Genomic DNA, 53,079 nt, shown 5'->3' with positions numbered 1-53,079 from the left:
TTTGTGAGAATAGAAAGTCAGGGCTTTATCTACGGAGCAGTATTAAATACTAGGCGCAAAGGCAAGCTCACTGACTTCGATGTGATAAATGATAGCTAATCATTTATCAACGAGAGATACAAGGCGCGAAGCTTGCTCGCGTAAAATGCTCGTTACTTCTCTAAAAGTGAAGCGCCTCTAAGCCTCTTTGTGGTTTATTGATCTTTAATACAATATGCACAAAGAGAAGAGAGAGAAGTAAACGAGCAGCCAAAGTAAATTAGTATAAGTTATCTGTATATCACCACCGAGTACACCGAGGCGCTTCGCGCTACACAGAGAAAACACCCGTAACGTTTAGTCACTTCTCTAGGTATTCTCCTTCGCTTCTCGGTGGTGAAACAATCACTTTATACCTCGGTTAAAGCATTGTTTTTAAACGCCAGCAAGCTGCGCGATTACAGCCCATTTAACTTATGCGGGTTACTTTTACTTTTATTTTTCCTGCATTGGCGCCGTAAAATCGGCTTAAGTCATTGGCAAAGGGGCTAAATTCACCTGATTTAGTAATGGTTACTGTAGCGCCATTGGCTATTTCAAATAAATATTCGTCGTTATTGTTAATTGCGCCAACCAAAGAGAACCACTGCGCTCTTGGAAGTCGTCTAAATGGTTCAAGCAATGCCATAGGGATTTCTTTAACCCCTAATTGCACATTATCGCGGTGCCAGCCGCTCGCGGTGCATTTTATGCCGTCGTCATACCAAAATTGATTGGGGTAAGGTTCAAACTTATAAGTTGCGCCTTCAACTAACATAAGCCCTGTATTGTTATGTGCCTCGCTGGCAAACACTATTACATCTTGGCTTTGCGAAACTTGTAATACGCTCATGTTTTGGTTTTCAAGGGCAATGTGTTGGCTTAAACCAGTAAAGCTTAATGTGCTGTTATCGTTATACCTAATTTTGTAATGCAGGTTTTTAAGCGATTCTGGGCGATAGCTAGTTAGTTTATTAATTCGTGTAGCTACGCTTTGATGTATATGTGGTTCTAGGTTGCTGGCTTCGTTATCAATAAGTACATAGCACTCCCTATCCACCAATTTAAAAAAGGGATTAAACCAAAAGTAATTTTGCTGATGACTTAAAGCCAGAGGATCGGGCGTTACGGTTACATCGTCTTGGTCAACTAATTTACTGCCAGGCAATAAGGTTTCGTAGTCAATATCGTGGCTGGTTAATAAGCTAATATTAAGTGGTTGCTCAATTAACCATTCAAGCGCATAGCGCAGGCAAATATCAGCTAGGCCATCGCGGTAATAACCGCCGCCAATATCTGAATGTGCCCCTGCAAACCAAAGCTCGGTAATATTATTTTGATGGTTCATTAGGGTGGGTTCAAACGCACGGCGTTTTTCATCAAGTGCTACGCAGTGCAGTGCCTGCGAAATATTATTAGCAATGGTGTGGTTTTCAAATATTACATGCTCGGCACCGCGCGTTGCTTTACTGACTTTTGATAAACCTATTGAGGCCACGGTATCAAATACACATACGTAAACATTATCGTTAATTAAAGGCTCTAGGATTTTTGCGAAACGCCTAGCGAGTGCGCCGCCTCGGCTAAAACCGGTAAGTAAAAGGGTATCGCCTAGTTGGTAATTTTCTTTAAAATCACTCATGGCTTGATTTAAAATACTGGCAACATCGTCACCACGTGGCGCTAAAGTTTGGTTCAAAATACGTTTTAAGCGGCTACCTTTAGTGCCAATACCTTGATAATAAAAACTAAGTTGGTTTGTAAATGGGGTGGTGGGGGAGTCATCGAGTTTGCCGCCTAATAATAAATGCAGCTTAAGAATATTAGAAATACTACTGTCTTCTTTAAAATGGTCTGAGCTAAATTGCTCTGCATCGCGAGGCTCGCCCCCAGTACCATCAAAATTAAAAATTAGCGTTTTACCCGTCATAGCCCTAATCCTTTAATTGTTTTAAATACTCTACACAGGCAATGTTAAATATTAAAGACATTAATTTTTCAAATAGCACGCTAAGAGGCGTTAGCGTGCTTAGCGGGTTATTTAGTGATTATCAAATATATAATGATTTAGCTCTGTGCCCTGGGCAGGCTTAAGCGCTGGGTTTAGCTGAATTAACTGCTGATAAACCTCAGGGTAAAACATTTTTAATCGTGCTACGCGGGCTAAGTGGTTTGGCTCAAATTTTTCCACAAGCTGCAAAGCTAAAGGAATCATTGGGCTTAACTCCCCTTTTGAATAACTTTGCTCTAATGCTAAGTCGAGTATATCTACGCCAAGCTTACTGGGATCAGCCGGTATTTTATTATCAATTAAAAACTGTACTGCCTCAGAAGAAGACGATGCAGCTTGTGTATAAACGTCGCGCCCATGTATATCGGTAATCGAAAAATCAAAACCCGCCTGTGCGAGTGCTTGCCAATGGTTTATCGAAAAACGGCTTAATCGTGTTAACTCACGCGGTGGCTTAGGGTTTATGCGGTTTTGCCAAGTAGTGATTAAATCATCAGGGTTTAAGAGTAATAAAGAAAAAAGCGTATCGGTTTCGGCTTGAGTTAATACCGTACTGAGGCTGTATTCATAAGCTTTTTGATATTCTTTCTTAGATAAATATTCGTTAAATGTGCTTTGGCTTCTATCGTTTGAAAGCTGGTTACTCAGACTACTCCACCAATAATTGACTAAAACAGGGTCTATATCGTGCAAAACACGTACAAAGTTAGATCCGTGCTTATTTTTAACCTGTTGAACTTTGTCATAAGCTTGCATTACTGTGTGCAGCTGCTCTGTATCTTTTAACTGTTGTTGTAACAGCTCACAGTTTTGCCTTTTATTGTTTAGCTGCGCTTTTTGCTGCTTTAAATCTACTAAAAAAAGGGCAACATCAGAATTATCAGGCTCAGTTATTTGGGGTAACGCGTTATTGTTATTTTTACCAATAGGGCTAAAGTAAGCGTATTGCGCGGGGTTGTCCTGCTTATTAATATAGGCCCCTTGCTGGTAAATAAAGTCATTTACAAAAATACCCCTTTGCTATTTAGGTCTTCATTCGCATTGCCGCTATGTGCTTTGTAACCACGCTTTTTAAGATAATCTAAAAGCTGGGTGTGCTTAGTATCTAATGGGGCTAGGGTTAAGTTACCGCTTTTAGGCAGGTTTACAATAGCCACGTCTAAACCTGTAAATAGGCCTGGCTCGTTGGTTGGCGTAACGCCTTTTGTTTGCAGTGCTTTTACAAGAGGTAAATTAAATTTACTGACCGCAATATCGGCTAAGTTATATAAAACAGTGTTTTTTTCGTATAACGGCATGGCATCTAGCACGGGAACTTGCTGTAAAAGCGCAATAATATACTCATTAGGAATATCGTTTTTTATAGCGGTAGCCACTTCATTCACTGTAAATTGGTTAGATGAAATTGCCTGCTCAAACTCTTTTGGCGTAAATTTATTTGCATTAAGCACAAACAATGTCGCCGGAGAAATTACCTCACTGCCTTCAAGTTTAATAAAGGTTTTAGAGTAAGTGGTAAATGTATCGGTGTTGTTTAATAAAGCATAAAGGGTTTCTTTTTGTACATTTTCATCAAGGGGTACACTCAGAGTAAGTCCTGGAGGGTTATGCTTATTATCTCCAAGCTGTTGTATCATTTCTTGTACTTTATCATTGGTGAAGCCCTTAATAGCCTCAATGCCTTGCCAATTAGCTAGCTCGTTTAAAGAGCTAGTAATATTAAGCTGCTGTTTTTGCTCAGTAACTATGGCATCTCTTAAAAAGGCAATGTATTGACGATTATTGATTTCTGATAGGTTTGCATACTTTAAAAGCGTGGATACCGATGTCCCTTTTTTAAGTTCACTTACAAAAAATGAAACAAGCGACTGATTCAATGTTTGTACTTTATTGCTTTGTTGTTGTGACTGATCTCTACACAGGCTAATCTGTTTTTTTAGTTTATTAACTACCTGTAGCGGTGAGTCCTCATTTGGCTGCTTTTTATTAACTACGCTTGCCTCAGAGGTGGTTGGTTTCACTTGTTCTGCTTGCTCTACAGCTACAGAGTGCGGTTGAGTTTGAAAAAAATAAACAGCTAAAGCAGTGATTATTACAATCCCAAAAAGTACTTTTTTCATTAGCGTCAATCCCTTGAATTACAATTACATCTAACTGCATGGTACTATTTTAGATACGCATAAAGCAAAAAAGCTTTAAAAGATAATTTACATTACCTATTAAAGCTTTTTGACTATTTAGCTGCTGTTTATGTACTAGTGCAGTTTCATTTTAGGGCGCACAACACGCAGTACTTTTTCGCTTATCCATAATGCAAAGGTTTTTGCGCTGCCGTGTATGGCGCGCTGGTGCATGCGATACAGTGATATATACATAAAGCGAGCAATTTTACCTTCTATAAAAAAGGTATTGCTGGTTAAGTTACCCATTAAATTACCTACCGTACTGTAGCGCGATAAGTTAACGAGAGAGCCATGGTCGCTATATTTAAAGCCGCATAATGGCTGTTGTTTTAACGTGGCAATAAGATTTTTTTCTACACATAGCGCCATTTGATGCGCCGATTGCGCACGTGGTGGAACGAGCTTTCCGTCTTCTTGGGTAAAGGCGCAGCAATCACCAATAACAAAAATGCTTTCATCTACGGTGCTTTGTAAAAACTCGTTTACTTGAATTTGGTTACTGCGGGTAAGGTCAAAAATACCTAAATCTTTAATAAAATCTGGCGCTTTTACACCTGCAGCCCATACCATTATATCGGCGTCTATGTGTTCTTCGTCTTTTGTTATAAACCCTTGTTCGGTGGCTTCTTTTACCAGTGTTTGCTCTCGTACGTTTACGCCGAGTTTTAATAACTCGCGCTTTGCGCTATCGGCTATGCGCTCGGGTAGGGCGGGCAAAATACGGGGCCCCGCTTCTATTAAATGAATATGTAAACGCTTAGACGACATATTTGTAAGGCCGTAAAGCTTTAATAATTCAGATACATGGTAAAGCTCTGCCGAGAGCTCAACGCCGGTTGCGCCGCCGCCCACAATGGCAATATTTAATGATTGCTGTTGGTTGTCGTCTTGGTGAAGGCGAGTAAAGCTGTCGAGTAGAGAATGCTGAAAACGCTCAGCTTGCTGATTTGAGTCTAAAAAGTAGCAATGATCTTTTATGCCTGGGGTATTAAAGTCGTTGCTTACGCTGCCAATGGCAATAACAAGGTGGTCGTAGCGTACGCTGCGCTGCGGCAAAATAGTGTGGCCTAGCTCATCAAGGTGCGGTGCAAGGGTAATGGTTTTATTGCTTTGGTCTATATCGCAAAATGTACCAAGCTGAAAATTATAATGATGTTTTGCAGCGTGGGCTGAATACACAACGCCATCTAAATCGGGGTCAATAGAGCCTGTCGCTACTTCGTGTAGTAACGGCTTCCATATGTGGGTGCGGTTTTTATCGATTAAAAGAATTTCGGCTTGTTTTTTCTTCCCTAATTTATGCCCTAATTGTGTTGCCAGCTCTAGTCCGCCTGCGCCACCGCCAATAACGACGATTTTAGGTTTAGTTATATTCATAGCAATGCCCTTAAAAAATAATATACCCAAATAATCTGCTTATAACGCTTATAAAAAATCACTTGGGTATACAAAATTAGCTTGGCTGTTAACACCATTGAGCATCTGGTGCGTATTTTGCGCCTAAATAAAACATATGTCAGCAATTGATAAGCTTATTTGTTGTATACTAAGGTCTAAATTGCCTCAGTATGAAAAATTTAGCGCTTTACAGGGCCCTAATATAAAGGCGCTACTTTACATAAAAGACAGCTTGCTTTTAATAGGGTATAACGCTGATATTAAATGCTTTTAATTATTTTAACCTATTGATTTTAAGTAGGTTTTAGTGCTTTGTGGATTATTGCAATAAAGCCGCTAATACTTGCAATCTATGCATTATCTAAATTGCTTTTAATGCCAACAGACACTCTTATATTGAGATGCTTTGGGCTATATGCAAATATTTCATTTACGTTGCACTTTTGCTGTTAAAGCCTATTCCCTAGCCAAAAAGGATATTTATGACCACGCCATTAATTAAATCACTTGAGCAGCATTTTGGTTTTAGCCAATTTAGAGCAGGGCAACAGCAAACCATTGAGCAGCTTTTAAATGGGCAGTCGTCACTGGCTATATTTCCTACGGGGTCGGGTAAGTCGTTGTGTTATCAGCTAACAGCTATGCATTTACCAAACTTAACCTTGGTGGTGTCGCCCTTACTTGCATTGATGAAAGATCAAATTAGCTTTTTAAATAGCAAAGGTATTTACGCGGCAAGCCTTGATTCTAGCCAAGACCAAATGCAAAGCAGCACCGTAATGAACGATGTGCGAAATGGTAAAATTAAAGTATTAATGGTGTCGGTTGAGCGTTTTAAAAACGAGCGTTTTAGAGAGTTTATAAGCCAAGTTGCGCTGTCTATGCTGGTGGTAGACGAAGCGCACTGTATATCTGAATGGGGCCATAACTTTAGACCCGACTACCTTAAATTACCGCGATACCGCGAAGAGCTAAATATTCCACTGGTACTATTACTCACCGCCACAGCCACTAAAAAAGTAAAACGCGACATGAGCGAGCGTTTTAATATTGCCCCTGAGTGTATTGTACAAACCGGCTTTTACCGCGCTAACCTCGATTTAAGTGTGCTAAGTGTAAAAACGGCTGACAAAAACACTGAGCTTACAAACATAGTGCGTGCGCAAAATGGCCCAGGTATTGTGTATGTAACGCTTCAGCAAAGTGCAGAGCAAGTGGCTAATACGCTAAGTGCGCAAGGTATTCAGGCGGTTGCGTATCATGCAGGGCTTGAAGATACACTACGCTGGCAAATTCAAGATGATTTTATGGCGGGTAAAATTAACGTTGTTGTGGCAACAATAGCCTTTGGTATGGGCGTTGATAAATCAGATATTCGCTTTGTTATTCATTACGATTTACCAAAATCAATTGAAAACTACAGCCAAGAAATTGGCCGTGCAGGGCGCGATGGCAACCCATCAAACTGCTACACCTTGGCTAATTTAGATGGCCTAAACACAGTTGAAAACTTTGTGTATGGCGACACCCCTGAGCTGAGCGGCATTGAATACGTAATTAACGATATTAAAGCCCAGCCGCAGCAATGGGAAATGCAAGAGTACAGCTTATCGAGCGAAAGTAACATTCGCCAATTAGCGCTTAAAACCTTGCTGGTACAACTAGAAATGCAAGGCGCAATAACGCCGCAATATGCTTACTACGCCGATTTTAAATACAAGTTTTTGGTTGATAAAAACGAGTTACTTAGCCAGTTTGACGAGCAGCGCCAAGCCTTTTTAACGCAAATATTTAGCCATACCGATTTTAAAAAAATATGGGGCACGCTTAATTTTGACACCCTTACCCAAGCCGCCCAAGTTGACCGTAAGCGGGTTGTGGCCGCGCTTGACTACCTAGCCGAAAAAAACCTAATAACCCTTGAAACCAAACGTATTACCCAAGTTTACAAAGTGCATAGTGAGGTTATAAATAACCCTGAACTTGCAAAACAATTACACAGTTATTTTATCGAAAAAGAACAAGCCGAGATTAAACGTATAGCTGCATTGGTACGCTTTTTTGAGCTACAAAGTTGCTTAAGCTATAACTTGGCGCGTTATTTTGACGACCAAAATGCGCCAGCGCAATGCGGGCATTGTAGTGTATGCCGTGGTAATGCTGTAAAACTTGAATATTCAATAGAGCCTGCTCACATTGCCGATGACGTTGTTTATCAAAAAGTGGATGAGTTTTTAGCGCACATGACAACAAAAGGTATTCACAGTGTAGGTATTGAAACCCAGTGCCGCTTTTTAGCGGGCATGAGCGTGCCATTATTTGCACGTAATAAAGTACGCCAACTGAGTGGTTTTGCGCTTTGTGAGCAGATGCGTTACAGCGATATAAAAGCAAAACTACTAGCGCGTTAAATTAGTTACTGTATCCTAGTGGCTTATTCAAAAAAGTAAGTCACTATGCCTAATACTGTTATTCCAAGTAAAACTATTCCCTCTACACCTGAGCCCGTAACTTGCGCTAATTGCCAGGCATGTTGCTGCCAATTAGAAGTGCGCATAGTGACCGACACGGGCGTGCCTTTTCAATACATTGATTACGACAAATGGGGCAGCGAAGTAATGAAACGCGCAGACGACGGCTGGTGCCAAGCGCTCGACCGCAATACCCTAATGTGTACCATTTACGAAAACCGCCCACTTACGTGCCGCGAGTTTGAAATGGCCTCAAACGAGTGTATTACAGAGCGCGAAATAGCGGGTATTTAATAAAAACATATGCACTAAAAAAGGGGCTCAAAAAGCCCCTTTGGTTTATCTGTGTTTTGTACTTTAATTAATCGTATTTAGCTTCTAGCTCATTAGCTGTATGAAACTTCTCGTGGCTTTGTAATTGTTCATCGTATTTTACAAGGTGTTTAAAGTGGGCAAGCTGGCCTGAGTTTTTAACTATTTCTACAATAAACGACATCATAATATCGGCACCGGTTAACGTGTCGCCGACTAAATAACGCTTACCTTGGAGTCGGTCGTTAAAGTAGCTAATTACTTTCACGGTTTCTGCATCGGCGTAATTTTCTAAAAACTCTGTTTTAGCGCCATCTTTTAAAACAAACATTTTAAGCAACAGCGGTAAAATAGCAGAGCTTTCGGCAAAGTGAAGCCATTGTTGATATTCAACATATTCAGCGGTGCCTGCTTTTGGCGCAAATTTACCGTTACCGTATTTAGTAATTAAATAGTCGGTAATAGCGCCAGATTCTGTAACAATTAAGCCATCGTCTTCAATCACTGGAGACTTACCTAATTGGTGTACTTTTTTAAGTTCGTCAGGCGCTAAAAAGGTCTCTGTGTTGCGCTGGTAGGCAACAATTTCGTAATCAACATCAAGCTCTTCTAAAAGCCAAATAATACGTTTTGAGCGCGATTTATTTAAATGGTGTAGTTTAATCATGTCAGTCCTTGTTGGCGTTACTGCATGTGCAGTAACGCTTTGTAAAATTTAAAGTGGCTCGTTAATTTTAACAACGGTTTTACCAAAGTTTTTACCGTTTAGCATATCGTTGAATGCGCTAATGGTGTTTTCAATACCTTCTACCATGTGTTCGCGGTATTGTACTTTGCCATCTTGTAGCCATTTTTGCATGTCTTGTGCAAATTCGTCGTAACGGTCGCCGTAATCGTCAAAAATTATAAAGCCTTGCATTTTAATACGTTTAGTAAGCAATTGCCCCATTAGCATACCCATACGATCTGGCCCATCTGGAAGGCTGGTAGAATTATATTGCGACACTAAACCACACAGTGGCACACGGGCTGCGGTATTAAGTAGAGGTAATACGGCATCAAACACTTTACCGCCCACATTTTCATAATAAACATCTATGCCGTTATCACAGGCTTTTTCTAGCTGCTCTGCAAAGTCATCAGCTTTGTGATCAATACAGGCATCAAAGCCCAGCTTTTCAACGGCATGTGTACATTTTTCGCTGCCACCAGCAACGCCTACCACTTTACAGCCTTTAATTTTAGCTATTTGGCCAACGGTTGCGCCTACCGGCCCTGTTGCTGCGGCTACTACAACGGTTTCGCCTTCTTTAGGTGCGCCAATATCAAGTAAGCCCATGTAGGCTGTAAAGCCAGGCATACCCATAATACCGAGTGCGTACGATGGGTTTTCTGGCTCTTTACCTAATTGCATAAGACCTTCGCCGTTAGTAATGGCGTAATCTTGCCAACCGGTGTAAGCAAGTACCCATTCGCCTTCGCTGTATTTATCGTTTTTAGACTCTTCTACTTGGCATACGGTAGCGCCTACCATTACATCGCCCACATTAACCGGATCGGCATACGACTTTGCATCGCTCATGCGGCCACGCATGTATGGGTCAAGTGATAGGTAAATAGTGCGCAGCAGCACCTCGCCATCTTTAAGCGCTGGTAAATCTACTGTTTTAAGTTCAAAGTTTTCATCGGTAGGGGCACCGTGCGGGCGTGATGCTAAAGTAAGTTGACGACTAGTTGCAGACATAAAAATCTCCTCTTAAGAGTGAATTTACTTAGCGAATGTTTACGCGTTTAAAACCAGGTTGAGCCTAAACAATAATGCGCGCTAAGTTATACGAAAATAAAAATTTGTACCTTAATACACGAGCTTTGGGCGCGAGGCTGGTAATTCAAGCTTTGCAGAGTATTTATTCTAAACGGTTTATTTTAGCTTGCTAAAAATATGGCTATCGTAAAATACACCATTTTTATAAATGGCCTGTTTGAGCACAGCCTCGGCCTTAAAACCGCATTTAGTGAGTGCCTTTACAGAGCCTGTATTGCCAGCAAATACAGCGCCAAAAATACGGTTTAGGTTTGAGCTTTTAAATGCGTCATCGCAAATATGCGAAATAGCATGAGTCATTACTCCTTGCCCCCAAAAGTCACTATTAAGCCAATAGCCTATTTCGCCACTGCGGCTGAATTCAAATTCTCCGGGGGTGATACCAATACACCCCGCAAATTGCTCATCTACAACAATGGCCTTAACTATTCCACTTTTAGAGCCTTGGTTTATCCACCAGTCGGCGTCGGCTTGAGTATACGGAAATGGAATTTTAGAGGATAAAAAGCGCGTAACCTGTTCATCGTTTAAGGTATTAATAATATGTGGCGCGTCCTTTGGTTTAAAGTCTCTTAGGGTGATCATTGTTTTAATAAAGTGTCTGTTGCATACGGGTCAACTTAGCAAGCAATTAGAGATTGCACAATCACAAAGATTAACCGTTTACGGCTATAACTTTGTTTTAAAGTACTCTAATATAAGCAAAATATAATACCTGTTTAAGATACCTTTATGCACCCACACATAGCAGCACTTTATAATAGTGCCCAAAAACCAAGCCGTTTAATTATAGGTTTAATGAGTGGTACCTCGTTAGATGGGCTCGATGTAGCACTGTGTAAGGTAACGGGCGCAGGTATAAATACGCAAATTGAAGTGCTTAACTTTACCACCGTTGACTATAACAACGAGTATAAAAGCAAAATAAAGCAGGTATTTGCCAAACGAGAGTGTGACTTAGAACTTGTTACCTTACTGCATCCATGGGTTGGTAAACTCCATGGCGATATGGTTAATCAGTGCTTACATACTTGGCAGGTAAATCCAGCAAGTATTGATGTAATAGCCAGTCATGGGCAAACAATTTACCACTGCCCACAGTCGCAGCATAATCATAAAAGCTTTACTAATGGCACATTACAAATTGGCGATAGCGACCAAATAGCCGTTACTACCGGTATTACAACGATTGGCGACTTTAGGCAAAAACACATAGCCGCAGGAGGGGAAGGTGCACCGCTTGCGGTATATGGCGATTACTTATTTTTTGCAAACCCCAATGAGAACCGCATTTTATTAAACATGGGTGGTATTGCTAATTTAACGTTTTTACCTAAAAGCGGTGATACAAATAGCGTATTTAGTAGCGACATAGGCCCAGGTAACACCATTATGGATGCGTACGTACAGCAGAATTTTAAAGGTATGCACTTTGATGATGGCGCTAAAATAGCTAAAGCTGGCAAGGTTAATTCACTCTTATTAAATGCATTGTGTAGCAACACTTTTTTTGAGCTTGCGCTGCCTAAAACAACAGGGCCTGAGGTATTTAATTTAGGCTATTTGCATGCCGCTCAGCTGCAAACAAATACACAGCACTTAAGCCATGAAGATGTAATGGCAACTTTAAATATGTTTAGCGCGAGGGTAATTGCAAATGCGTTAAACGAATGCGCGCAAAGTGCTAAAGAGTGTGTGGTGTACGCAAGTGGTGGCGGTATTCATAACCCATTATTAATGGCGCACCTTAATGCGCTGTGCCCGACTATTAAAGCGTTTAAAAATACCGACGATTTAGGCATAAACCCCGATGCCAAAGAGGCCGTACTATTTGCCATTTTAGCCAACGAATGCCTAGCAGGTGAGCAGCAGCACCTAAATAATACTGCGCAGGGTATTGCAGGGGTCACTATGGGTAAAGTGAGTTTTGCTGATTAAGTTTTTATAAATTTGTATACCAGCACATTAAAAAAACGAAAATAAACTTGAGCTCATATTACGAAAGTATTTTTTAACGCCGTGTGGCTTAGTTTGGCTTTTAAGGGCTTGCTGATTTTTATAACCAGCCTCAAACGCATTTACTTGCATATCAAACTGTAAACTATTTTTTAAAGTGGCATTTAAGCCATGCAGCATCAATTGCATTACTAAGCAGTGGCTTTGGGTAATTTTACTTAATGTTAAATACACATAACCACGCTCTAAGTCGGCGTTAGTGAGTACTTTTTCAGTAAAGTATTGCGCATCACGGGCACTGGGATACGTTGCGCTCAGCGAAATAATATCGTTTTCGTGGGCGTCGTCAGGCAATACGCATTGCAGCGTTATTTCATGCATAGCACTGGCTTGCAAGGTTAACTGCTCGTATTCCATTGTGTGGCCCATAGCCGCAGAGAGAGGATCTTCAAACGATTGTAACGCAAATGTGAGTTGCGTCATTGGTGTGCTCATTTACTTCAACTTCTAGATTATAAAAAATACAGTTCGAGTTTAAATTATCACCTATTTTGATTGCAGTTTTATGACAAATTGCACTTAATCGGATAAACGCTGTATTTTGATCAAAAAAGATCGCTATATGTTCTTTCTCATTCAACTTTGGAATGGTTTGTCACACATCTGGAATAAAGAGCTATATGTTGTAAGGTCTATAGCGGTGTTGTTGTTCCTTATTTGAGTTTTTCTCATAGGCTTCTCTTCATAGGGAATAGAATTTGGTTTTTAGGCTTTACCTAATCAAAGCATTAAATAGAGATTCCAAATTAAAATTTCATACTTATCTTTTTTGATTTAATACGGTATGCATTGCGGTTGAATGTTGTAGCTCGTATTAAAAGAGTGCCCGCACAAGCCAAGCTATCTTATGCTAAAAATGTAGTAAGGCCTTTATGAGCGATAACAGGTCATTGAGATTGGCTAAATATCGTCGTTAATTGATTGGTTAAACTGCACTTTGCGCATATATTCATGAAAATGAGCGCTGCGCGCAAATTGGATTATTTAAGTTTACCTAAAAACTTTAGAAAACTTAGTGATAGTAATACCTTAGGTAATTTGTTAAAACTATATAAAGTAGATAAATGAGCGCTAAGTCGGTAGAAATATGCGCGACGAGCGCACTATTAAATTGTTAGTACCCTCAGAGACTCTGTTTATGAAATCAAAGTTAATTAGGACCGCTGAGAAAAACGGTTTTACCAAAGCGGGAAGTGATGGTGCTCAAGTGCGGTATCTCAAACCCATCAATAATGACTTTTCGTATGGATTTCTGATTGGCCGCACTGGTAAAGATGATATAACTGCTGTTCAATTCGGGCTAATTAACCACCCTATGTGGGAGTTGCAACAAGAGGTTGAAGGCACTAAAGATCTAAATATCTTATTCCTCTTGTTTACTTTACTCCTCAATCCGGTACATGAGGAAAGTGGAAAACCAAGAAGTCTCGATTCCGATACCGTATCAGAGCTAATGCAAACGAAAATAGACTTTTTTGACGCCAACTTGGCTCAAATAATAAAAGATACAGTCCGTTTCCTAACAGAGTTTCGTTATCCGCCCTTATTCGTAACTGAGGAGCACTTGCTTTTTGATGGGCTTGCCCACTATTACGGTTTGCTATATAAGCATCTTTATGTGAGTAAATTGTCGGCTGAAGAAATTGACTCTCACATTGATAGTCTTCTGGAAATGGGGTTAAGTGAAAGAGCTCACCCTATATTTCGTTTGGGGTTGTTAAAGCAGTACGTCGGGTACTAACAAGTCAATTCAGCAGGACAAAAAACAGTTGGTTTTGCTCCTGCGTCGCTAATTTTAACCAACTATTTTTTGCCTCTGATTGAGGCGTTAAGTTACCAAGGATAGTATGAGTTTAAATTCTATTTCGGTTAAAAAATTAGTTTTAGCATATTTTGCATGCATAATATTTTTCGCTGTTGTCTATTTTTATTGCTCACCTACAGCGTTGCAAAACTTCAACCAAGAGTTATCGCCAATAAACGCTCTATATTTTAGTATTGTTACAATAACAACCCTTGGCTATGGAGATATTCTTCCAACTTCTGAACCCATGCAATTAGTTATCTCGGTCCAAGCATTACTAGGGATTGTTATTCTAGGTATGCTTATTAACGCGGCTTGGTCAAACTATGCTGAAAAAGTTGAAAAGAAGACAGAAACTGCATTAAAACATCAAGCTCAATTAGAAAATGACCGAAAGCTAAAAGCCTATTCTAATGCTATTTCATGGGTATTTAACAACATGAGACATTCGTTTTTTGAAGTTACAACTCCTGTTGTAGATAGGGAAGGAGCATCATTGGAATTGAATCAAGATTTCAAGGAAAAAGATCTCGTCGGTATGTTTGATATCTCATTAAAATATAAGAATGGTTTTACCACTTCGATTGAAGCATTTTACAATAACGAAGATGATCTTGTAAGCGAGCTCAAATTTATATTAGCAAACTTTGATTTGGACCATTATCAAAGCTTGCAAAAATCGATAGTAGACTATATCAGTTTTTATTTCTCAGACCAGTCTAGAGGTGCGCTATTGTTACATAGTGCCAACTGCCCAAATGGCAAAGACATAGAAACAATAAGGCAGTGCTTAGAAAACCATGGAGATGGTGACCAATTCAAGGAAGGGTTTAGTAGTACTATTTTGAATCCAATACTCATCTTTTCACTAACGGTTAAAACAAAGTATAAACATCTGACGAGCATTAGTGATGAACTGCAAAATATAAGTTTAAAGGTAACTTAACAAACGCTTCAACCAAGGACGCAAAACAGCAGGCTTGCGCTCCTTCGTCGCTAATTTCAGCCTGCTATTTTGCGCCGGTTAAGCGAGGCGTTAGCTCTCACGGAGGGGAACATGAGTGAGCCAGATTATTCAACATATTCAATGGAAGAGCTTCTTGATTGCCAAGAAATGATCGACCGAGAAAAGTGACCTGAACGTTACCGAAGCATTAACGCTGCTATAGATGCAAAGATGAGCTCAAGCCCAGAGGAAAAAGCCACAAATAAGCAGATTAGGTTTACTAAATTTTGCTATGAATTATCAGGCGAGCTTTACTGGAGCCTAAGCGACGAATTCCTTGCATTTTGTTCAGCTTTTTCTCGTAAAAGCAGTGGGCAATTACCGAGCGCTGTTGCAGATGAAAAATGCCCAATTTGTCAAGGAAACATTGTCGGCAACAAAGCATTGTTGGGCTGGATAGTTAGGTGTGAGGCCTGTGAAGTGGCTGGTAGGATCCTTGATTACAGGAAGTACATTTGGTAACGAGAGCTAACAAGCAAATTAACACGACGCTCAGCGCTAAGCCAGTGTGTGCCTGGCTCGCAAGCTCGCAGTTTGGCACACACAGTCAGCGCGCTGTGCGCGCATTATTTGGGCGTTAGCTGCTTTGAGGTCAATCATTAGTAAGGTGTCATAGTGAGAATTTTAGTAACAGGCTCTGCCGGTAGAGTCGGGCGTGCAATCTATATTAAATTAATGCGCACCCATGACGTGGTCGGCATTGATAAAACGCCTTGCTCAACAGCCGATTACATTGGTGATATTCTTGATAGTGATCTGATTGATCGGGCTCTTAAAAATGTTGATGCCATAATTCATACAGCGGCTCTTCACGCTCCACATGTTGGTTTAGTACCTGATTCAGAGTTTCAGTCCATCAACGTAGACGCGACCGAGAAACTCGCTCTGGCTGGATTAAAAGCAGGTATTAAGCACTTTATTTTTACCAGCACTACTGCATTGTACGGCTATGCTTCAACACCTAAAGGTATTGCAGGTTGGATAAATGAAGACGTCACACCTCAACCCAAGTCGATTTATCATAAAAGTAAAATTGCGGCTGAAGCTAAGCTAGAAGAAATTTCAAAGTTGTTTCAGCTTCCAGTTACTGTGCTGCAAATGTCGAGATGTTTTCCTGAACCTGCGGATTTAATGGCAGTATTTCGCCTTACTCGTGGCATAGATGCTCGTGATGTAGCAAACGCTCATTTATGTTCTGTGGAAAAACGCTTAAGTGGTTTTAATCGTTTTATAATCTCAGGCGCTACACCTTTTCAACTTTCTGATTGTGAAGCTCTATATACTGATGCTGCATCTGTCATCGAGCGTCAATGTCCTGACATCGCGCTAGCATTTAAACAAAGAGATTGGCAACTACCTCAAAGCTTAGATCGCGTATATGATTCATCATCTGCATGTGACAAATTAGGGTGGTCACCTATACATGGTTTTAAAAGCGTTTTGGAAATGTTAGATACTGAAATACCTGAAGTATTGCCAATTTTGAAACGCAGCTAACAAAGCAATTAAGAGTGATTCGGCATGGGCAGCGTTTTTACTATGCATTGCTTTTAACATTAGGCAAAGCGAGTTCGCCCTCAGTACACTCTTTTTTAAAAGTTTCATACTTTGTGCCTAAACTCGTTTGCAAGTTTAGTTTTTCGATAGCTGCCTGTATTAGCCCTTGTCCATCTTTTGTTCACTAAATGCTGGTGTTCATTTTTATTGAACGATATTAATTAGTGAACAGGTAAACTTAAATCCCTTACTGTAATTAGTGGAATAAGTACAAGCCTGATAAGTAACCTTTAGAGAGTTTATAACAGCTCTATTAAAATAAGCCCCTGTATTAAACGTAACGTTTAACACAGGTTTAGGCTAACCTACTAAACACCAAACGCATTAAAACGAATACTGCAGCCTTAATGAGATTGCATTGCCCGATGTGACAGTACCGCCTGCTTCAAAGTAGTCGGCTTTAATGTAGTCGGCCATAAATTTTATGTTTTTGTTTACGGTGTAGTTAACGCCGAGGGCGTAGGTTTTTGCGTCTTGGTTTTCTTGCTTGAGCTTAAGTAGGCTGTAGCGGCCTGTAATTTCCCAGCCTGGCTCTGAGCTTGCGCCTAGTTTTGCGTTTTTATACTTACGGTATCCGCCCGATAGCTGATAACCAAATTGCAAATAGCCGCCTTCGTAATCGTTGGTTGTATTTTCAATACTGGTTACTTGTGCTTGTTGCCACTCGGCCATCATGGTAAATCTATCTTTAAGCCATAGTAGCTCTGCGCCTTGTTGCGAGAGGCTATCTGCATTAATTTTATCGCCTTCTATTAATGAGTCGGCGGTATAAACTTCAAGAGGTTCATTTACTCTAAATTCGTTACCGTCGTACTGCCTCTCACTAAAGGCGACGCCCATGTGTAAAAGGTTGGTGTTTTGCTGCCATGGCACCCAAGTTACGCGCCCTGTAATAGCCGACGTTGCTTCGTCTTCATCGGGCTCGTAATAACCTAGCTGCCAATTTACTGAGGCTATGTCCCCGGAAAGGCTAATACCAAAACTACGCCCTGGCGAAAACGCTTCGCTTATCATGCTGCGCTCAAGCATTAGCAATTTACGCGAGCTAGTTAGTTTTTCTAGGCCAAAACCTTCTTTTTGTTGGCCTATGGTTAAATCAACATATTTCCAGCCAGAGTATTCTAGGTAGGCGTCTTTTATTTCGGTTTCGCCATCGGCAAAGCCAAGCTGAAATTTACTTTTCCAATCTTTACTTATATCTGATTTAAAACTTAGGCGTGCGCGGCGTATTTCAGAGGTACTTTCTGAGCTGTTGCTGTCGTATTGCCCCTCTAACAATGAGGTATCAAACTTGTTGTAGTCGAGCATGATATAGCCGCTTAGGTTTATATCGTCGTTAATTTTGGCAAAGCTTGCGTTACTAACAAGGCAAAGAGCTGAAAGTGCCGCATAGGTAATCGTTTGTTTAGAGGTCATGTTAGGCTGCCTTTGTTTGTTTTTCGGCTAAGTAACTTACTTTTAGTTGCGCTACGTCTCTTAAAAAGTCGATGTGTTCTATATCTACGGCAACGACGTTTAGGCCTGTGCGCTGTTTTAAATCATCGATTAGTGTGGCTTGGTTTTGTGGGGTTATGTTTTCTATGCGCTCGTAGCAAACGCTTTGTACTTCGTAGCGTTTTACAAATACGCTTGAGTCAATCAAAAAGGCAATTAAGCAAATAATACCGTTAAGAATACCTAGCTCTATTAAGCTCATTCGCCCTACAGAGGTCAGTAAAGCAATGGCAGTAACAAGGAATAAGTAGGTCATTTCTTTAATAGAAATAGACTCAGTGCGGTACCTTAGCATGGTGAATACAGCAAATAGGCCGAATGCAAATTCCATCGACATATCAACGCCGTGCAGCAAAAAGGTAATAATAAAAACGCCTACGCCAAATAAAATAAACGAGCCTGCTACCACTGCATTTTTACTTACGCGAAAATAACAGCCATAGCAAAGTACAGCCAGCGATAGGATGTTTACTAAAAAGCGGGAAAGAAAAATAAGATCTAATTTGGTCATTTTAATTATTCTCTAAAGGTAAAAGCGGGTTAGTGCGGTTAAGGTGTTTTAAACGGGCTAAAACAGGTTTAAAGCGGTTTACTTTTAAGCGCTCGGGGTAGAGCAAAGCACAGCCAATACAGTATTTACTAAACGAGGCTGGGAATATGTGGTGTTTGCTCATAAGTTTATAAAATGGCGAGCGTTTTGTTTTTTTACTTTGTTTAAGCTCGGCAATAAAAAAGCCCGGTAAGGTTATTTTGTTATCGCCTTTTGGGGTGTTGTACCACAGGTTAAAATCAAGCGTTAAACGCTCGGCTTTTTCTTCGTTGGCTAGGGCTATGCGGTTATAGCCGCTTTGCTGGGTTACATTTAAATGTGCAAAGCTGTTTTTCATTTGCTCTTTAATAAACGCCGTGCTGTTAGCTTGCTCGTTGTTAGTTTGCGCGAGCTTTATACGTGTTTTTACGGTGCGGCTTTGGTTGTTTTTTAGTTTTACTTCTAGGTATTCGGTGGCTGTATCAACGTAGCGCCTTTGGCGTACTTTGTAGCGATTAAGCTTACCGTTATGATGGGCTTTATATAAATCAAGTTCGGGTGTATCAAAGTACTGATTATAGTAAGAGAATAAACGCTTGCCTTGTATATCAAGTACCCGGTACTGGCCTTGTATATGAGTAAGTAGCTCAGGTAAAAACGATAGTGGCAGCATAAACTTACTGTCTACACGGTTCATTAAATTAGCGTTATTAAGATCGTTTAATCCGTAACCTTCAAATGGGGCGAGCAACTCGTTAATTAAGCTTGTTAATGAGCCTCGCGCATCTGGCTTTTCAGGCTGAGCCTGCTTATTTTTAGTGTTTATTGCAGTAATTGCTACTGGTGAGATTGAAGTATCCTTTTCAAAAAGTTCATCCTTAAAACGTGCTTGAATTGTCATAATTTTCTCAGATTATTAAATTGCAAAGTTATAGAGTGCAGTGCCAGCGTGCTGACACCGCATGAAGGATGGGTTGTTTATCTAGAGCAAAATCCGCTGCCATCACCCGCTGAGGGCAATGTGCCATCAAGCTGCGCGGCCATATTTGCTACGCGGTACTCCATAAACGAGGTTAAGCCGTAAAACTGCCCCGTGGTAGAGGTTAGGTTTTGCTCAAAGTAGGTTGAGCCATAAAAGCTAGTTGGGTCGTTTTGTACGTGCTCACGAATTAAATCGGCTATTTCATTTACGCGTGCGTTAAATGTGTCGCTTGAAAGTGAGCCATTAATAAGCTGTGTTAAGTAACTGTGGTACGTATCGAGGTGGCTTTGCTCGGCAAATACATTAGCAATTAATGGGCGCTCGCTTGATGCGCCGCTTACAGGCTCATCAATGTAGAGCTCTCTTACATCTACGCTATTACAATCCATGTTAAAGGTGCCGAATGACTCGTTAAAATCCCACGGCAAAATGCTAAATACGCCATCGTCATCGTAAATATAATAGTTATGTGCAAGTGGGCCGTGGTAGCTATCTAAATTAGACAGTGAAGTACTTACCGACATATAACGCAGCAGCGTGTCTATATCTATGGCGCTGGTTTCGCCTTTATCGAGCGATTCTACAAAGTTAATAAAGGCGCCGTTATCGGTGGTGTCTTCGTTGGTTTGCAGGTTTATATCGGTGTAACTTTGTATGTCGTCACCTAGCCATAATAAATCGCTGCCTGTGCCATCTGGCTTGTATAAATCGCCGTTACTGTTGGCAAAGTGTTTTTCAACAAATTCGCCATCTACGGCTTCTACCATTAAATACAAACCAAATAGTTCGCCGTTTACATAAAAGTTAACGTAAGCATGCTCAGGCGTTGGCACGCCCATTTCATCCATTAGCTCGTAGGCGATTACTTCACGCATGTACGACGGGTCGTTAAACGAGTTTTGTAGTGTGAATTTTTTTAGCCCAAAAAACTTTTGCCCCGACACATATTCGTTAATATCAACCTTAAAGCTGTAACGGTCGCTGCTAGAGTTGGCAACGCTGCTTAAGCTTGAGCCGCCTTTTGTGCGAATAGCCACGCTATCGAGTGTTACCCCGTTAAAGGTAATAGCGGTTTCGTGGTACTGCTCATCAAGTGGGTTATCTAGAATGTCTTGCCAGTTTTCGTCGGTAATTGTAATAGAAAGCGTATTAACGGCCGTAGGTGTAAAGGCGGTTGCAACTGTATTTTCACTACTTGGGGTAGGTGTTAAAAACGCATGAGTAAAGCCTGTACTGCTACTTAGGCCGTAACTAAAGCCTGTGGCTACATCACTTTCATCCCAGTCAATGTAGTCAATTACTTCATTGTTGAGTATTAAGCTTAGCTCGTCTTCTTTGCCTAGTTTAAACGGGACGTAGTAAGTGCCTGGGTCTTCATCGGTGGCATAAATAGTTATGTATTCACCCGCGTATAAATCTATGTCGGGCAGGGTAACGGGGTCTATGTCGTCGCTTTCATCAATAACGTGGTAGTTGGCTAAGTTAATTGTATTTTCGCTGTTGTTGTATAGCTCAAACCAGTCGTTGCCATCGTCTGCGGCGCTTGCCACTATTTCGTTAATAGCGAGTGGCCCGTGGGTTGCTTGGCTGTTTGAGCTAAGCTCTGTTGGAGTGAGTACCGCAGTTGCATCGCTGCCATCTGGGTAGCGGCCATAGCTGTAACCACTCAGCGCTTGGCCTTTATTCCACGATAACTGCTCTATAATTACATTGTTACTGTAAAGGCTGACGGTATCGCTTGCGCCTAATTTAAACGCTACGCTTGGCAGGTCGCCTAAATCATCGGTGCTTGCGTAAATGCGGTAAAACTCACCAGGCGATAACGTAATATCAGGTAGAGCAAATTGCTCGTTATTGTCATCACTTAGTGTGTAGTCGGCTAAATAAACATCGCTATTGCTTGTTACATAAAGCTCTATCCAGTCCTCGCCGCCGCTGCTGTCTTTTGCTACTACTTCGTTTATACGCAGTGGGGCATCTTCAGCAATTAGCGTTGTAACAAGTGTAGAGGTATCGGCTGTTTGGTTAGCTGCGCCCTCTGTTGGCGTTAGTGTTTGCGCGGTGCCGGTGCCATCGGTATATAAGCCGTAACTAAAGCCTTCAGCGGCTTCGCCTTCTTCCCAATCAAGTACAGACACCGCAGTGCCGTCCTCATATAACGTAACCGCATCGTCGCTCCCTAGTTTAAAGGTGACGTAATAGCCGTTGTCGGGCGGCGTGTCGGTTTCATCAATGGCTTGAATAACAATAAACTCACCTTGCGAAAGTGCTACTGCGGGTAAAGCTTGAGGCTCTCTGTCGGCGTTATCATCAACAAGTGAAAATACCGATAGGTCGGCTATATCTTCAGTGGCGTATAGCTCAATCCAATCGTAGGTGGTATCGCTTGGGCTTGCGACAATTTCGTTAATAACTAAGCCCGTTGAGGTGGTTGTTGATGATGAGTCAGTTTGCTCTGTGCTGCTATCGGTTGTTTGCTCAGTACCGCCACAGCCATATAAAAATGTAGTAGAGGCGATAACTGAATAAAATATAAAAGGTTTTATATTCATGTATGCACGCTTATTATTTTATTAAAGTGGGCAAACTATAAAAATAGAAGGTGCAAACAATGTGTAAACATTCAGTAATATTCAGTATAGTGAGCTTAATTACTCACTTTAAAAGTTACTTTAACCTTATGTTTAAACAATTAATTTTATTGTGCGCGTTAAGCATGCCGCTTGTAAGTAATGCCGCTACTGCGCCATTTTCGGGCGATATTACAACTGATGTACTATTAAGCGATTACGATAAGTTTAATAAGCAGTACAACGCATTTACGCCAACCGAGCAAGATATAGCCTTAATGCAAAAGCTAGAAGGCAAGGCATTAGTTGTATTATTTGGCACTTGGTGTCACGACAGCCAACGCGAAGTACCAAAGCTTATTAAGTTACTTGATGCGTCTAAGGTAAAACTTGCAAGCGTTAAATATGTGGCCGTGGGTTACAACAAGCAAGACGACGCCGGAATAGCACTAGCGCACGGCTTGCAATACACCCCTACGTTTATAGTAAAAGACGAGGGTAAAGAGTTAGTACGCGTAATTGAAAAACCAACGGGCACACTGGCACAAGACTTAACTCAGGGTTTGTGAATTCAGCTTGGGAGTATAAGAGCTTACGGATTTAGCTAATAGATTTATGGGTAGCTTGTGGGCTGTTATGAATGATCTCTTAGTATTTCAATATGAGAGGTCAGGATTTTACCCCTTTGTTTTTTTAAGGAGGAAGTATGTTTTTAAAAAGTGATGTAGAAAAGCTTGAAGAAAACTTTAGGTTAGCTAAGCAGGCATTACCTGATATTGATAGTTCTAGTGGCTACCCTAATTATCCTGAAGTTATTTCTGAATTTATGAATAGTCTATGTTCCCCTCCGTGGTTAAAAATTGATTATGACCCAAAAGAAGTAAAAAATATCATTTCAAATATAGATAATGCTTCCCCTGATAATTTACGTAATGTATTGACAGATGCAAATCGTATTGAACGTTTTGGTTGTGGGCAATGGGCAGTAATTTTAGGCGGAGATTTTTTTCCTTTAGTTATAGCTCGTGCTTATGAGCTCACAAAACCCTAACAAACATAAGCGATAGAGGACAAACTGTCTCACACATCACGAGTTATCAACGCTCGCTTTAACGTTTATGTAAATTTACGACGCGCGTTAAATTCACTCATTTAAAAATTGAGCACTAAATAAACTTTTTTCGAATGCTTGCGCAGCATGCGAAGACGGTCTGTCTTTATAATGCAGTTGGTATAGCGGCCGAGAGAGTTGCTCGTTATTTTTTTGGCTCAGGCGTGTTAATTTACCTAACTGCACTAAATCTTCTGTGACTACGTTTGGCAATAAAGCGACCCCCATACCTTGAGCAACGGCCCTAGCTATGGCTTCGTTGCTGCCTAATTGCATACTTTGCTCTGCTTGTACGCCATGTTGTGCTAATAACTTTACCGACATTTCTAACGTGCCAGAGCCTGGCTCGCGCAGTAGCCAAAACTGCTCGTTTAACCATGCTTTTAAGTCTTTAGTGGGCTTAAAGTTGCTCGGTATAACCACACTCATTAAATCATTTTGCCAGTGCTTACTAATAATGTGCGGCTCGGTAGGTGTGCCTTCAACCAGCGCTAAATCAATGGTGCACTCGAGTAGTGCGTGTTCAATGTGTGCGGTATTTGCCACTTGTACTTCTACTTTTATATGCGGGTACTGCGCACAAAATTTGGCTAAATAAGGCGGTAGCCAATAACTGGTAATGGTGGTGCTGGTGCCTATAACCAGTGTGCCGCGCTTAAGCCCTGTGCGCGATTTAATATCTTCAATGGCGGCTTTTTCGATAGCAAAAATACTGCGGGCGTGATCATACAAAGCTTGCCCACCTTCGCTTAAGGTGAGCTTTTTACCCTTAGATGCACGTTCAATAAGTTGAATGTTTAACTGATGCTCTAGCTCTTTTAGCGCTTTAGAAACAGCGGGCTGGCTTATAAAAAGCGCTTCGGCTGCGCCTGAAAAGCTACCTAATTTAGCCACTGTATAAAACACCCTAAGCGCATGTAAGTTCATTGTATAACCTTAAATTGCATAACTCTAAATTGTATAACTTTAAGTTATCAAATCATGATTTTAATATATTGGAGTTATATTTTGAGCTTTCTTACAATTAAGTCAACACATCAACTTGGTTTAAGTGAGGGAATATTATGCTTAGCGCTATTAAAAATAGTTTTCAGCCTATAGGTATTAATACTAAGCAATACGGCGATACGCGCTGGTGGTTAGGTATGCTGCTGGTGGTTGTGTTAGCGGGGGCATCTGTTGCATTAAGTAAGTTACCTATAATGCAAAGTGCGCAATTTAGCTCCTTAACAATTGGTATTGTGCTTGGCATTATTGTAGGCAACAGCGTGTTTGCGCACATTGCTACGCGTACAGATGTAGGCGTTGATTACGCTAAAAGTATATTACTTAAAGCGGGCGTTATTTTATTTGGGTTTAGAATTACTTTTGCGCAAGTAGCGGGTGTAGGCTGGCATGGCCTATTAACCGATGTGGTAATGCTGCTTGGTACGTTTATATTAGCAGTACAGCTAGGTAAGCGCGTTTTTAAGCTTGATGAACAAACAACCATACTAATAGGTGCGGGTAGCTCTATTTGTGGCGCCGCAGCGGTAATGGCAACTGAGCCAGTTATAAAAGCACAAGCGCATAAAGTATCGGTAGCGGTGGCAACGGTTGTGGTGTTTGGCACGTTAAGTATGTTTGCCTACCCAATTATGTTTGAATATATGGGTGTGAGTGAGCATGCGTACGGTATTTTTGTTGGTTCAACTATTCATGAAGTTGCGCAAGTGGTAGCAGCAGGGACTGCGGTAAGTGCCAATGCGGCTGACACCGCCGTGATAGAAAAAATGCTACGCGTAATGATGCTTGCGCCATTTTTAGTAGGCTTATCGTTTTGGCAAAGTAAAAAGCATGCAAACATAAACGCACATGGCGGCGAGCAAAAATCAGGAATTACAATCCCTTGGTTTGCAGTGTTATTTATAGTGGCAAGTGGCGTGCATTCGTTATCGGTTATTCCGCAAGGAACTACAAACGCTATTATATGGTTTGATAATATATTGCTCACCATTGCCATGGTCGCACTTGGGCTGCGTACACATGTTGGCGCTATTCGCCAAGCGGGTATAAAACCACTGTTATTAGCAGGCTGTTTATTTTTGTTTTTAACCATAGCTGGTTTTGCCATTAATGTAGGCATTGCGCAGCTGTTTTAAATATAACCTGGTGGAGGGAGATTGGCTTAAATAGGCCAATCTACTTCGTTTAAGTGATCGAGCTGCTGTGTTTTATTACTGTGCCCGTGCCATTTATTGGTGTAATTACCATTTGGATCAAACTGCGCCGTTTGCTTTTGTATATTAAAGTGGCGGCCGCCACGCGGGTCAACCCCCACACCGGCTATGTACTGCCAGTTTCCCCAGTTTGCTGCTACATCGTAATCAATAAGTTGCTGCTCAAAATAGGCTGCGCCGTATCGCCAATCAAGGCCTAACTCGTTCACTAAACAGCTTGCTGCAATTTGCCGTGCTCGGTTTGAAATGTAACCCGTAGTGTTTAGTTCTTCCATAATGGCATTTACAAGCGGGTAAGGCGTTGTGCCGTTACACCAAGCAGCAAAGCGTGTAGATGTAAAAGTAGTAAGCGGTTTAGTTTGTTTTTGCCCTTTAAAGCTAAACAGGCTGTTACCTGCTTTAAGTGCGTGCCATTTAAAATACTCTCGCCACAGCAGTTCAAATTTAATCCAATAAGTAGACTCGTTTGCCGTATTGCATTGCACGTAATTTTCTACTGCTTTGTAAACTTGTTTTGCACTTATACAGCCAAAGGCAAGCCAAGTACTAAATTTGGTGGTGTTGTTAAAGCCATCAAGCTCGTTGCGAGTCGTTTTATAAGTACTTGGCATTGTGCCTGCAAAGTATTGCTTTAAATGAGCTTGCGCACTGTTAAACCCGCCATGCATTACGCCTTTATTTGTTATACGTTCTATAGGTTTTTTTGCGCATAAAGTTATTGGCTTAGGGAGCAAACCGTTTGGCAAAGTTGTTGATGTAATAGGGCTATTAGCGGCCTCTACCTTTTTACGAAACGGGGTAAAGTGTTTAGGTAATTCGCTTAAATCAAAGGGGAGGTCACTTTGCTTAAAGAGCGTGTCTTGCTGCGACCCTGTAAATTGTGTATTGGGGCAATGTGCTTTGAGTAAGTTTATTTGGCGTTGCTCGTACAGGCCAAATTGTTCGCTGTATACAACTTCATCAATATTTTGCTCATTAATACGCGCTTTTAAAAGCGATACGGGTTCTCCCTCAAGCACATGCAGGGTTTGCCCGCGTTCAATAAGTGCTTGTTGTAGTTCGTACAAGCTTTGCATTAAAAACTGCTGCTTATGTATGCCGTAAGGTTTTTGTTGGTAGTTATTATTTTTAAACCAGTGCGGGTTAATAACAAATACAATATCAAGCGCGCATTGCTGCAACATAAGGTCACTAAAAATTGGGTTATCGGTTAGGCGTAAATCGTTTTGTAGCCAATATAAAATGCGTTTGCTCATACTTATGCTCTGGTTTTTGTAATCATTAAGTTTACGAAGCAAAAGCGGGTAGGGATTGATTTTCACTTGTATTTAATTAAGAAAGGATGAGCAAGTGTGACTTGCTCATCTAGGTTTACTTAAGAGATTGAGTGGCTTGGCGTATATTTTCAGATATATAGGCAATTAAATAAACAAAAACAGTGAGTGGTAAACCAAATATAAATAAGGCAATTTTGTACTTATTAGCAACAGTTGATTTAGGTAATGTAATTGCAAAGCAAACGCTCATGGCTAACCAAAATAAAGCTAAAAGTGGTGATATGTTTGATTGAGGGTTAGATAAATCACACGTGCCAAATGAAATACTGGCAATAGATGCGTTACCTATTTCTATACACTCGTTGCTGTTAATAAGGCTTAATGTAATTACTGTTATGATTAATACTAGTAATAGAGGTAATAAGTGTTTCATATTTTCTTCCTTAACTATTTAATTTTATGGGTCGCTCTATAGCGCCTAGACAAATTAAAACGATTGGCAAAAAATAACGATAACAAAGCCATTAACTAGTTATTATAAAGTTATAACCATGGTATTACCTTGGTTATAACTTTTATAAGTCATTACTATTCAATAGGTTGTGTTTTTACTTTAGCTATAAGCTGATAACCTCGCTTCATTACAGACTTTATATATTTGGGGTTTTTTGTGTCGTTATCGTTAAGGGCTACACGTAGTTTGCTAATAACTCGTCTAACTGCGGTATCGGTTACTATTTGATTCTCCCATACATTGTTGTGTAACTCTTCAAGGCTAACTATTCTTGGCTGTTGTTCTATTAAATAGCTAAGTACCTGCATGCATTTAGGCTCTAATGTGTAGAGGTTATCTTCTTTAATTAAGGACTGCTGCAGACTGTCAAAAGTGTACTCGCCAATTGTTAGCTGATTAACACTCGGCTTTTCAATAACAGGTTCTGCGCAAACATGGTTAGCTTGGGTTTTATTTGCTGCTGGGTTTGAATATTTTTTATAAACGCGAGATACCATCATTCCAGTTAAATTCATTAAAAGCACTAGCGGGCTGAGTGGAAATGCACATAGGAAAAGTAAATACTTAAACCCCACGTGTACATTTGGTTTATTAAGCATTTGCCCAAATAACACATTTAAAAGCATCCATATAATAAAATAAGGCGTAAGGGAAATTGAATCTGTTTGCTCCCCACAAACGCCATATTTTACGCCCTCTATGTAGTTTGATGCTTCTAAACAAAACGCATTAGCTTGGCTGCTAAATAAAATGAATGATATAAAAATAAGTAGGTGTTTCATTAAAAAGTCCGTTTAGAAAGAGGCGGAAAATAATACCGCCTTCATTAATGTTAAATAGCCGATTTTTGTTTTTCTATCCAATCGTTTATAACGTCTTCAAGCACTGCCATAGGCAATGAGCCTTGGCCAATAACAGTGTCGTGAAAGCTGCGTATATCAAATTGAGCGCCGAGTTCTTCTTCGGCTTTTGTGCGCAGTTCGCGTATTTTTATTTCGCCCATTTTGTACGAGAGCGCTTGGCCTGGCCATGAAATATAACGATCTATCTGATCTTCCACTGCGCTTTGTGGTAAAGCGGTGTGACTGGCTAAGTAATCAATTGCTTTTTGGCGGCTCCAACCAAAGGCATGAATACCGGTATCAACAACAAGCCTCACTGCACGCCACATTTCGTAGCCTAAACGACCAAAGTCGCTGTACGGGCTTTGATAAAAACCAGCTTCTTTACCTAAGCGTTCTGTGTATAGTGCCCAACCTTCGCCAAATGCAGAGTGGCTAAGTGTGCGTCTAAATTCGGGTACGTCTAACTCCATAGCAATGGCGTTTTGTAAATGGTGCCCAGGTATGGCTTCGTGCAGACTAAGTGCTTCTAAATTATATAAAGGCTGAAGTTTAGGTGTTGAGGCTAAAAAGTAAGTGCCTGGTGAGCGGTTATCTGGCGGTGGCATATAAAACGCACCACGACTTGCTGAGCCCTTAATAGTAAAGGTGTTACGCGGTAAGTGGCCAAAGTAGGTGGGCAATTTGCCATACATTTTTTGCGTTATAAACGCGGTTTTTTCTAGCAAGTCTTGCGCGTCTTTTGCGTAAAATTGCTCATCGGTTGCTAAAAATTCTAAAAACTCACTATAGGTGCCATCAAAGCCTACTTCATCAATATTATTTTGCATTTGCGCCTTAATACGCGCGACTTCTTTAAGGCCTAGTTGGTGTATTTGTTTAGGTGTGGCGTTTGTTGTGGTGTAGTAATTAACCGTGTACTTGTAGTAATCAAGCCCGCCTTTCACGCTTGCTATGCTCGGCTGCGCTCTACAATGTGGCATATAGTCATTTTCAAAAAAGTCGTAAAAATGCTGATACGCAGGAATTACTTTATCTTTGATTACGGCTTGGGCTTTTTGTTTTAAGTTTGATTTTTGCGCTGTACTAAAGGTATTAGGTATACGCGTAAAGGGCTCGTAAAGGGCGCTGTTTTCGGGGTTTTTAACTATGTGCGCGCTAATGCTTTGGCTGTAATTTTCAAAGGTTTTACAGTAATGGGTAAATCCTGTTTTTATCCCTTCTTTCATTAAATCAATATTTTGCTGATTAAAGCGCGGGTAGTCGGCAAGGCTGATTAAAAATGCGTTGTAATCATCAGCTGTTAAAAAAGCCATATTAGCGGGTGCTTCTGCAAAGTAGGTATGCCAGCCACTTAAAAAATTTACCGGAAAATACTTATCTTGATAAAGGTAGCTTTGCTGCTCGGTTTCTCGCTCATATTTAAATAAGCGGTAGTTCATTAGCTGATCCTTGTTGAGCGTTTTTGGATCAATGTTGGCTAAGCTTTTTAGTACGCTGTTGTTATAAGCTTGGCGCTTTGCAATGGCTTGCTCGCTCCAATTTGGTAATGTGCCATTTGGTTTCCAACCGTCTGGATCGGTCCGAAAAAATATTTTTTCAGCTTTGGCATTTTGCCAGTGGTTATCAATAATGGTTTTTAAATCGCTGTTACTGTCGGCAAGGCTTGGTAGCGAGGTGGCTGCTAAGCAAATAGCTAAAATACGTTTTTTAAACATAGTGATCCGTTATTGGCGAGTTAGTCGCGCTTTTTTATTTTAATTTGTGCTCAATATAGTACCAAGTTAACTTAATCAATGCGCTTACTTTTATAACTTGTATTAATTGGCTTTACTTTTTGATTGAACAAATTTCACCGCTGAAGTGAGTGGCGCACTAGTTTATTGTTTTATCAGCGTTTAGAATGATTAAAACTTATTATAAAAAAATGACCGTCATGTTTAATAAAGTAATCGCCTTAATTGATGAAGCAAACAACCAAGACCCAAACAGTGAGCAATTTAATGGGGAGAGTGTTCCAAAAGAGTATTTATACTCACAACGTATGAGCGAAATGCTAACTCGCTTTAAGCCTGATGCCGATGAACTCATGCAAATTGCAGTGCGTGGGCAGCATATACAACGTTGGAAGTCGCCGCGTAGCGACTTTGCAATGAACAAGCAGGGCTATCATCAATGGCGCAGTGCGCTTTATATATTTCATGCCAGTAGCGTTGTTGCGCTTATGCAGCAAGCTGGGTACAGCGATGCTGAGCAAAACAGAGTGTACGATGCAGTTGCTAAAAAAAATATTAAACGTAACCCAGACAGCCAATTAGTAGAAGACGTAGCAAGCCTGGTATTTATTGAGCATTACATGCTCGGGTTTGCTAATAGTAAGCCTGATTACGATGAGCAAAAATGGATAGGTATTATTCGCCGTACATGGCAAAAAATGTCAGACGACGCGCATGAGTTTGTACTTGCAGGTAATATTACATTGCCAGCGCCGCTTGTTGGGCTTATTCATAAAGCGCTTGAGTAAAAGAACATAAATAAATAAAAAGGAATTTTAAATGTATTGTCCTCGTAGTAATACGCCACTTGAACCTTTACTTGTTGGCGGCATTACTGTTTTTACGTCAGCGCAAGGCGGCGTATTTTTTGATAACAGCCAAATTTTTAAGTTTAGCTCGCCTGAGTTAAAGCATGGTCAGGTTCTAATTAAGTATTTGAGTAATTACATTGAAGGTGAGGGCGATGTATCATCGCGAGTAAATTGCCCAAAGTGCTTAGGGTCTGTTGAACTTTGCGGATTAAAATTTGTTCAAACTAGGGGCTATTTAATCACGGCGCGAGGTTTGTAACCTAGTGGACTAAGTAAAAGCCAAGCAACAAAGAGTAAATAGTCCCTAGGAAGAACCCTTTGGGTAGCGCCTGTTTGGCATTAATGCTACGTTATCGCCTATTTATGGGGAATAACCACACTACATAGGCTCTGCCTTGCCTAAATACCAAACAGGCTGCTGCAAATTTAACCTTGAAAGATCAACAGACCCTAGATATAGTGATGATGCGCCGGTTTTTTTCGCCGCTCAAAGTTGTTGAAATAGACGAGTGCCCAGGTTGCGCTGGCATATGGCTTGATAGCGGCGAGCTTGCAAAAATACACGAAAACCATTTAACACCCAAAGAGCGAAAACTGTTAGCGCACGAAATGGCCACCAATCATGGGTTTATATCTATTAAGCCGCCAAAATCTAAGTATTACCCGAAAGCGCCTAAAAATAGCCAAGACACCACCGTTGAGCGGTTGGTGCAATTGGCATTACTTAATCTTTAATACTAAGCCTCAAAATAGATCACTTAATTAAACTAATTGGTATAAAGCATAAAAAAACGGCGTACTAAAAAGTACGCCGTTTTTTGTAATAAATTAACGCTTATGCCGTTTATTTATTACGGTTTTCTTTTGCAAAGGCACGTATTTTACGTTTTTGCGAAAGCGTTACTTTGTTAGTACGCCCTGCAAATGGGTTATCACCTTCTCTAAATTCAATTTTGATTGGGGTGCCCATAATTTTAAGTGCTTTACGGTAGTAGTTCATCAGGTAGCGTTTGTAGCTATCGGGTAAATCGTGAACTTGGTTACCGTGAATTACAATACGTGGCGGGTTATAACCACCGGCATGCGCATATTTAAGCTTAACACGACGACCACGAACAAGTGGCGGCTGATGATCGGCCTGTGCCATGTCCATAATACGGCGTAGCATTGCGGTGCTAATACGTTTAGTTGCTGACTCGTACGCTTCATCAACCGATTCAAATAAATGGCCAACACCTGTACCGTGAAGTGCAGATATAAAGTGCAAGCGTGCAAAATCAATAAAACCTAAACGGCGATCAAGCTCTGTTTTAATGCGATCTTTAACGTAATCATCAAGGCCATCCCATTTGTTCACGGCAATAACCAATGAACGACCTGAGTTAAGCGCAAAGCCTAATAAGCTTAAGTCTTGATCAGAAATACCATCGCGAGCATCAACAACCAGTAATACAACGTTTGCATCTTCAATGGCTTGAAGCGTTTTAATTACTGAGAACTTTTCAACTACGTCGCTTACTTTTTTACGCTTACGAACACCTGCGGTATCTATTAAAATATATTCTTTGTCGTTACGAGTCATCGGAATATAAATAGAGTCGCGAGTGGTGCCCGGCATATCGTATACAATTACACGTTCTTCACCGAGTATACGGTTTGTAAGTGTAGACTTACCTACGTTAGGGCGACCAATAATAGCCAGTTTTACTGGTTTATCGGCAAACGCTTGGTGGTCTGTATCGTCGCCTTCAGCTTCTTGATAAAGGTCGATTAACTCTTCATCGTCATCAGCAACGTCTTCATCTAGTGCTGCAAGCTCTGCAATTACAGGCTGTAAAGTGTGCTCTAAAAGCTGTGTAATACCACGCCCATGTGCTGCTGCAATATGGTGAATATTACCTAATGATAATTGATAAAATTCTGCACAGTTTGAGTCGGCGTCAATGCCATCTGTTTTGTTGGCAACCACAAAGCTTTTTTTCTCTTGCTTGCGCAAGTGATTAGCAATGGCTTGGTCAGCAACGGTCATGCCTACGCGGGCATCAACCAAAAACAACACAATATCGGCTTCTTCAATGGCAAGTAACGACTGGTCGGCCATTTCGGTTTCGATGCCTTCTTCAGAGCCATCAATACCACCCGTGTCTACCACGATAAATTCATAGCCATCGTAATTAGCTTGGCCATATTTTCTATCTCGTGTTAAACCTGGAAAATCGGCTACGAGTGCATCACGAGTACGTGTTAAACGGTTAAATAATGTGGATTTGCCCACATTGGGTCGCCCAACTAGGGCGATCACGGGAAGCATAAACTACCTCTTTAAAAAACAACAAAAGGCTTCGCAGTGCGAAGCCTTACAAAAAACCTTTAAGTGTTAGCTAGTTAGTTAGGGGTGTTTACCACACTAACTTCACCATCACGGGTGTATAAAATTAGCTTGTCGTCGGCTACAACCGGCTCAACAAAAAAGCCTGAGCTGTCAAATTCTTCACGAGATACTAACTCGCCAGTGTCTTTGTTTAGCCAATGTAGGTTACCTTCTTGGTCACCTAAAGCTAAGTGGCTACCTGCAACTGCAGGGCCTGTTAGGTACCATCCACGTAGAGCGGGTTGGCTCCAACGTTCAATACCTGAATTTTTATCTAATGCGTAAATTACGCCTTCGCTATCTACTAGGTAAATAGTTTGTGCATCCATCGCTATTTCGCGGTAGCTGCTGTATTCACGTTTCCATACAACATTGCCTGAGCGAATATCTACCGCTGCTAGGTTACCGTTGTATGCAATAGCATAGGCGTAAGGGCCGCTAATAATTGGTTGTGTGTCTACATCAACCAAACGCTCAAATTCTGATGCGCCTTTAGCAACGGCAATTTCTGCACTCCATGCTGAATAACCGCTCTCAGAAATGAGTACACTTAATTTACCTGTTTCTAAGCCTACTAACACACCACCGTTTGCAACTGTTGGCGAGCTTTGGCCACGCAATGTAAGCGGTGGTACTTCTTGTTCGAAGTTCCAGCGTTCTTCGCCTGTATCTGGGTGCAGCGCTAATAGTTTACCCGAGCCTAAATTAACAAAAATTAGGCCATCACCCGCAGCTGGTTTTGATAACGCTTCGCCTGGCACATTTTTACGCCATACTTCTTCACCCGTTTCGCGGTCAAGGGCAATAATAAATCCGTGCTCAGAGCCTACGTAAATTTTACCATAAGCTTGTAATATACCGCCTGATAATTTTGCTGTGCCGTTATCTGACCATGGCCAAAACGATAAATCTTCACGTACGTCGGTTTCCCATAACGTGTCGCCATTGGTAAGCGAAAGCGCTTCAATTTGGCCTTCTCGGCTAGCTACATAAATAGTGTCTTTGTATACAGCAGGCGATAAGCGAGAAAAGTAATGTTCTACACCACTGCCAACCGACTCTTGCCACACTACGTCTGTTTCAAATTGATTAACAATTTCAGGAAGTACTAACTCGTCTTCGTCATCACTTGATGAACAACCCATTAGCGTTGCCATGCACAGTGCGAGAGTTGCTGTTGTTATTTTTTTCATACCTAAAACCTTATGCCGCTGGGCTAGTTACTGCTAGGTCGTCTAATTTAATTTGTAATAAAGGGTTTGTTGTTAAACCGCCTGCATCGGCAGCTGCTTGATACGCAGTGCGAGCTTGGTCTTTATTACCTTGTGCAATGTAAATATCGCCTTTTAGCTCAGCTACATTGGCGTTATATGCCTCTGGTAGGGGTGAGTTTAATGTACTTAGGGCTTCGTCAAATTTACTTTGCGCAAGTTGAATACGTGCTAAACGCGTAATGGCAATGGCTTTAAGCTCTTCGCTTTGGGCGTTTGTAACAATCCAGCTAAGCTTTTCGCTAGCAAGGTCTAATTTTTTTGCATCAACAGCGTCTTTTGCCGCAACAAAAGCGGCTAAAGTTGCATAGCTTGTGTCTGGGTTGTTTTTAATGAATGTATCGGCTGCGCCAAGTACATCGTCACTTTGAACAAGTGTTGTATATTCGTCAGACGCTTGCTCAGCAGTTGTAATTTGGTTTTGGTTGTATGCTTTCCAACCGTATAAGCCGCCTAAACCTACAATTACACCTAGCGCAAGTGAAATACCGTTTTCGCGAAAAAAGCGCTTAATGGCTTCTGCTTGTTGTTCTTCTGTTGAATAAATGTCCATTATTACCTCTTAAGTTAGCTTAGCTATTGATAAGCTCAGCTAATAGCGCTTTAGCTTGTTCTAATTCTAGTGTGACTTGCTCTTTACGCTCACGTAAATATTTTATGGTCACAACGCCTTTTTCTAATTCATCTTCGCCAATAATAACAGCCACTAGTGCATCGCTTTTATCAGCTCGTTTTAGTTGTTTTTTAAAGTTACCGCCACCGGCATGCACCATAACGCGTAAACCGGGTACGTCGCTACGTAGTTGCGCTGCAATGGCAGGGGCTTGTACGCTGGCTTTGTCGCCCATTGCCGCTAAATATACATCAGCATTACGGCGAATGTCACCTACACACTCAAGTGCTTGGAGTAACAGTACTAAGCGCTCTAGACCCATAGCAAAACCAACTGCGGGCGTTGCTTTGCCGCCAAGTTGCTCAACTAAGCCATCGTAGCGTCCGCCAGCACACACTGTACCTTGTGCACCTAGGCTATCTGTTACCCATTCAAATACGGTGCGGTTGTAGTAGTCTAAACCACGTACTAACTTTTCATTAACCGTGTATATGACGCCAGCTGCGTCTAAACGTTCACATAAATTTGCAAAATGTTCTTTTGATTCAGCATCTAAATGCTCAGACAATTTAGGCGCATCCACTAAGATTGCTTGCACATCTGGGTTTTTGCTATCAAGTACACGTAATGGGTTTGAGTACATACGGCGCTTTGAATCTTCATCAAGCACGTCGGTATGCTGTTCAAGGTAGGCAACGAGTGCATCGCGGTAATCAGCACGTGCTTCGTTAGAGCCTAACGAGTTAAGCTCTAAACGTACGTGTTCGTTAATGCCAAATGCTTTCCATAATTGCGCGGTAAGTAAAATAACTTCTGCGTCTATGTCGGCTGTGGCAATACCAAATGTTTCTAAACCAAATTGGTGAAACTGACGGTAGCGGCCTTTTTGAGGGCGCTCATGACGAAACATCGGGCCCATGTACCACAGGCGCTGTTCTTGGTTATAAAGCAAGCCATTTTGGTTACCTGCACGTACACACACTGCGGTGCCTTCTGGACGAAGGGTTAGCATGTCGCCGTTACGATCGGCAAAGGTATACATTTCTTTTTCTACTATATCGGTTACTTCACCAATAGAGCGTTTAAATAAGTCGGTTGATTCTACAATAGGAAAACGAATTTCTTGATAACCGAACGATGCTACTGTCTCGCGTAAAATGTTTTCTACTTTCTGCCAAACTTGCGTGTCGCCCGGCAGACAATCGTTCATACCGCGAACTGCCTGAATTTGTTTTGCCACTGATAAATCCTAATTACTGTTTATGTGTAATAAAAAAATGCTTACACAACAAGAATGCTAAAAATTGACCCGTCATTATATACCCAAATGACCCTATGATGCGAGTTTCAGTTGGAATTAAAAGAGATTTAGGCAAGGCATTGATTGAAAGTAATAGTGGTTCTATTGTTAAAATCAATAACGCAGTATAAATCGCTTTTAAACCAACCCTTTGGGCGGTTCACAGACACTTACTCTCATCGTTGTTACTTTTTAAAAGGGATTGCCATTCTTGCAAAGTAACGCCTTGATATTAAGAGCCTGTGAAACGCTGAATTCTGTATCTTGGAGTCGTTTGGGTATCCTCTAGCTATAAAGGTAAACGCCAAACAACGTGGTTTGGCGCTTTATACGGTATTTATTCGACTATTTTAATGTCGATAGGTGTTTGCTGCTCTTTTTGAGCAATAAAGTCGCGCACGTAACCTTCAAGCTGGTCAACAATGTTGTTGTTATCAATACGCGCTTTTTGACGCTCGCCATTAATGTATAAACCTGAGCGGCGGTTTGCACCGGCAAGGCCAATATCACTAACTAGGGCTTCGCCTGGGCCGTTAACGACACAACCAATTACCGAAACAGACATTGGCTCAACAACATCTTCTAGGCGCTCTTCAAGCTGGTTCATGGTGCTTACTACATCAAACTCTTGACGTGAGCAGCTAGGGCAGGCAATAAAGTTAATACCGCGAGAGCGTATACGCAGCGATTTTAAAATATCAAAACCTACTTTGATTTCTTGAACTGGGTCGGCAGCAAGTGATACACGTAGCGTATCGCCAATACCTTCGGCAAGTAACATGCCTAAGCCTACAGCCGATTTAACCGAACCTGAGCGCATGCCGCCGGCTTCGGTGATCCCTAAATGCAGGGGTTGATCTATTTCTTTAGCAAGTAAGCGATAAGCGCCTACAGCTAAAAATACGTCTGATGCTTTTACCGATATTTTAAATTGGTCAAAATCAAGGCGGCGTAATATATCTACATGGCGCATTGCTGATTCAAGTAATGCCTCGGGAGTTGGCTCGCCGTATTTTTCTTGTAGGTCGCGCTCTAATGAGCCGCCATTTACACCAATACGAATAGGAATATTATGCTCGCGTGCTGAGTCTACAACGGCTCTAATACGCTCCTCACTGCCTATATTTCCTGGGTTTATACGTAGGCAATCTACGCCGTATTTTGCCACTTTTAACGCTATGCGGTAATCAAAGTGAATATCGGCTACAAGCGGTATACTAACTTGCTCTTTTATACTTTTAAACGCTTCTGCTGCATCCATAGTTGGTACAGATACACGCACTATATCGGCGCCGGCATCTTGTATTGCTTGGATTTGCGCTACCGTGGCATCTATATCCATGGTGTCGGTATTGGTCATCGACTGCACGGCAATAGGGGCACCGTCACCAATAGGCACGTTGCCTACATTGATGCGGGTTGATTTTCTGCGTTTAATTGGAGATTCTGAAAACATAGCGACTACTCTGCTAATGGTAATTTAAATTTGGCTAAACGATTTTTAGGATAACCAGAAATATCAACTGGCTCGCCGTTTAGAGAAACACTAACTACGTCGTGCTTACCCAGCACAACTGAAAAAGGCGGGGTACCGCTTACAGCCATTTTATAGCCTGCTTTTTTTACGCCAAATGCTATGCGCTCACCTTCGCCATCGTGTATTTCTACCCAGCTCTCATCGTTAAACACCATGTTAATTGTACTGGTGTTACTTTGCGTGTCGGGCTCGTTAGTGGCTGTTTGGGTGCTAGCGGCAATAGGCGCCGTGGCATTAACGGCTTCATTTAAGGGGACTTGTTCAGCGCTTATAGGCATTACAGCCGGTGTGCGCTCAACTGCCTGTGTTGCTTGCATTTGCGAGGTGTTCTCGCTTTCGTTATTTAGCGCGTTGTTATTTTGCTGGTTATCTAAAATTGAATTTTCAATATTGATTGTGCTTGTTTGCTCATCGATAGGCGTAGCATTTTGCCAAAACCATAAGGCAGATGAGCCAATAACAATGGCTAAAATAATGTAGCTCACCAGCATTAGGCGGCTGTCGTGGGCTTCTTTTTCTGTGCGGCGCGAAAAGCTTTGCATGTTAGCCGGCTTTGTAGGCTCGGGCGGTGCTGGTAATTTAGCTAATATAGGGGCGCTATCGACGTGTAGTTCACGGCAATAGTTTTTAATGTAGCCTTTTACAAAGGTAATAGGGCCTAACGTTTGGTACTGATCGCTTTCTAAGCGTTGCAGCTGCGAAATAGAAAGCTTAAGTGGGCCAGTAAGTGACTCTAAGCTTACATTAGCCTGCTCTCTGTGCGCTTTTAATAGTTGCCCAACACTTGGCTCATCGCTTTGTTGCGTAGTTTCTTCTGTCATAATAGGTACGAATTTGGATCCACTAGTAATAGTCTGTGCCCAGGTGTAAGTTCTATATCTGGACTTAATTTATTCCATCGCATTAATTCATCAATTAATACATGCCGCTGGGTAGCTATGTCGTAAAGGGTATCGCCAGCTTTAATCTCGTAATAAATATTAGGATCGTTTAAGTAAATTTTACTTCCGTTGATAACACGATCCGACTCCTTTAGACCATTCCACTGCAGGAGTTTTTGTAGTTTAACATTGTATCGCACTGAAATGCTAAATAGGTTTTCACCAAACTCAATAATATGAAAAGGCACCTTTAAAGGGGGGACTTTTGGATTAAGCATGGGAGGCTCTTGTTTTACACTTGGTTGGTAGTTTTTTAGTGTAATGTCGTTACTGTCGCTGTATGGGTTATTACTAAATACCGCACTGTCTTTTTTAGCCTCATAAAATACTACCGAATTATTTAAGCCCGTATTCTGTGGGCCATTTTCAGCAGGGCCTGTATTTTGTGGGGTGTTAAAGTTAGCTTGTTTGGGCGCACCAAATGAAATTATTTTTACTTCGTCATCATCTTTGGGTGTTTGTTTAGCGACAGCTTTTGGCGGCTCAGCTGTGGGTGTAGACGTTTGTTGCGCTTGGTGATCCGTTGTTAAAGCCAAAAGCACCGCTGCGGTATCTGTATTAGACTCTGCAGGCATAGGTGTTGTAGTTGCTACTTGGGCAGTATTTGTTACGGTTGGAGCCGCTGCCGCAGCTGACACTACTGCTTTAGTTGCTGTAACTACTTTAGCCTGAGTTGGTTGAGCCGCTGGCGTGAGAGTGGCAGCGTCATCATTTTGCTCAGCTACGGTTTTTTGTTTGTTTGTTGCGGCAATGGTTGCCTGTGCTTTTGCCGTCTCATTTAATACTGGGCTTGAAGGCTCAACCCCTGGAGAAATTAAGCTGGTCGAATTATCGGTAGTTGGGCGCTTTTTACGGATAATTTTAATTTTTGGTTGCTCAACACTGATTTGCTCTTCGCCATACTGCTCTTGAAGCTCCTCGAGTTGCGCTTTACGGTATTTTTCGCGCAGTATTTCAAACTCAGTTTGTTTAGTACGATTATCGCGAATAGCATAGGCTTGCTTACTTGTTGGGTAAGTTTGCATTATGGTGGCGGCAATTTTTTCTGCTTCTTCTATTCTGCCCATGCGCTGCTTAATTAAATAACCAAGCAATAAAGCACGTGCAGACACTCGGCCGGTGTCGTCATGACGCTTTAATACTTCGCTGGCTTTATGTAAATCGCTTTTAGCATAAAAAAGGGCGGCTAAGCTTATTAGGGTCGATGTACGTTGCGAGCTGTGATTAAGTGCTTGTTTAAAGTAACTCTCTGCATTTTCAAAGTCGTTAAATTCTATGGCACATAATGCAAGGTTTTCGTAGCTTTCGGCGACGCGAATATAGCTTGGAATATCAATTGCTTTTAAAAACTGATCGGTCGCGCGGTCATACTCTTCAATACTACATAAAAACACACCGTAGTTATTAAGCGTGTTCGGATCGTCAGGCTTAATTGCTAATGCTTTTTGATAGGCTTTATCGGCACGCTCATTTTCGCCTACTTGTTGGTAATAATAAGCAAGAGAGTAATGTACTTCAGGTAGATTTGGGGCAAATTCTATAGCTCGCTCAAGGTTATACTTTGCTTGCGAGTTGTTGCCAGTTTCTAAGTATTGTAAAGCGAGGGCGATACGAGTGCGTGCTGCGCCTGCATTATTGATTTTGTTTTCGACGACGGGTTTGTCACTGCCGTTATAACTACTTTCACTTACGCACCCTGTAAGGGCAAGTGTTGAAAGTGTTAAAGCAAGTAAAGATCGCATTACCTTGTCTCTGTTTTTCTATCCATAGCGCCTATCTTACCTAAAACCCTTAGTGTTGCATCATTTATTTAAAAATAAACAACTTAACCACCCTGCATAGGGAATATACACAGGGTGGTTACAGGCTTATGCTTGCTGGATATTTACGCTAATTGCGTTATCGTCGCGCATTTTCTTTTTCGCCATACGTTTAGTACGGTCAACAACATCGCCGGCTAATTGCCCACAGGCGGCGTCAATATCGTCACCACGAGTACGACGAACAATACACGTAATACCCGCAGCTTGTAAAACCTTAGAAAAACGGTCAATACGGCTGTTGCTAGAGCGTGTGTATTCGTTACCCGGGAACGGGTTAAACGGAATAAGGTTAACTTTAGAAGGTGTACCTTTAAGCGTTTTAACCAGCTCATGTGCTTGGTCGGTGCTGTCGTTAACGCCATTTAGCATAACGTATTCAATGGTCACGTCTTTATTTGCTTTAGAGCCATCGATATAACGACGACACGCGGCTAAAAATTCTTCAATTGGGTACTTTTTATTAATTGGTACAAGTACGTCACGCAGAGCGTTATCAGGTGCGTGAAGTGAAATAGCAAGTGCTACATCTATTTTTTCTTTTAATAAATCAAGCGCAGGTACAACCCCTGAGGTACTTAATGTGACGCGGCGCTTAGATAAGCCAAAGCCCCAGTCGTCCATCATAAGTTCCATTGCCGGCACTACGTTTTTAATATTAAGCAGGGGCTCGCCCATACCCATCATTACAACGTTGGTAACTGGGCGTTTTTCGCTGTTGCCATCAAGGCCTATGTCTTTAGCTACACGCCAAACTTGGCCAATAATTTCAGACACTTTAAGGTTACGGTTAAAGCCTTGTTGCGCAGTTGAACAAAACGTACACTCAAGGGCACAACCCACTTGCGAAGATACACACAAAGTGGCGCGGTCTTTTTCTGGGATCCATACAGCTTCAACTTCTTGGCCGCCATCAAGCACTAATGCGTACTTAATTGTGCCGTCGCTTGCTTGTTGGCGTACAGAGATTTCTGGCGCAACAATTTCGCATTCGTTTTTAAGCTTTTCTTTAAGCTTTTTATTAACGTTGCTCATGTCGTCAAAGTTATCAACGCCAAAATGATAAATCCATTTCATCACCTGGTCGCCACGAAATGGCTTTTCACCGAATGATACAAATAGCTCGCGCATTGCATCTCGGTTTAAATCTAATAAGTTAATCTTTTTTTGCTCGGTCATGAAACAACCTCAATCGGTGACGGTGGAGATAAAATTTACAAGGGCGAATTGTACACAATTCACCCACTTTAATCATTAAGTAAAATATCAAAAATGCATTTAAGGATACTTTACGTAATGACTAAAAAAGGGCTCGAAAGCCCTTTTCTTACTTTGCATTACAGCGTTAACTGTAAAACTCGAATTAACGAGTACGTGGGCAAAGCTCTTCGTCAGCGAAGAAGTACGCGATTTCGCGAGCAGCAGATTCAACAGCGTCAGAACCGTGAACAGCGTTTTCGTCGATGCTATCAGCGTAGTCTGCACGTAAAGTACCTGCTAGTGCTTCAGCTGGGTTAGTAGCACCCATGATTTCGCGGTTTTTAAGAACAGCGTTTTCGCCTTCAAGAACGGTAACCATTACTGGACCAGATGTCATGAAAGATACTAAAGCACCGAAGAAAGGACGCTCGCTGTGCTCTGCGTAGAAACCTTCAGCTTTCTCTTTTGAAAGGTGAACCATTTTAGCTGCAACGATTTTAAGACCCGCAGTTTCGAAACGGTTGTAGATTGCGCCGATGTGGTTTTTTGCTACTGCATCAGGTTTTACGATTGAGAAAGTACGCTCTAAAGCCATCTTTATGCTCCAATAATTTTTAAATAAAAGTGTGAATATTTACGGGCGCGAATTATACGCGTTTTAATTGAAAAAACCTAATTTTATTAAAAACCAGTTTGGTTGCAGTTTTATGATCTTGATCAAAAGCACAATGTTTAGCGCATTTATAATGCCGCGCTTGTAAATTAATTAATCATGCAACCGACTTATACTCGGTTAGCTGTATGGAGCGCATATGCCAGCTGTTTCTTCTGTAACTTCTTTTATTCCCGAACTGTTATGCCCTGCGGGGAGTTTAAAAAACATGCGCTACGCCTTTGCATATGGAGCCGATGCTGTTTACGCCGGCCAGCCTCGCTACAGTTTGCGGGTACGTAATAATGAGTTTGATTTAGAGACATTACAAATAGGGATTAATGAAGCCCATGCGCAAAATAAAAAGTTTTATGTGGTCTCTAATATTGCTCCGCATAACGCAAAGGTTAAATCGTATTTACGTGATATAGAACCTGTGATTGCTATGGGACCCGATGCGCTGATTATGTCAGATCCTGGGCTCATTATGCTGGTACGTGAAAAGTGGCCAGCCATGCCTATTCACCTATCGGTGCAAGCAAATGCAGTTAATTATGCAAGTGTTCAGTTTTGGGCAAAACAAGGTATTGAGCGGGTTATTTTATCGCGCGAGCTATCACTTGAAGAAATAACCGAAATACGCACACTCTGCCCTGACACCGAGCTAGAAGTATTTGTGCATGGTGCATTGTGTATGGCGTATTCTGGGCGCTGTTTGCTCTCGGGTTATATTAACAAGCGCGACCCAAACCAAGGCACCTGCACGAATGCCTGCCGCTGGAATTACGATGTAAAACCAGGCGTTGAAAACGAAACGGGTGACATGGTGCATAAAATCGACCCTAACCAAGTTATACCAACTCTGGGTGAAGGTGCGCCAACAAATAATATTTACATGCTTGAAGAGCAAGGGCGCCCAGGGGAGTATATGCCAGCCTTTGAGGATGAACACGGCACCTACATTATGAACTCAAAAGATTTACGCGCCGTGCAGTATGTTGAACAGCTTACAAAAATGGGCGTACATAGTTTAAAAATAGAAGGGCGTACTAAATCATTTTATTATGTAGCGCGCACCGCGCAGGTATACCGTAAAGCCATAGATGATGCGGCATCGGGTAAACCATTCGATACTCACTTATTCAAAACACTTGAGAACTTAGCGCATAGAGGCTACACCGAGGGCTTTTTAAAGCGCCATGCCCACCAAGATTATCAAAACTATGAATACGGTCACTCGGTATCAACTAAGCAGCAATTTGTTGGGGAAGTAATAGGGCGCCATGCTGATGGTTTAGTTGAAATAGAGGTAAAAAATAAATTCTGCACAGGCCACTCACTTGAACTGATGACCCCACAAGGTAACATTACTTTTGAGCTTGAATATATGCAAAACAAAAAGGGCGAAAATATTATTGATGCGAAAGGCTCTGGGCATCACGTTAAAATTCGATTAGATACACGCATTAATTTAGAGCACGCAATATTAATGCGAAATTTAGATGAGCACCAAAATACCCGCAACCCCTATAAAAAAGTAGCAAGTGAGTAAGCGCTAGCATGGCACTATTTATAAATAATAAATGCATTAACTGCGATGTATGTGTAGATGAGTGCCCCAACAGCGCGATTTTTATGGGGTCAAAAACTTATCAAATAGACCCAGATAAGTGCACTGAATGTGTGGGGCATTACGATAAACCAACGTGTGTCATAGTGTGCCCCATTAATTGCATTAAAAGCGATCCTTTAAAAAGGGAGTCACTTGAGCAGCTCGCACAAAAGTATGTAAACTTAGTTGAAAGTGAAGGCTGAGCACATAATAAGGAACATATGCTTACAAATTTAGCAAAAAATTAGCTTAAACTACTTATTAATTATCGCGTTATCATTAATACCTCCTATACTGGAAGTAACTTGATTTAGTGTTTTTTGGTAGGGAAATTAATGTTTTTTTCAAAAGGTAAGCAAAACGAAATAGCCGCTTTAAAAGCCCAGTTGTACCCTTTAGAGCAAGTGTGGGAAGGGCTTTACAAAGAAATGCTGGTACTTAATGTACTTTATGATGGGCGAATTTCGCATGCTAACGATAACTTTTTAAACGCATTAGGTTATAACGAAGATAATTTAACAAATAATCAGCTAGGCGATTTTATTGCTGATCAGTCGCGGCTATCACCTGAATACGCAGAACTTGAAAAAGCATTCCAAAAAGAAGGCCACTGGAGTGGGGCTATTGAATTTGTTCGCCAAGATGGCAATGCAGAGTGGCTAAGATTAATTGTGCACCCTGTGGTGGGTGAGCAAAATCAATTATTGTATTTTTCGGTGTTTGGCACTGTACTTACTAAAACCATTACAACCTCTCGAGAACAAAGCGACACAATAAAAGCGATTTATCGCTCTATGGCTGTGATTGAGTTTGATTTACAGGGGCATGTGTTAACGGCAAACGATCAGTTTTTGTCAGCCATGGGGTACAGTGAATCAGAAATAATTGGCCAGCATCACCGGGTGTTTTGTGAAACCGAAGAAGCTAATTCGGCTGAATACCAACAGTTTTGGAGCAAGCTTAGGCAAGGCCAATTTATTGCCGACAGGTTTAAACGCATAGATAAATATGGCAATGTAATTTGGTTAGAAGCCACCTACAACCCTATATCAAATGATGCGGATCAGCTTTATAAGGTAATGAAATTTGCCACCGTAATTACTGAGCAAGTAAACCGTGAAATTGCTATTTCGCAAGCAGCCGAAATAGCCTATGGCACCTCTACAGAAACAGATAAAACCGCAGAGCGTGGCAGCTGCGTATTACAAGAAACCGTATCTGTTATGAACGAGCTGGCTGTAAATATGGAGCAAGCAGCTAACGAAATTTCGGCGCTGGATCAACAATCTCAACAAATAGCCAGCATAGTGCAAAGCATAAGTAGTATTGCCGAGCAAACCAACTTACTTGCACTCAATGCTGCAATAGAGGCCGCGCGTGCAGGAGAGCAAGGGCGCGGGTTTGCTGTGGTTGCTGATGAAGTAAGGCATTTAGCGTCAAGAACATCAAAAGCAACAGAAGAAATTGTGGAAGTGGTACAGCGTAATCAGTCACAAACCCAAAGTACGGTAGCGGTTATTGAGCAAGGCAAAGAAAAAGCAGAGCAAGGTTTAGCGCTTTCTAAAGAGTCGGGTGAGGTTATGGCAGAAATTCAAGATGGAGCACAAAAAGTGGTAAATGCGGTAGGCCAATTTACCAGCCAATTAAACTCTAATAACTGATTGAGTAAATACGTTAAAACAACAAGCATAAAATAAAACCGCGAAAGCGGTTTTTTGCTTTAACAAGAATGCGTACCGGCACATATTAAGTAATTTGAACAGTGGGTAATAAACCTATTTCTGGTTAGAGAAAATAAATTTAACTATCTCTGTAATTTAATCTGTTAGTAAGTCTCTTAACCAGAGTTCAGCTCAAGTAAAGCGGTGGGTAATATTTTTATAACAAGGGGTTATTTCCACTTTAGGTAGCATTAAATAGGTTAAAAACGGGCGCATAAACCCTAATAAGAATAAATAGTGAGGTGTGAGTTATTTTTTAACCACAGTTGAGACTAAATTAAGCCAGGCGTTAACAATACATTAAGTTTCGCCATGTAAACTTTGCAGCAATTTGCCATTACGTACTGCAATACGCTAATGGATCACTGATTTGCTTAGCCTAAGCAATGTAAATGGAATAGCTGTAAAAAATGATTAATTGCCTACGTCATTATCCTTTATCTAAAGTATACAAATCTTTATTTTGCGCATCACTTATTACCTCAAGCCCATTTAGCTTAGCTGATGATGCTGCCTCACAAAATGCTAAAATACTGCTTAAAAAAAATATGGAAGTAATTGAGGTACGGGGTATACGCTCAAGCATGGCTGAGAACTTAGATGTTAAGCGTATGTCTGGCTCTGTGGTGGATGCAATTACAGCCGAAGATATTGGCAAATTTCCTGATAAAAATGTAGCGGATTCGTTGCAGCGAGTCCCCGGCGTTGTTATTGAACGCGATGGCGGAGAAGGGGCATCGGTGAGTATTCGTGGTTTATCATCTGAGCTCACATTTACTCAGCTTAATGGCAATTTTATAGCCTCATCACCCGGGGAGCCTTCTCGCTCGTTCGATTACACTTTACTGCCTTCTGCCATGATAGAAAGCGTAGAAGTGTATAAATCGCCAGAAGCGCGTTTAGATGAAGACGGCGTGGGCGGCACAGTATTAATGCATAGCCGCAAGCCTTTAAGCATGGAGGCAAACTCAGGTGTATTTAACGTTGAATCTACTTACGCCGATGTGACAAAAGAGTACGAGCCGCAATTTAGTGGCTTATATTCGTGGAAAAATGACGACGACACCTTTGGCGTATTACTAGGTTATACCTATCAAGAGCGTACTAATCGCACTTTAACAGGCAGCACCGATGCAAATGTATGGCGTTACACGGGGGGCATTCAACCTACTGATATTAATGGTAATGCCGTTGATAACAATAACGGGTGGGATACGATAAGTGATGCCAGCGGTAATCGTTATGATGGCGTGTGGTTTCCGCAAGTTGTACGCGGCTCTGTGCTTAATGAAAAACGTGAGCGTGAAGGTATTCAATTTAGTACACAATGGCGCCCGACTAATCGCTTAGAGCTAGGGTTTAACTACTTTGGTTTTACACTCGGACAAGACCGAACCGAATCAGTCATTGATATTCCTGAGTGGTCACTCAATCCTGATTTTTTAACCGCAGTAAACTTGGATGAAACAGGCACCATTGCAACGGGCATGCAATACAATGCCAGTGCTAGTGGTGTTGAAAACGATATGCAATTTCCGTGGATGCGTGGCAGTTATGTACGAGAAGAGTCTACTTCCGATACTATCGATTTTAATTTAACCTACGAAGGCGATAGCTTTAAAGCCCGCTTTGTTATTGGTAACACTCAATCTGAGGGCGGTCCTGAAGAAAGCTGGGAAGCCGCTTATAAAAGCTCAAACGCCGGCGAAAACGAAACCATTATTCAAAACGCATCGCAAAGCGCAGCGTGGTCTTTAAATGAAAATAATGTATCGCTGAGTATTGATCCCAACACATTAGCTAACTTGCAAAGTGGCTTAGGCGGTGGGCGTGATGCTGGTTCGTCAAATTCAAGCTTTGTGCGCAGCGAACTCGAAGAGGATTACTATCAAGCCGACATCGACTTTTATGTTGATTGGGGATTTTTAAAAACGATTAGAACCGGGGCTAAATATCGCCATGCCAACTTACACCGCGAGACCGGTAATACGTTTTTTTTAGATCCTAACTTTGATATTGCTGCAGGTGAAGCGAGTGAGCAAGGTATAACGCAATTTGATAGCTACCAATGGAATGGCGGTATGCCACTTGCCGAGGATGTGTTTATTAATCAAACCAATATAGTTGGCGGGTTTAATATAAACCAAATGCCCAGCATAGATTGGGATAAATACCGAGATTTAGTAACCGATAACTACACGCCTTATACCCGCATAGAAGATAACTTTGTATACGATATTGAAGAAAAAATATCAGCGTTTTACATTCAAGGCGATTTTGAATTTAGTGAAGTAAGAGGTAATTTAGGTGTGCGCGTAGTACAAACTAAAACCTTAACCTCTTCTACCGATTTATATACTTATCAACTTGATCACACCAATGATGAAACAGGCGAGCCGGTAACTGGCGATGCGCGTTTTGTAGAAGACTATCAGTTGGTTACACAAAAAAATACCGATACACAAATTCTGCCAAGCTTTAACATAGCGTGGGATACCACCGACGATTTAGTGATTAGAGGCGCTATTGCTAAAGTGATGGCGCGACCAGATTACAGCGATTTAGGCTCTCAGCAGCGTATCACGTTTGTATCAAATGAATGGGCAGAAGACAGAGCCGCATTCAACGAGCTTGTAGGCTTTAGTGGCAGTGGCGGTAATAAAAATTTAAAACCTTTTGAATCAGTGCAGGCCGATTTATCTATTGAATATTATTACGCCGAGGGCTCTGCATTGGGGTTAGCGCTGTTTCATAAAAAGGTTGATAACTTTGTTGTGCCGCTGGTAATAGATATGCAGCAAGAGTTTGCAGGCAAAGAAAATGTAGTAGAAAGCGGCTTAATTACCGTTGCGCCATACAGCACAGTGGGTAACGGCACTGATGCGGTATCAAAAGGGGCCGAAGTATTTATTCAACATGCATTTGCAGGTGGTTTTGGTTTTTATGCTAATTACACCTATAACAAAACCAATAAAGCCGATGTAAGTGTAAATGGTGAAGAATTTGGCCAATCGCCATTAATTGGAAGCGCTAAATACCAGTACAACACCTCTGCTTATTACGAAGGCGAGTACTTTACTCTTCGCGCGTCGTACAATAAACGCGGTGAAACAGTACTTGGCTTAAACAGTGGTTTAAATGTATACCAAGACCCTTACGAGCAAGTTGATGTAAATGCCGCCATTAATATATCTGATGGCTTAAGTTTAACAGCTTCTATTATTAACTTAACTAAATCGGAAACTGTTACGCGTTTAGGTGATGATAGCGATGCGCGTTTATTAAGTTCAAGTTACTCAGGTAGGCGCTACTACGCAGGTATAAATTATAGCTTTTAAATAAAAGTCCACTATACGTTTTTAGCACACTAACCTTGTTAATGAATAGCATGACCATTATGATGAAATTATTATAAAAGGATGAAGAAAATAAATTAATGAGTTACCAACCGTTGATAGATGATTCTGCTTCACTAATCGAATTTACGCGTGTGTATTTAGCGCTTTTTTATACGTTTGTGGCGGGGTTTTACACCGTTAGAATTATTTATAAAAACCGTTCAACGCCTGCGGGTGTTATTTTTCCTGGCGCTAAGTTTTGTACTAGTTGGTGGAATCATATGGCGTTTAAGTTTTTTAGAGCTGCTATATGGTTTGTGTGTGTGCTGCGTGTGTTTGTGCCTGCCACCGATAACTACTTAGGTATGTTTTATACCTTAAATGGGTGGCCGGGTGTTATGTTTGGCAATATTATGCTCACGGCGGGCTTTGTGCTCAGTATGGTTGTTCATTTTCATATGGCGTCACTTTGGCGCTCGGGTATAGACCCAAATGGGCCTCAAACGCTTAAAACTACCGGGTTATATAGTTTTTCGCGCAACCCTATGTATGTCGGTGTGGCAACTGCTCAGTTGGGGTTCTTTTTAGCATTACCAAGCTTATTTAGCTTAATTTGCCTTGCTGTGGGCTTATATGCGCTTTATAAACAAATAGCGGTTGAAGAAGCGCATTTAGTCACGCGTTTTAATAATGACTACCTAAAATACAAGCAAACCGTACCGCGCTGGTTGTAGGTTATTCAACGGTTGCTTTTATTTGCAGATGGCTATTTATAAAATCTTGCTTTGAAAGCGGTTTAGAATATAAGTAGCCTTGAATGTAATCACAGCCCAACGCGATTAATTGTGCTTGTTGGGTTGGTGTTTCTACCCCTTCGGCGACCACTTCTACACCTAAGTTATGCGCCATAGTAATAATGGCTTTAATTAGCGCTATACTGCTGCTATTGGCTTCGATATTTTGTATAAACGATTGATCTATTTTAAGTATATCAATGTCTAACTGCTGCAAGTACGCAAGCGATGAGTACCCAACACCAAAATCATCAATGGCAATGTCTATATCAAGCGCATTAAGGCGTTTTAAATGGTGCTGAATCGCGTTATCTGGGTCCATTAAGCTGTTTTCAGTTATCTCAATTAATATAGTATGAGGTGGCAAATTATAAAGTTTGCACGCCTCTACCCATTGGGTAACCCAAATACCGTCGCGATCAATTTCTAAAGGCGAGGTATTTACACTAATTTGCACCGGTGTATAGCTTAGTTTATTAAACTGCACCGCATCGCGAACAGCTTGCGATTTAACCCATTCGCCTAGCTCTTTTATCAAGCCATTTTGCTCTGCTATATCGATAAATTCGACAGGGCCAATAATGCCTCGCTCTGGGTGGTTCCAACGGATCAGCGCTTCGGCTTTTTTTAGCGTACGTGAATGGGGGTCCCATATTGGCTGATAGTAAAGTTCAAATTGGTTGTTATTTAAGCCAATGCGTATTTCTTCTATAAGGCGGCGCTTTTCAATCGCCAGTTCTTCCATTTCGTATGAGAAAAACTCAAACCTGTTTCGCCCCTTACTTTTTGACAAATACATCGCTTGGTCGGCTCGTTTAACTAAGGTTTCGACCGATATGCCGTCATGCGGAAAAAACGCCACGCCTATACTCGCGGTTACCTGCACATGTTCGTTTTTTATGGTTATTGTTCGGGTCAGGCTTTTCATTACATCGTGTGCAATGTGCGAAACCGCTGTTGTATCGCTTATTCCTTTGAGTATTAGGGTAAACTCATCACCGCCTAAGCGCGCCACTATGTCTTGCTGTTTTAAGCATCGGCGAAGTCGCTTAGCCACTTCGTGAAGTAATAAATCACCAAAGTCGTGGCCTAAGCTATCGTTTACTTCTTTAAAGCCATCTAAATCAATAAATACCAAAGAAAATGGTTGTTCAGGTGTGCTTACAAGCTGTTGCAGGTGCTCATAAAAATAACGGCGGTTAGGTAGGTCGGTTAAGCCATCTTGATAGGCATATTGATGCAGCTGAACATTGGCATTTTCGAGCTCTTTTGTTCTTCGTTTTACTTGGTTTTCTAGCAGGTTGTCGCGCTGTTCTATAGTTTGCAGCATGGTATTAAAACAGCTTGTTAGCTTACCCACTTCGTCCTTTGAAAGCTCTTTAGCACGTAGGCTATAGTCGTTAGATGAGGTAATTTTCTCTGCTGTTTGTGCTAAATATAAAATGGGGTTTAAAAAACGTTTTCTGAGCATTAGCGATACAAGCAAACTTAAAATAAAGCTAAAAATCATTAATACAATAATAAACCGGCCATAAAAAGCGGCTCTGTCGTTTAGGTCACTGTCGTCGGCGCGCACAATCAGCGTACCGTAGCGTTGAGCGTCAATTGTTAATGGTGTTTTTACTTCTATTGTATGCGGGGCTGAGCTTTCTTGGCTGTATTTAGGCGACGTTACGCTTGCAAGTTGTTGGCTAAAATTGTTTATCACGTCTACCGATACAATATCGGAGCGCATTAATAACGGCTCAATCAGCTCTTTTATTGCGGCGGTGTCGTAAAATATTAAAGCAGTACTAATATTGGGGGCTAATATTTGCGAGAGTGATTTTAGGCTTTGTGTTTGTTCTTGTTTTGCGGTTTTTAGCTCATACGCGCTAAAAACAGCAGTAACGGTAGCGGTAGAAATAAGCGCAACGCTCATTAAAATAAACAGCAGCTTTTTACTCATTGAGTTGAGTGAGAAGTAGTTTTTCATTATTTACCCCTCAACTACACGTGCTAAGCGCAGCACTTTTGAGCTCATAGTAATGCCTGCTTTTTTAAGCTTGCTTGGGGCAACTTCAAAGCGCACCTTACTACTTGAAAGAAAAAATCGAATATGTCCTTGTGCGGCTATAAAGCCATCGGTTTCGCCAACTATCATTGTATTTTTTAAATTAAGCGCGGGGTGGGCATCTAACCACATGTTATAGGTATTATCGGTAATAAATACTATATCACAGCCCTCAAGTGCTGTGGCCTCAAGGGGGGTTAGTTTATTTCGTAAGTGGCGTTTATGTACTTTTCTGTTTTCTAGGGCGGCATTTGCTATTGCTATAAATTGGCTGTCGGGGCTACAAATTAAAAAGTCGGAGCCGTTTTCGGGTGCAGATTGCCATTGCCCTAAGCGGGCAAAGTTATATAAAAAGCCTGCTTTAAGCACATATTCTTTTTGCACCGCAAACGCGCTTGAGCTTGTACAAAGCGCAAGGCAAAAAAATAGGTAAAGCAATCGATTTAAAGGCTTAAGCATTGGCTCTCTTAAAATGTTGCACTAACAGAAAACGTAACACACTCGTCTATATAATTAGGAACTGTAAATGTTTCGCGAGTATTGGCGTATTCTATGTGTGAGCCTGCAAATAAATTTTTGCCTGATACTGCTGTGGCCCAGCTATTGTTTATTTTCCAGTTCCATGTAAGGTCTACAGCGGTGTAGTTATCTGTATTGTAAGTACTTGAGTTTTCGGCTCTTAGCGTGGCAAAAATAGAATGCTGCTCAGTTAATTGGTAATTCAGTTTAGTAAATAATTGTCTGTTTACTGAGTCGTAGCCAATAGTAGGGCGCGTTGCATTAGGTAAGTCGTAATCTATTTTTGTATAGCTGTAACCAACTTCGCTGCTTAAGTCGTCCATTAGTTGCATCGAGAACAATAAATCACCGCCGGTTGTGGTGGTTTCACCTACCGAAACAAAGTCGTAATCTAAGCTTGTTGTTTGAAGCGCCGCAAATGCTTGTGACACTTCCCCGGCTAAGTAAAAGTTTAATGCAGGTATAAATTGTTCTACATGGGGGTTTAAGCTAATTACGGCCACATCATCCGCTTGCGTATTAAATGCAGAAACATCTAAAGACCACTCCGCCTTTGATATACGGTAGCCTAGCTCGTACGAGATATAATTTTCGGCTTTTACGTTATCGTT

At 41.3% G+C, this 53,079-nt stretch carries 44 protein-coding genes and 2 pseudogenes (1 of these 46 cut by a window edge); 17 read left to right on the top strand and 29 right to left on the bottom strand.

The window, feature by feature from the left end:
- Positions 1–448 precede the first annotated feature (448 nt).
- From PSH41_RS13235 to PSH41_RS13220, 4 genes are all read right to left on the bottom strand, one after another.
- Positions 449–1,948 carry a phospholipase effector Tle1 domain-containing protein gene (locus tag PSH41_RS13235; RefSeq protein ID WP_273589240.1) on the bottom strand — a complete coding sequence of 500 codons (1,500 nt, stop codon included), beginning with the start codon at positions 1,946–1,948 and terminating at the stop codon, positions 449–451.
- A 111-nt stretch (positions 1,949–2,059) separates the two neighbouring features.
- The gene (locus PSH41_RS13230; protein ID WP_273589239.1) at positions 2,060–2,785 is read right to left on the bottom strand and encodes a hypothetical protein; all 726 of its coding nucleotides are present in this window, start codon (positions 2,783–2,785) and stop codon (positions 2,060–2,062) included.
- Positions 2,786–3,030: 245 nt separating this feature from the next.
- Positions 3,031–4,149 carry a hypothetical protein gene (locus PSH41_RS13225; protein WP_273589237.1) on the bottom strand — a complete coding sequence of 373 codons (1,119 nt, stop codon included), beginning with the start codon at positions 4,147–4,149 and terminating at the stop codon, positions 3,031–3,033.
- Between the two features lie 135 nt (positions 4,150–4,284).
- The gene (locus PSH41_RS13220) at positions 4,285–5,589 is read right to left on the bottom strand and encodes an NAD(P)/FAD-dependent oxidoreductase (protein WP_029772829.1); all 1,305 of its coding nucleotides are present in this window, start codon (positions 5,587–5,589) and stop codon (positions 4,285–4,287) included.
- 503 nt (positions 5,590–6,092) lie between these two features.
- Here PSH41_RS13220 and PSH41_RS13215 point away from each other — a divergent pair.
- Together PSH41_RS13215 and PSH41_RS13210 are read left to right on the top strand one after the other, a co-directional pair.
- Positions 6,093–8,021, top strand: a complete 1,929-nt coding sequence (locus tag PSH41_RS13215; RefSeq protein WP_273589236.1) for a RecQ family ATP-dependent DNA helicase — start codon at positions 6,093–6,095, stop codon at positions 8,019–8,021.
- A gap of 45 nt (positions 8,022–8,066) precedes the next feature.
- A complete protein-coding gene (locus PSH41_RS13210; protein ID WP_024032949.1) occupies positions 8,067–8,375 on the top strand; it encodes a YkgJ family cysteine cluster protein in 309 nt (102 codons plus the stop codon).
- Positions 8,376–8,442: 67 nt separating this feature from the next.
- Here PSH41_RS13210 and PSH41_RS13205 read toward each other — a convergent pair whose 3' ends face one another.
- The 3 genes from PSH41_RS13205 to PSH41_RS13195 form a co-directional block, all read right to left on the bottom strand.
- Complete coding sequence (locus PSH41_RS13205; protein WP_004586963.1) at positions 8,443–9,060, bottom strand: glutathione S-transferase family protein; 618 nt, start codon at positions 9,058–9,060, stop codon at positions 8,443–8,445.
- A gap of 48 nt (positions 9,061–9,108) precedes the next feature.
- Positions 9,109–10,137, bottom strand: coding sequence for an NADP-dependent oxidoreductase (locus PSH41_RS13200; protein WP_273589235.1), 1,029 nt, complete (start codon positions 10,135–10,137; stop codon positions 9,109–9,111).
- Between the two features lie 177 nt (positions 10,138–10,314).
- A complete protein-coding gene (locus PSH41_RS13195) occupies positions 10,315–10,803 on the bottom strand; it encodes a GNAT family N-acetyltransferase (RefSeq protein WP_273589234.1) in 489 nt (162 codons plus the stop codon).
- Between the two features lie 147 nt (positions 10,804–10,950).
- On the opposite strand from PSH41_RS13195, the gene PSH41_RS13190 reads away from it, so the two are divergent.
- Positions 10,951–12,156 carry an anhydro-N-acetylmuramic acid kinase gene (locus tag PSH41_RS13190; protein WP_273589233.1) on the top strand — a complete coding sequence of 402 codons (1,206 nt, stop codon included), beginning with the start codon at positions 10,951–10,953 and terminating at the stop codon, positions 12,154–12,156.
- Positions 12,157–12,183: 27 nt separating this feature from the next.
- Here the strand turns inward: PSH41_RS13190 and PSH41_RS13185 are convergent, their stop codons facing one another.
- A complete protein-coding gene (locus PSH41_RS13185; protein ID WP_024032946.1) occupies positions 12,184–12,669 on the bottom strand; it encodes a hypothetical protein in 486 nt (161 codons plus the stop codon).
- Positions 12,670–13,372: 703 nt separating this feature from the next.
- Here PSH41_RS13185 and PSH41_RS13180 point away from each other — a divergent pair.
- From PSH41_RS13180 to PSH41_RS13170, 3 genes are all read left to right on the top strand, one after another.
- A complete protein-coding gene (locus tag PSH41_RS13180) occupies positions 13,373–13,975 on the top strand; it encodes a hypothetical protein (protein ID WP_054200766.1) in 603 nt (200 codons plus the stop codon).
- Between the two features lie 106 nt (positions 13,976–14,081).
- The gene (locus tag PSH41_RS13175; protein WP_273589232.1) at positions 14,082–14,984 is read left to right on the top strand and encodes a potassium channel family protein; all 903 of its coding nucleotides are present in this window, start codon (positions 14,082–14,084) and stop codon (positions 14,982–14,984) included.
- Positions 14,985–15,659: 675 nt separating this feature from the next.
- Positions 15,660–16,541, top strand: coding sequence for an NAD-dependent epimerase/dehydratase family protein (locus PSH41_RS13170; protein ID WP_273589231.1), 882 nt, complete (start codon positions 15,660–15,662; stop codon positions 16,539–16,541).
- 384 nt (positions 16,542–16,925) lie between these two features.
- On the opposite strand, the gene PSH41_RS13165 is transcribed toward PSH41_RS13170, so the two are convergent.
- The 4 genes from PSH41_RS13165 to PSH41_RS13150 form a co-directional block, all read right to left on the bottom strand.
- A complete protein-coding gene (locus PSH41_RS13165) occupies positions 16,926–18,017 on the bottom strand; it encodes an OprO/OprP family phosphate-selective porin (protein WP_273589230.1) in 1,092 nt (363 codons plus the stop codon).
- A 1-nt stretch (position 18,018) separates the two neighbouring features.
- Positions 18,019–18,606 carry a DUF4956 domain-containing protein gene (locus PSH41_RS13160; RefSeq protein ID WP_273589229.1) on the bottom strand — a complete coding sequence of 196 codons (588 nt, stop codon included), beginning with the start codon at positions 18,604–18,606 and terminating at the stop codon, positions 18,019–18,021.
- 1 nt (position 18,607) lies between these two features.
- On the bottom strand, positions 18,608–19,525 hold the full coding sequence (locus tag PSH41_RS13155) for a polyphosphate polymerase domain-containing protein (RefSeq protein WP_273589228.1): 918 nt from the start codon (positions 19,523–19,525) through the stop codon (positions 18,608–18,610).
- 77 nt (positions 19,526–19,602) lie between these two features.
- A complete protein-coding gene (locus PSH41_RS13150; protein ID WP_273589227.1) occupies positions 19,603–22,158 on the bottom strand; it encodes a CotH kinase family protein in 2,556 nt (851 codons plus the stop codon).
- 128 nt (positions 22,159–22,286) lie between these two features.
- On the opposite strand from PSH41_RS13150, the gene PSH41_RS13145 reads away from it, so the two are divergent.
- Both PSH41_RS13145 and PSH41_RS13140 read left to right on the top strand, forming a co-directional pair.
- Complete coding sequence (locus tag PSH41_RS13145; RefSeq protein WP_064385920.1) at positions 22,287–22,745, top strand: TlpA family protein disulfide reductase; 459 nt, start codon at positions 22,287–22,289, stop codon at positions 22,743–22,745.
- A 137-nt stretch (positions 22,746–22,882) separates the two neighbouring features.
- Positions 22,883–23,227, top strand: a complete 345-nt coding sequence (locus PSH41_RS13140; RefSeq protein ID WP_126009495.1) for a hypothetical protein — start codon at positions 22,883–22,885, stop codon at positions 23,225–23,227.
- Between the two features lie 93 nt (positions 23,228–23,320).
- Here PSH41_RS13140 and PSH41_RS13135 read toward each other — a convergent pair whose 3' ends face one another.
- Complete coding sequence (locus PSH41_RS13135; RefSeq protein WP_273589226.1) at positions 23,321–24,214, bottom strand: LysR family transcriptional regulator; 894 nt, start codon at positions 24,212–24,214, stop codon at positions 23,321–23,323.
- A gap of 137 nt (positions 24,215–24,351) precedes the next feature.
- Between PSH41_RS13135 and PSH41_RS13130 the strand changes: the two genes are divergently transcribed.
- Positions 24,352–25,428: a YeiH family protein gene (locus PSH41_RS13130; protein ID WP_273589225.1), complete on the top strand. Its 1,077-nt coding sequence runs from the start codon at positions 24,352–24,354 to the stop codon at positions 25,426–25,428.
- A 26-nt stretch (positions 25,429–25,454) separates the two neighbouring features.
- On the opposite strand, the gene PSH41_RS13125 is transcribed toward PSH41_RS13130, so the two are convergent.
- From PSH41_RS13125 to PSH41_RS13110, 4 genes are all read right to left on the bottom strand, one after another.
- Positions 25,455–26,762, bottom strand: coding sequence for a DASH family cryptochrome (locus PSH41_RS13125; protein WP_273589224.1), 1,308 nt, complete (start codon positions 26,760–26,762; stop codon positions 25,455–25,457).
- Positions 26,763–26,877: 115 nt separating this feature from the next.
- Positions 26,878–27,216 (bottom strand): hypothetical protein, encoded by a 339-nt coding sequence (locus PSH41_RS13120; RefSeq protein ID WP_054981643.1) that lies wholly within the window; start codon positions 27,214–27,216, stop codon positions 26,878–26,880.
- A 155-nt stretch (positions 27,217–27,371) separates the two neighbouring features.
- Positions 27,372–28,079, bottom strand: coding sequence for a winged helix-turn-helix domain-containing protein (locus PSH41_RS13115; protein ID WP_138576656.1), 708 nt, complete (start codon positions 28,077–28,079; stop codon positions 27,372–27,374).
- 50 nt (positions 28,080–28,129) lie between these two features.
- Positions 28,130–29,857 carry a DUF885 domain-containing protein gene (locus PSH41_RS13110; protein WP_273589223.1) on the bottom strand — a complete coding sequence of 576 codons (1,728 nt, stop codon included), beginning with the start codon at positions 29,855–29,857 and terminating at the stop codon, positions 28,130–28,132.
- 218 nt (positions 29,858–30,075) lie between these two features.
- On the opposite strand from PSH41_RS13110, the gene PSH41_RS13105 reads away from it, so the two are divergent.
- The 3 genes and pseudogenes from PSH41_RS13105 to PSH41_RS13095 all read left to right on the top strand — a co-directional run.
- A complete protein-coding gene (locus PSH41_RS13105; protein WP_273589222.1) occupies positions 30,076–30,663 on the top strand; it encodes a DUF4202 domain-containing protein in 588 nt (195 codons plus the stop codon).
- Between the two features lie 31 nt (positions 30,664–30,694).
- A pseudogene (locus PSH41_RS13100) lies at positions 30,695–30,910 on the top strand (zf-TFIIB domain-containing protein); the annotation flags it as partial.
- 272 nt (positions 30,911–31,182) lie between these two features.
- Positions 31,183–31,461 (top strand): annotated as a pseudogene (locus PSH41_RS13095) (TFIIB-type zinc ribbon-containing protein); the annotation flags it as partial.
- A 109-nt stretch (positions 31,462–31,570) separates the two neighbouring features.
- Here the strand turns inward: PSH41_RS13095 and der are convergent.
- The 9 genes from der to ndk all read right to left on the bottom strand — a co-directional run bounded on the left by der (position 31,571) and on the right by ndk (position 42,374).
- A complete protein-coding gene (gene der, locus PSH41_RS13090) occupies positions 31,571–33,037 on the bottom strand; it encodes a ribosome biogenesis GTPase Der (protein WP_004586988.1) in 1,467 nt (488 codons plus the stop codon).
- Positions 33,038–33,111: 74 nt separating this feature from the next.
- Positions 33,112–34,290: an outer membrane protein assembly factor BamB gene (bamB, locus tag PSH41_RS13085; RefSeq protein ID WP_004586989.1), complete on the bottom strand. Its 1,179-nt coding sequence runs from the start codon at positions 34,288–34,290 to the stop codon at positions 33,112–33,114.
- A 10-nt stretch (positions 34,291–34,300) separates the two neighbouring features.
- Entirely contained in the window at positions 34,301–34,921 is a 621-nt protein-coding gene (locus PSH41_RS13080; protein WP_096042705.1) for a YfgM family protein, read from the bottom strand.
- Between the two features lie 19 nt (positions 34,922–34,940).
- Positions 34,941–36,221, bottom strand: a complete 1,281-nt coding sequence (hisS, locus tag PSH41_RS13075; RefSeq protein ID WP_004586991.1) for a histidine--tRNA ligase — start codon at positions 36,219–36,221, stop codon at positions 34,941–34,943.
- A 397-nt stretch (positions 36,222–36,618) separates the two neighbouring features.
- Positions 36,619–37,737, bottom strand: a complete 1,119-nt coding sequence (ispG, locus tag PSH41_RS13070; RefSeq protein WP_004586992.1) for a flavodoxin-dependent (E)-4-hydroxy-3-methylbut-2-enyl-diphosphate synthase — start codon at positions 37,735–37,737, stop codon at positions 36,619–36,621.
- 5 nt (positions 37,738–37,742) lie between these two features.
- Entirely contained in the window at positions 37,743–38,639 is an 897-nt protein-coding gene (locus PSH41_RS13065) for a RodZ domain-containing protein (RefSeq protein WP_273589220.1), read from the bottom strand.
- Positions 38,636–40,501 carry a type IV pilus biogenesis/stability protein PilW gene (gene pilW / locus PSH41_RS13060; RefSeq protein ID WP_273589219.1) on the bottom strand — a complete coding sequence of 622 codons (1,866 nt, stop codon included), beginning with the start codon at positions 40,499–40,501 and terminating at the stop codon, positions 38,636–38,638. The genes PSH41_RS13065 and pilW overlap by 4 nt, the downstream gene beginning before the upstream one ends.
- A 126-nt stretch (positions 40,502–40,627) precedes the next feature.
- A complete protein-coding gene (locus tag PSH41_RS13055; RefSeq protein WP_004586995.1) occupies positions 40,628–41,758 on the bottom strand; it encodes a bifunctional tRNA (adenosine(37)-C2)-methyltransferase TrmG/ribosomal RNA large subunit methyltransferase RlmN in 1,131 nt (376 codons plus the stop codon).
- 184 nt (positions 41,759–41,942) lie between these two features.
- The gene (gene ndk, locus PSH41_RS13050; protein ID WP_004586996.1) at positions 41,943–42,374 is read right to left on the bottom strand and encodes a nucleoside-diphosphate kinase; all 432 of its coding nucleotides are present in this window, start codon (positions 42,372–42,374) and stop codon (positions 41,943–41,945) included.
- A 217-nt stretch (positions 42,375–42,591) separates the two neighbouring features.
- On the opposite strand from ndk, the gene trhP reads away from it, so the two are divergent.
- The 5 genes from trhP (at position 42,592) to PSH41_RS13025 (ending at position 49,836) form a co-directional block, all read left to right on the top strand.
- Positions 42,592–43,983: a prephenate-dependent tRNA uridine(34) hydroxylase TrhP gene (gene trhP, locus PSH41_RS13045; RefSeq protein ID WP_273589218.1), complete on the top strand. Its 1,392-nt coding sequence runs from the start codon at positions 42,592–42,594 to the stop codon at positions 43,981–43,983.
- Positions 43,984–43,991: 8 nt separating this feature from the next.
- Positions 43,992–44,246 (top strand): YfhL family 4Fe-4S dicluster ferredoxin, encoded by a 255-nt coding sequence (locus PSH41_RS13040; protein ID WP_273589217.1) that lies wholly within the window; start codon positions 43,992–43,994, stop codon positions 44,244–44,246.
- A 132-nt stretch (positions 44,247–44,378) separates the two neighbouring features.
- On the top strand, positions 44,379–45,704 hold the full coding sequence (locus tag PSH41_RS13035) for a methyl-accepting chemotaxis protein (protein ID WP_273589216.1): 1,326 nt from the start codon (positions 44,379–44,381) through the stop codon (positions 45,702–45,704).
- Positions 45,705–46,174: 470 nt separating this feature from the next.
- Positions 46,175–49,102: a TonB-dependent receptor gene (locus PSH41_RS13030; protein WP_273589215.1), complete on the top strand. Its 2,928-nt coding sequence runs from the start codon at positions 46,175–46,177 to the stop codon at positions 49,100–49,102.
- Positions 49,103–49,200: 98 nt separating this feature from the next.
- Complete coding sequence (locus PSH41_RS13025) at positions 49,201–49,836, top strand: methyltransferase family protein (RefSeq protein WP_121638275.1); 636 nt, start codon at positions 49,201–49,203, stop codon at positions 49,834–49,836.
- A gap of 1 nt (position 49,837) precedes the next feature.
- On the opposite strand, the gene PSH41_RS13020 is transcribed toward PSH41_RS13025, so the two are convergent.
- The 3 genes in view from PSH41_RS13020 to PSH41_RS13010 are tightly spaced (at most 8 nt apart) and all read right to left on the bottom strand, a layout consistent with a single transcriptional unit that may run on beyond the window.
- On the bottom strand, positions 49,838–51,871 hold the full coding sequence (locus PSH41_RS13020; RefSeq protein WP_096042712.1) for a bifunctional diguanylate cyclase/phosphodiesterase: 2,034 nt from the start codon (positions 51,869–51,871) through the stop codon (positions 49,838–49,840).
- Between the two features lie 3 nt (positions 51,872–51,874).
- Positions 51,875–52,408 (bottom strand): YfiR family protein, encoded by a 534-nt coding sequence (locus PSH41_RS13015; protein WP_095206797.1) that lies wholly within the window; start codon positions 52,406–52,408, stop codon positions 51,875–51,877.
- Positions 52,409–52,416: 8 nt separating this feature from the next.
- Positions 52,417–53,079 carry the 3' portion of a TonB-dependent receptor plug domain-containing protein gene (locus tag PSH41_RS13010; RefSeq protein WP_273589213.1) on the bottom strand. The gene runs 1,398 nt beyond the window's last position, so the window shows 663 of its 2,061 coding nt (coding positions 1,399–2,061); its start codon lies beyond the right edge, outside the window; its stop codon occupies positions 52,417–52,419.

Source organism: Pseudoalteromonas sp. CST2 (genome assembly GCF_028599385.1).
Lineage (GTDB): Bacteria > Pseudomonadota > Gammaproteobacteria > Enterobacterales > Alteromonadaceae > Pseudoalteromonas > Pseudoalteromonas atlantica.
Note: the sequence above shows the minus strand (reverse complement) of the source record. Positions and strands in the feature narration are given on the sequence as shown.

What these genes read in the sequence shown, in the direction of transcription:
- PSH41_RS13065 (WP_273589220.1), bottom strand. Translation starts at nt 38,639, where the DNA reads ATGACAGAAGAAACTACGCAACAAAGCGATGAGCCAAGTGTTGGGCAA.
- PSH41_RS13140 (WP_126009495.1), top strand. Translation starts at nt 22,883, where the DNA reads ATGTTTTTAAAAAGTGATGTAGAAAAGCTTGAAGAAAACTTTAGGTTA.
- PSH41_RS13055 (WP_004586995.1), bottom strand. Translation starts at nt 41,758, where the DNA reads ATGACCGAGCAAAAAAAGATTAACTTATTAGATTTAAACCGAGATGCA.
- pilW (WP_273589219.1), bottom strand. Translation starts at nt 40,501, where the DNA reads ATGCGATCTTTACTTGCTTTAACACTTTCAACACTTGCCCTTACAGGG.
- PSH41_RS13150 (WP_273589227.1), bottom strand. Translation starts at nt 22,158, where the DNA reads ATGAATATAAAACCTTTTATATTTTATTCAGTTATCGCCTCTACTACA.
- PSH41_RS13125 (WP_273589224.1), bottom strand. Translation starts at nt 26,762, where the DNA reads ATGAGCAAACGCATTTTATATTGGCTACAAAACGATTTACGCCTAACC.
- PSH41_RS13165 (WP_273589230.1), bottom strand. Translation starts at nt 18,017, where the DNA reads ATGACCTCTAAACAAACGATTACCTATGCGGCACTTTCAGCTCTTTGC.
- PSH41_RS13220 (WP_029772829.1), bottom strand. Translation starts at nt 5,589, where the DNA reads ATGAATATAACTAAACCTAAAATCGTCGTTATTGGCGGTGGCGCAGGC.
- PSH41_RS13200 (WP_273589235.1), bottom strand. Translation starts at nt 10,137, where the DNA reads ATGTCTGCAACTAGTCGTCAACTTACTTTAGCATCACGCCCGCACGGT.
- PSH41_RS13020 (WP_096042712.1), bottom strand. Translation starts at nt 51,871, where the DNA reads ATGAAAAACTACTTCTCACTCAACTCAATGAGTAAAAAGCTGCTGTTT.
- ispG (WP_004586992.1), bottom strand. Translation starts at nt 37,737, where the DNA reads ATGTTTTCAGAATCTCCAATTAAACGCAGAAAATCAACCCGCATCAAT.
- ndk (WP_004586996.1), bottom strand. Translation starts at nt 42,374, where the DNA reads ATGGCTTTAGAGCGTACTTTCTCAATCGTAAAACCTGATGCAGTAGCA.
- PSH41_RS13225 (WP_273589237.1), bottom strand. Translation starts at nt 4,149, where the DNA reads ATGAAAAAAGTACTTTTTGGGATTGTAATAATCACTGCTTTAGCTGTT.
- bamB (WP_004586989.1), bottom strand. Translation starts at nt 34,290, where the DNA reads ATGAAAAAAATAACAACAGCAACTCTCGCACTGTGCATGGCAACGCTA.
- PSH41_RS13130 (WP_273589225.1), top strand. Translation starts at nt 24,352, where the DNA reads ATGCTTAGCGCTATTAAAAATAGTTTTCAGCCTATAGGTATTAATACT.
- PSH41_RS13235 (WP_273589240.1), bottom strand. Translation starts at nt 1,948, where the DNA reads ATGACGGGTAAAACGCTAATTTTTAATTTTGATGGTACTGGGGGCGAG.
- PSH41_RS13175 (WP_273589232.1), top strand. Translation starts at nt 14,082, where the DNA reads ATGAGTTTAAATTCTATTTCGGTTAAAAAATTAGTTTTAGCATATTTT.
- PSH41_RS13145 (WP_064385920.1), top strand. Translation starts at nt 22,287, where the DNA reads ATGTTTAAACAATTAATTTTATTGTGCGCGTTAAGCATGCCGCTTGTA.
- PSH41_RS13185 (WP_024032946.1), bottom strand. Translation starts at nt 12,669, where the DNA reads ATGAGCACACCAATGACGCAACTCACATTTGCGTTACAATCGTTTGAA.
- PSH41_RS13120 (WP_054981643.1), bottom strand. Translation starts at nt 27,216, where the DNA reads ATGAAACACTTATTACCTCTATTACTAGTATTAATCATAACAGTAATT.
- PSH41_RS13210 (WP_024032949.1), top strand. Translation starts at nt 8,067, where the DNA reads ATGCCTAATACTGTTATTCCAAGTAAAACTATTCCCTCTACACCTGAG.
- PSH41_RS13195 (WP_273589234.1), bottom strand. Translation starts at nt 10,803, where the DNA reads ATGATCACCCTAAGAGACTTTAAACCAAAGGACGCGCCACATATTATT.
- PSH41_RS13040 (WP_273589217.1), top strand. Translation starts at nt 43,992, where the DNA reads ATGGCACTATTTATAAATAATAAATGCATTAACTGCGATGTATGTGTA.
- PSH41_RS13160 (WP_273589229.1), bottom strand. Translation starts at nt 18,606, where the DNA reads ATGACCAAATTAGATCTTATTTTTCTTTCCCGCTTTTTAGTAAACATC.
- PSH41_RS13180 (WP_054200766.1), top strand. Translation starts at nt 13,373, where the DNA reads ATGAAATCAAAGTTAATTAGGACCGCTGAGAAAAACGGTTTTACCAAA.
- PSH41_RS13015 (WP_095206797.1), bottom strand. Translation starts at nt 52,408, where the DNA reads ATGCTTAAGCCTTTAAATCGATTGCTTTACCTATTTTTTTGCCTTGCG.
- PSH41_RS13025 (WP_121638275.1), top strand. Translation starts at nt 49,201, where the DNA reads ATGAGTTACCAACCGTTGATAGATGATTCTGCTTCACTAATCGAATTT.
- PSH41_RS13215 (WP_273589236.1), top strand. Translation starts at nt 6,093, where the DNA reads ATGACCACGCCATTAATTAAATCACTTGAGCAGCATTTTGGTTTTAGC.
- PSH41_RS13190 (WP_273589233.1), top strand. Translation starts at nt 10,951, where the DNA reads ATGCACCCACACATAGCAGCACTTTATAATAGTGCCCAAAAACCAAGC.
- PSH41_RS13080 (WP_096042705.1), bottom strand. Translation starts at nt 34,921, where the DNA reads ATGGACATTTATTCAACAGAAGAACAACAAGCAGAAGCCATTAAGCGC.
- PSH41_RS13030 (WP_273589215.1), top strand. Translation starts at nt 46,175, where the DNA reads ATGATTAATTGCCTACGTCATTATCCTTTATCTAAAGTATACAAATCT.
- PSH41_RS13115 (WP_138576656.1), bottom strand. Translation starts at nt 28,079, where the DNA reads ATGAAACACCTACTTATTTTTATATCATTCATTTTATTTAGCAGCCAA.
- PSH41_RS13135 (WP_273589226.1), bottom strand. Translation starts at nt 24,214, where the DNA reads ATGAACTTACATGCGCTTAGGGTGTTTTATACAGTGGCTAAATTAGGT.
- PSH41_RS13035 (WP_273589216.1), top strand. Translation starts at nt 44,379, where the DNA reads ATGTTTTTTTCAAAAGGTAAGCAAAACGAAATAGCCGCTTTAAAAGCC.
- der (WP_004586988.1), bottom strand. Translation starts at nt 33,037, where the DNA reads ATGCTTCCCGTGATCGCCCTAGTTGGGCGACCCAATGTGGGCAAATCC.
- trhP (WP_273589218.1), top strand. Translation starts at nt 42,592, where the DNA reads ATGCCAGCTGTTTCTTCTGTAACTTCTTTTATTCCCGAACTGTTATGC.
- PSH41_RS13230 (WP_273589239.1), bottom strand. Translation starts at nt 2,785, where the DNA reads ATGCAAGCTTATGACAAAGTTCAACAGGTTAAAAATAAGCACGGATCT.
- PSH41_RS13110 (WP_273589223.1), bottom strand. Translation starts at nt 29,857, where the DNA reads ATGTTTAAAAAACGTATTTTAGCTATTTGCTTAGCAGCCACCTCGCTA.
- PSH41_RS13155 (WP_273589228.1), bottom strand. Translation starts at nt 19,525, where the DNA reads ATGACAATTCAAGCACGTTTTAAGGATGAACTTTTTGAAAAGGATACT.
- PSH41_RS13205 (WP_004586963.1), bottom strand. Translation starts at nt 9,060, where the DNA reads ATGATTAAACTACACCATTTAAATAAATCGCGCTCAAAACGTATTATT.
- PSH41_RS13105 (WP_273589222.1), top strand. Translation starts at nt 30,076, where the DNA reads ATGTTTAATAAAGTAATCGCCTTAATTGATGAAGCAAACAACCAAGAC.